Origin of the sequence: Candidatus Pelagibacter sp. HIMB1321 (assembly GCF_900177485.1) — a bacterium.
Classification (GTDB): Bacteria; Pseudomonadota; Alphaproteobacteria; order Pelagibacterales; family Pelagibacteraceae; genus Pelagibacter.
On sequence record NZ_LT840186.1, the window covers coordinates 1,151,488 to 1,206,368 of the forward strand.

Sequence of the window (54,881 nt, forward strand, 5' to 3'; positions counted from 1 at the left end):
GCAGGGTAAATTCTTTTATCAGCAATTTTTCTATCTAAAACTGTTTCACTGTTACCGGTGCCTTTAAATTCTTCAAAAATAACCTCATCCATCCTACTTCCCGTATCAATTAAAGCTGTAGATATAATTGTAAGTGAACCACCTTCTTCAATATTTCTTGCTGCTCCAAAAAATCTTTTTGGTCTTTGCAATGCATTAGCATCAACACCACCGGTTAGGACTTTACCTGAGCTTGGTATAACAGCATTATAGGCTCTCCCAAGTCTGGTGATTGAATCTAAAAGTATAACAACATCTTTTTTATGTTCTGTTAATCTTTTTGCTTTTTCAATAACCATCTCTGCAACAGCAACATGTCGTTGTGCAGGTTCATCAAATGTCGAGCTTATAACTTCTCCTTTTACAGTTCTTTGCATGTCAGTAACTTCTTCAGGTCTTTCATCTATAAGTAAAACAATCAAGTAACATTCAGGATAATTTTTTGCTATTGAGTTTGCGATACTTTGTAAAATCATGGTTTTACCAGCTTTTGGAGGTGAAATTATTATCGATCGCTGGCCTTTTCCAATTGGGCTTACTAAATCAATCAATCTCGAAGTTAAGTCAGGTTTTTTCTCTACTTTAGATGTTTCAATTTCCATAACTAATTGTTTGTCTGGATATAATGGAGTTAAATTATCAAATGCAATCTTATGTCTAGAATTTTCAGGTTCTTCAAAATTAATTTTACTCACTTGCAATAAAGCAAAATATCTTTCACCTTCTTTTGGTGCTCTTACAGGTCCTTCCACCGTATCGCCTGTTCTTAATCCAAACTTTCTAATTTGACTGGGGCTTACATATATGTCATCGGGTCCTGGTAAATAATTAGACTCCATGGCTCTTAAAAAACCAAAACCATCTTGAAGTAATTGTAAAACCCCAGCTCCAGTTATTTCTTCTTTCTCAGCAACTTTTTTTAAGATTGCAAAAAGTATTTCCTGTTTTCTCAGCGTACTGGCATTTTCAATTCCAAGCTCTTCGGCCTGTGAAATAAGTTGCTCAGAAGTCTTTAATTTTAATTCTTGAATGTTCATAAATTTAAGGATTTTAGTAGAAATTTTTAGATTGTTTTAATATAGTTTATTTTAATCAAATTTCAACTCTAGATAGGTTTAAAAATAACAATAAAGACAATGATAATTAACAATAATGTTGGAAATTCATTTAACCACCTAAAAAATTTCGAGGATTTTGTATTATTATTTTCATTAAAACTCAAAAGAAGTGATCTTAAATAAAAATGATAAATTGATAATAAAATTACCAAAACTAACTTAATTTGTAACCATTTAGCACTTAGTGTTTCAATTCCAACATATGAAATCAGAACTAAACCAAATATCCAACTTAACAACATGGCTGGCATCATAATATAATTGTAAAGTTTTCTCTCCATAGTTTTAAACACAGTGCAGATTTCTTCTTTATTCATGTTTTCAGAATGATAAACAAATATTCTAGGTAAATATAATAGTCCTGCCATCCAAGAAATAACAGAAATTAAGTGTAAAGATTTAAAAAAAAAATAAGCATTCATTGGTTAAATATTTTTCTTAATTAAAGAATTTATCATTAAAATATGATCATCGTTATCATTAAGACACGGAACCATGTCAAAATTTTCACCACCAGAATTAATAAAGCTTTCTTTGCCTTGAATTAATATCTCCTCCAATGTTTCTACACAATCAGATGAAAATCCAGGAGATATTAAAAGGACATTTTTTTTTCCTTCTTTTGGTAAACTTTCCAGTGTTTTGTCAGTATATGGTTGCAACCACTCTTGAGGTCCAAATCTTGATTGAAAAGTTGTTTTCATTTCAATTGTTTTGAATTTTTCAGAAATTAACCTTGTGGTTTTATAGCAGTAACAATGATAAGGATCACCTTTATCAAAATATTTTTTTGGTATCCCATGATAAGATGCGATTATTAAATCTGGTTTCCAACTTATTTCGCTCATTCTTTTATTAATAGAATTTACTAAAGCATCTATATACAAGGGCTCAGATTCATAATGAGGAATAATTTTTAAAGAAGGTTGCCATCTCATTTTCATTAACGTCCTATAAACTTCATCACAAACTGTTGCGGTAGTAGCAGATGCGTATTGAGGATATAAAGGTAAAATAACTAAATTTTCACAACCTTGTTGATGTAAATTTAAAATTTTACTTTTAATATTTGGATTTCCATAACGCATTGCAAAATCAATTATTAAATTTTCATTGGCTAAAATTTTAGAAACTTTTTTTGTTTGTTGTTGTGTGTAATAAAGAAGTGGAGACATATTTTGTTCTTTCATCCAGATCTCTTTATACGCTTTAGCCGTTTTTGAAGGTCTAAAGGTTAGAATAAATAAATTTAAAATAATTTGCCAAAGTATCGGGTTAACTTCTATTACTCTTCTATCCGATAAAAATTCTTTTAAATATTTTCTAATATCTAACCATGTAGTGGAGTCTGGTGTTCCTAAGTTAACTAATAAAACACCTGTTTTTCCATAATTAACTTTTGGATGATTTAAATTCGGTTTCATTTAAAATCTTTTACTATATTAACTAAATACTCCATCATATTAGGGTCTGTTTCTGGTAAAACCCCGTGGCCTAAATTAAATATATAAGGATGATCTTTAAATATTTTCAAATATCTTGTTGCTTGTTTTTTTAAATTTTCTTTATCAGTTAATAATGTTTTGGGATCTAATCCACCTTGTACTGGTATATCTATTTCTTTAATAATTTTTTTAGGATCTATATCATAATCAATTCCAATCACATCTGGTTTTACTATTTCACAATAATTTTTATAATTAGAAATCCCTCGTGGAAAACATATTACCGGAATATTTAAAGATTTAACATAATCAACTAAACTTAATGTTGGAATATAAACATAATTTGGCAAATCTTTTCCTTCTAATAAACCAGCCCAACTATCAAAAATTTGAATAATATTAGCACCGTTCTCAATTTGATTTTTAATGTGAATCTTTAAAAACTTATCTAGCAAATCTAGAATTCTATTTATTAAAAATTGGTCTTTAAAAAAATTATCTTTTATTTTTTTTTTAGGAGATTGTTTGTTTAAAATATAAACCAACAAAGTCCAAGGAGCACCAACAAAACCAATTGTATTTTTTTCTTTCAATAAATCATTATTAGATACTTTTTTTATTGCTTTATAAACTGGGAATATCTTTCTAATAAAATCAATTTCATCATATTTTGAAGCTAAAGAAATATCTAAATCTCCCAAAATTGGACCAAAGTTTTTTTTAAATTCTACTTTTTGATTAAGTGCATATGGTAACATTAAGATATCTGAAAAAATAATAGCTGCATCCAAATTAAATCTTTTTAAGGGTTGTAAAGTTATTTCAGATGATAAATTTTCATCCAAACATAATTTGATAAAATCTTTATTTTTTGATCTTATTTCCCTAAACTCAGGTAAATATCTACCTGCTTGTCTCATAATCCATATAGGATTAATACTAGTATTTTTATCAAGTATTACTTTGTTAATAGGAGTCATATAAATATTAATATATTAGATTGTATTAGTATTATATCCCGTGGATTACGATAATTAATTTTTACGCACTGTTTTTTTACAACTTATAAAGTGATTATTTTTTCAAAAATTAACAATAAACGGGGTAATTTTGAAAAATTAATTAATTATTAATAACAATGTATAACTTTATTCATATATTTATTATTGTTAATAAATAACACTATTTACAAAAAAAATTTTACGTATTTTAAAATGATAAAAAACGAAAAAATTATACAAATTCATTAACATTTTATACATGAGTAATACTTATCAAATATATTTAATTTCAGATTCGACTGGCGAAACTTTAGATAGAATTTTTTTAGCATTAAAAGCTCAATTTAATAACATTGAGTATAGAGTTCATTCATATTCATTTACACGAACTCAAAATCAAATCTCAAAAATTTTAGAAAATGCAAAAAAAAATACAAATTCAATAATTTTGTATACGATTGTAGATAACAACCTTGCTAAATTTTTAGCGAACCAAAGTGAAGATAAAGGTTTACCTTGTTTTGGTGTTTTAGGAAATTTAATATTAAGCTTCTCTAAATTATTAAATCAGAAGGCATCTCACGAACCAAGCGGTCAACACGTACTCAATGAAGAATATTATCAACGAATAGAAGCAATACAATTTACAATGAGTCATGATGATGGAAACTTAGTTAATGAAGTAGGAAAATCTGACATAATCTTATTAGGTGTTAGCAGAACAAGTAAAACACCCACATCAATTTATTTAGCCAACAAGGGATACAAAACTTCAAATATTCCACTTGTGAATGAAAATTCTATACCTAAAATTTTAAAGGACAATCCAAAACTTAGCTGTGTTATTGGTTTAAACACAGAAGCAGAAAGGCTTGTCGATATAAGAAAAAATAGAATGAATTCATTAAAAGAGACAGATAATAAAAAATATACAAACTTAGATAATATTCAAAAAGAAATAGATGAAGCAAAAAAAACATTTAAAAAATATGGGTGGCCAAGCATAGATGTAACAAGAAAATCTGTTGAAGAAACAGCTGCATCTATTATCAAAATTTACGAAATTTATAGCAAAAATAATGCCTAAAATAATATTGGCTTCTAAGAGTAAAGTTAGAAAAGATATTTTAAAAAATTATGGTATAGATTGCGAGGTTTTCCCATCAAATGTAGATGAAGATATTGTTAAAATTTCATTAACAAAAGAGAAAGCGTCCCCAGAGACAATATCCAAAAATTTAGCTGAATTAAAGGCTAATAAAGTTAGCAATAAATTTCTTAACGAACTTGTTATAGGGGCTGATAGTGTTATTGATTTAGACGGAAAAGTAATTTCTAAACCAGCGAATAGAAGTCAAGCTCTTGATATTCTGAAATCTTTAAATGGCAAAACACATAGTTTAATAAGTTCAGTTTGCATTTCAATGGGTGGAAGTATGATTTGGAATTTTACTGATAAAGCAGAACTAGTTATGAAAAAATTTAGTATAACCGAATTAGAAGAATATCTATCTAAAATTAGTGATGAGGCGCTATATGCTTATAATGTTTATCAAATTGAAGGTCTTGGAAAATCTTTGTTTTCAAAAATTAATGGAAATAGAGATACAATCATGGGTCTTCCAGTTAAAAAAATAAAAGAATATTTAAAAAATTTTGCTTAATGAAAAAACATCTAATTATAGGAAATCCAATCTCTCACTCTTTATCACCAAGAATTCATAATTATTGGTTTCAAGAAAATAATATTGATGGTGAATATGACAAGGGTTTAATTAAAGAAAATGAAATTGAAGCAATAATTCAAAAAATAAAGACAAACGAAATTCATGGCATGAATGTAACCGTGCCCTACAAACAAACTGTAATTTCTTTTATAGAAACTTTATCAGAGAAAGCAAAAATAACTAATTCTGTTAATACAATTTTTAATAAAGATGGCAAAATTCATGGCGATAATACTGATATTTATGGATTTGAAAAATCTATATTAAATAAAAAAATAGAATTAAAAAATAAAGAAGCATTCATTTTTGGAGCTGGTGGAGTCGTACCATCAATTATTCTTGCTCTTTATAAGTTAAAAGTTAAAAAAATTTATGTTTCAAATAGAACTTTAAAAAATGCAAATTTAATTAAAGAAAAATTTGATTTTATAGAAGTTATTGAATGGGGAAAAATTATAGATTGTGATTTATTTATAAACTCAACCAGCGTTGGTTTGAAAGATGGTGGAAGTCTTGATCTAAGTTTTGATAATTTGAAAGGAAAGAAATTTTTTTACGATGTTATTTACAACCCACCAAAAACAAGTTTTTTACTAAACGCTGAAAAAAAAGGTCATAAAATAATTAATGGGAGAGATATGTTTCTATATCAAGCTCAAAAAGCCTTTAATTTATGGCACAATATAACACCCAAGATTGATGAAAAATTAATTAGATATTTATACAATGATTAGAATAGCTGTTGTTGGTGGTATAGGATCTGGAAAAACATATATTTCAAATTTATTTGGATATCCAGTTTTCAATGCTGATAAAGTAGTAAGCAGAATTTATTCCTCTAATGATAAAATTTTTTATAAACTTAAAAAAAAATTACCTAAATTCTTTTTAACCCCACCTATAAAAAAAGTAGAACTTATAAAAGCTATTTTACAAAATAAGAACAATATAAAGATTATTTCAAAAATCGTTCATCCAGAAGTTAGAAAAGAACTTAAAAAATTTCTAAAAAAACATAATAATAAAAAGGCAATAGTATTAGATATACCATTATTGTTAGAAAATAATTTAAATAAAAAAAAAGATGTAATTGTTTATATTCATTCTTCTCAAAAAGAGAGGTTAAAAAGAATTAAAAAAAGAAAAAATTTTAATAACTCAGTTTTTCAAAAACTAAAAAAACTTCAATTACCACTAAATTTTAAAAAAAATAGATCAGATTATGTTATTAAAAATAATTTTAAAAAAGACTCTGCTCGTAAAAATGTTAAACATATACTAACTAAAATTTTATAATGAAAGAAATTATACTAGATACAGAAACAACCGGTATATCTGTTAAGGATGGTCATAGAATAGTAGAAATTGGTTGTATCGAACTAGATAATTTAATACCAACAAAAAACAAATTTCATTGTTATCTAAATCCTGAGAGAAAAGTTTCCGAAAAAGCGTTTGAAGTGCATGGGTACTCTGATGATTTTTTATCTAAGCAAAAAAAATTTAATGAAGTTGTAGATGATTTTTTAAACTTTATTGATAGTAAAAAATTAGTAATACATAATGCCGAGTTTGATATTGCGCATTTAAATCATGAACTTAAATTGTTAGGTAAAAATGAGATTGATAATGAAGTAATTGACACCTTAACTCTAGCAAGAGATAAATTTCCAGGTTCTTCTATAAGTCTTGATGCTTTGTGTAAGAGATATCGTATAGATAACTCTAAAAGAGTTCAGCATACAGCTTTAATTGACTGTGATTTACTTGCAAAAGTTTACATAAATCTTATTGATCAAAAAGAACCTACTTTAGACTTTCATCAAGAGGATAAAATCACACATACAATGGATAAAGGTAAGATTTTGTATTTCAAAAAAATTGTTAAACCAACACCTGAAGAACTAAAAAAACATAAAGAATTTTTAAGAAAAGACTTAAAGAAAAATTTTTTTAATTAAATCTTTCGTTATATAGTTTATTAAAATCAATTTTTTTTTCCAACTTTATTGATGGATGCCCAGAGTTATGGATAAGATTTAGAAATGCATTTTCTAAGTCAGGATAAATTTTTGTAGGCACATCACATAAGATTATTCTTTCCAAATCTTTCTTTTCCTTAACATCTTCATCAACTTTAATTATAGATGCATAGACTATTTCAAAGTATGATTTTTTTTCATTAGCCTCTTTATCTTCAAATTTTAATGTTGTGTTAACTTCTATTAATTTATTTTTTAAAGCTTTAGATGTGATATCAATATTCAGCTGATATTTTGAAATATTATCTTTAACAAATAAAAATGTTTCTATATCGGGTGTCTCACTTGATAAATCTTTTATATATTTTGCTAAGATTTTAAATTTTTCTGTCATTGTCGTCCTCTATATCTTCGTATTCACCATCAATAAAATTATTTTTCGGCTCATTCTTTTTAAACTTATTTGAAATATTTCCAAAAATTAATTTTCTTGTTAATGGAAAGATTAATAAAAATCCTAAAAAATCAGTGGCAAATCCTGGAAGAATAAGAAGGATAGCAGCAAAAGCTATTGCAGCACCTGATATAATTTCATAAGCAGGTGTTTGATTTTTAACAATTTGTAAAAATCCAGACCTAATTGTGTTTAATCCCTCATACTTCGCGTAATAAATTCCAATGAATGCAGTAATGAATATTAGTAAAATAGCATTAAAAGCGCCAATTTGTGACCCAATTTTAATAAATAAGTATATCTCTAAAATTGGAATTAAAATTATTGATAATAAAACTGGGTTCATTTGTCTTTAATGTAATTGTTAGTTGAAATTAATCAACTTAGTAATTACATTCTCATCATGAATTATAGTTTTGAGTACATCGATATAATACTTCTTGCAATGATTGCTGGTTTTATCTTTTTAAGATTAAGAGGGATTTTAGGTAAAAGAACTGGATTTGAAGGAAAAGCACCATCCCAGTTTGAAAAAGTATTAAATAACATTCAAACAGAAAAAAAAGCTACTATTAAAGATACCTTTGACGAAGAATCTCAAAAAGAATTTTTAAAAGGTGCAAAAATTGCTTACGAAACAATTATCACTGATTTTAGTGATAATGATAATAAGCTTATCGCAAGTAAACCTTTGTTAAGTAAAAAAATCTACGATCAATTTGAAGAAGCTTTGCAAGAAAGAAATAAAAGAGGGCATTTTGCTGAAATAACATTTATCGGTGTAAATTCAGCGAAAATTAAAGAACATAAAAAAATAGATAAGATTTTAAATGTAACAGTAGATTTTGTGAGCGAAGTAATAACTTGTATTAAAGATAAAAATAAAAAAGTTATTTCAGGAGATCCTGAAAAAATTAAAAAGATATATGATACGTGGGTATTTTCAAGAGATACAACATCAAGAAATCCAAACTGGCAATTAGTTGATACTTTAACTTAATTGAAAAATAATATTTCAGATAAAGATAAGAAAGATTGGGAAGAGTTTTTATCTAGTGATGAAAAATTACCAAACAAAGATTTTAAATTTAGTAAGAAAAAAACACTAAAGACTAAACATATAGATCTTCATGGTTTTACTTTAGAACAAGCTAATATTACAATCAGAAATTTTATTGAAGATTGTCATCAAAATAATGTTTCAAAAATTATAGTCGTAACAGGAAAAGGACTTCATTCAAATGTCGAAAAAGATCCATATGTTTCTAAAGATCTTAGTATTCTAAAATATTCTGTCCCGGAATATATTGAAAATAATGAGGAATTAATGAAAAAAATTATTGAAATAAAAGATGCAAAAATTGAAGATGGTGGTGCAGGGGCTTTTTATATTTTCTTAAGAAAAAAATTATAGAATAAATTTTGATAGATCTGTATCTTTCACTAAGTTATCTAAATTCTTATTTATATATTCTTTATTAATAATAATTTTTTCTCCAGCTCTATCAGTTGCAGTAAAACTAATATCGTCTAATATTTTTTCTATGATGGTGTGAAGTCTTCGTGCTCCTATATTTTCAACTGTCGCATTGACCTCAGAAGCTATTTTTGCAATTGTATCTATTCCATCATCTGAAAATTCTAAATCGACATTTTCTGTTTTTAATAAGGCCACATATTGCTTGATCAAACTAAAGTCAGGTTCTTTTAAAATTCTTTTAAAATCTTCACTTGTAAGAGCCTCCAATTCTACTCTGATAGGTAGCCGTCCTTGAAGCTCTGGTAGTAAATCCGAGGGTTTTGCAAGCTGGAAGGCACCTGAAGCTATAAATAATATATGATCTGTTTTAATCGGACCATGCTTGGTATTTACAGTTGTCCCTTCAATCAAAGGCAATAAATCTCTTTGCACACCTTCTCTTGATACATCACCTCCAACCCTGTCTGTTCTTGCAGATATCTTGTCTATTTCATCAAGAAAAACAATTCCATTATTTTCTGTGGATAATTTTGCTGCTTTCACAATTTTATCTTGCTCAATCAATTTGTCTGACTCATCATTGATTAAAATTTCATGAGACTCTTTTACAGTCATTTTCTTTTTCTTCTCTTTTGCACCCATAGATTTACCCATGATTTCACCAATGTTTATCATTCCAACATTTGCGCCAGGCATTCCGGGAATTTCAAATGAAGTGCCACCAGATCCAGTATCACTAACAGCAATTTCTATCTCGTTATTATCTAAATCACCATTTCTCAGTCTTGTTCTAAAACTTTCTCTAGTAGCTAAGCTTGCTTTTTTACCAACTAAGGCATCTAAAACTTTTTCCTCAGCCGCCTTTTGTGCTTGAGCAAAAACTTCTTTTCTTCTTTTTACTTTTTCCATTGAGATCGCTATCTCAATTAAATCTCTTACTATTTGCTCAACATCTCTTCCAACATAACCAACCTCAGTAAATTTTGTTGCCTCAACTTTAACAAATGGTGCTTCCGCAAGTTTAGATAGTCGTCTTGAAATCTCAGTTTTTCCAACTCCAGTTGGACCAATCATTAAGATATTTTTTGGCAAAACCTCATTCTTCATTTCACCCTCAAGTGCTTGTCTTCTCCATCTATTTCTTAAAGCAACTGCGACAGCTTTTTTTGCTTTATTTTGACCAACAACAAATCTATCTAATTCTGAAACAATTTCTCTAGGAGACAAAGAACTTACAAGTGAACTTTGTTCTTTCTTTTCTTTTGGAATTAAAGGGGTTACGTTCGATTTTTCCATTATATTTTTAATACTTTAATATTGTCATTGGTGAAAACACATATTTCAGAAGCAACTTTAATTGCTTTTTTTGCAATTTCTTCTGCGCTCATGTCAGTTTCAAGCAAAACCTTTCCAGCTGCTAAAGCATAATTTCCACCAGAACCAATTCCAATAATATCTCCTTCAGGCTCCAAAACATCTCCTGTACCTGAAATAATATAACTATTTTCCTTATCGCCAATTGCCATTAAAGCTTCTAATCTTCTTAAATATTTATCTGTTCGCCAATCTTTTGCTAGTTCGACAGCAGCTCTTGATAAATTCCCTGCATGCTTTTCTATTTTAGCTTCTAGTCTTTCAAATAAAGTTAAAGCATCAGCAGTTGAACCTGCAAACCCTGCAACTACATCTCTTTTTTCAATTTTTCTAACTTTTGAAGCTGTGCTCTTAACAACAGTATTGCCCATACTTACTTGCCCGTCACCGGCAACTACTACTTCATTATTTTTTCTTACTAATACTATTGTAGTCATTGATGTTAGATGGTTACTAATTAATATTCTTCAAGTGTAGATACTAATATTGATATACTGAGATTATCTATGTATACCTTTGAAATATATGGCTAGAAAAGGAAAAGTATCCAGAAAAACTAAAGAAACAAGCATTAGCGTTGAGGTTAATATTGATGGAAAAGGTCAATATAAAATTGATACAGGCATTGGTTTTTTAGATCACATGCTAGAACAATTATCAAAGCATTCTTTAATTGATCTTAAAGTTAAAGCAAAAGGAGATACGCATATTGATCTTCATCACACAACAGAAGATACAGGGATCGCAATTGGAGAGGCACTTAAAAAAGCTGCTAAAAAATTTGTTGGGATAAAAAGGTATGCACATGCAATGATACCAATGGATGAAACTTTAACTCGGGTTGCGGTAGATGTATCAAACAGACCTTATTTAATTTGGAAAGTAAAAGTCAAAGTAGAAAAGCTTGGCGAAATGGACACGGAACTTTTCAAAGAATGGTTTCAAGCTTTTTCTCAATCAGCTGGAATTACACTGCACGTAGAAAATATATATGGAGATAATAGTCATCATATCATTGAGTCTTGCTACAAAGGTTTAGCAAGATCTTTAAGAGCAGCTCTAGAGATGGATCCACGAAATAAAAAAAGTATTCCATCTACCAAAGGCTCATTATAAGTTTAATGAATGTTACAATTGTTGATTATAATTCGGGTAATATAAGCTCAGTAATCAATTCTTTTAAAGAAGTTGCCAAAGAAAAAATTAAGATAGAAGTTACTTCTAACTTAGATAAGATTAAATCCACTGATAAAATAGTTCTACCAGGTCAAGGCTCTTTTAAAAGCTGTGTTGATGCACTTAATAACATTGATGGTCTAGTGGATACTTTAAATGAATTTACAATAATCAATAAAAAGCCTCTGCTAGGAATTTGTGTTGGTCTTCAAATGTTTGCTGATGTTGGCTATGAGGAAATAGAGACTAAAGGTTTAGGTTGGATTAAAGGAAGGGTATCAAAAATTGACAATCAAAACGGAAAATTTAAACTTCCTCATATTGGTTGGAATGAATTAAATATGGTCAAAGAAAGTAGGATTTTTAAAGAAATTAAAGATAAATCTCACATGTATTTTGTTCATAGTTATGAATTTATTCCTAAAGATAAGGACGTAATTTCATCAACAACTAACTATTCATCAAATATTGTTTGTTCTATTGAAAAGGAAAATATATTTGGAACACAGTTTCATCCAGAGAAGAGTGATAAACTAGGATTAAAAATAATTGAAAATTTTTTAAATTTATAAAATGAAAATATTTCCTGCGATAGATATTAAAGATAAAAAATGTGTAAGGCTAGTCAAAGGAGATTTTAATAATAAAACTGAATATAAAATGTCTCCAGTTAATCAAGCTGGCAAATATAAAGACCATGGTTTTAAAAATTTACACATAGTTGATTTAGACGGAGCCCTAACAGGGGAAACAGTTAATTTAGATATCATTGAGAAAATTGTAAGTAAATTTAATATCAAAATTGAAATTGGTGGTGGGGTTAGAAGTTTTGAAAGTATTCAGAGATATGCAGATGCTGGTGTTGAAAAAGTTATTTTAGGCAGTGCTGCTATAAAAGATAGAAATTTTTTAAAAGAAGCTTGTGAAAAATTTCCTAGTAAAATTGCTTTAGGTTTAGATGCAAAAGATGGATATTTATCAGTGTCTGGATGGAAAGAAAATTCTAATAAATTAACTTTAGATTATTTAAGAGAAGTAAACGAATATGGCGCTAGCAGGCTGATTTATACTGATATTAACAGAGATGGAATGAAACAAAGCCCTAACTTTGAAGAGACTATAAAGGTTGCAAGTACATCAAATTGTCCTGTAATTATATCTGGTGGAGTTTCATCAATAAATGACATTAAGAAAGCCAAAGAATTGAATAATCAAAATATTGAGGGAATTATAGTTGGAAAAGCTATTTATGATGGCGACATTAAATTAGACGAATTAGCAAACGAATTAAATGCTTAAAAATAGAATAATACCTTGTTTAGATGTTAAAAATGGTCGTGTTGTAAAAGGAATTAATTTTGTGGATTTGAAAGATGCAGGTGACCCTGTGGAACAAGCTAAAATTTATTCAGACGGTGGCGCTGATGAAATTTGTTTTTTAGACATCACAGCCTCAAATGAAAATAGAGATACTATTTTTGATGTTGTAGAAAGAACTTCAAAAAAATGTTTTGTACCTTTAACTGTCGGTGGTGGAGTTAGAAATGTTGAGGATATCAATAAGCTATTAAATTGTGGCGCTGATAAAGTTTCAATTAACACTGCTGCAGTGGAAAATCCAAAAGTAATCGAAGAAAGTTCTAAAAAATTTGGCTCACAATGTATTGTAGTTGCAATTGATGCAAAAAAGAAAAATGATAAATGGGAAATTTTTACCCATGGTGGAAGAAATTATACAGGAATTGATGCATTAGAATTTGCGAAAAAAATGGAAAATAGTGGAGCAGGAGAGCTTTTAGTAACTTCTATGGATAGAGATGGAACACAAGTTGGTTATGATAATGAGTTAATGTCAAACATCGCCTCACTAGTAAATATCCCAGTAATAGCTTCTGGAGGAGTAGGAAATTTAGATCACTTAGTTGATGGTATTAAATTAGGTAATGCAAGTGCAGTTTTAGCAGCATCTATATTTCACTATGGCAAACACTCAGTTAAAGAAGCTAAGCAATATTTGGATTCAAAGGGAATACCTGTTAGAATTTAAAATGCTTAATACTTTAGAAAATCTAATTAAACTTGCAAGAGATAGAAAATCATCTCCTGTTGAAGGCTCTTATACAAACAAATTACTTTCTGATAAATCTTTAAGTAAAGCAAAAGTTTTGGAGGAAGTTGATGAGTTAATCGAAGCTGTTGAAGAGAATACAAACAAGATTCATGAAGCAGCAGATGTTTTTTATCATTTGTTAATGTATTTAGAAGCTAATGATATAAAAATTGAAGATGTAATGTCAGAATTAGAAACAAGAAAAAAATGAGTTACGACGATAATAATATTTTTGCTAAAATTTTACGTGAGGAAATACCTTGTAATAAGATTTACGAAGATAAATTTATTTTGTCATTCTATGATATTAACCCTCAAAAAAAAATTCATGCGCTTGTAATTCCGAAAGGTAAATATACTGATTTAGATGATTTTAGTTTAAACGCCTCCCCTGAAGAAATGGTTGGATTATTAAAAGGAATAAATATTGTTGCCAAAAAATTAGGTATTTCAACAGAAGTTGGCATGGGCTATAGGGCATTGGCGAATATAAGCGAGGATGGCGGTCAAGAAGTTCCTCATTTACATTTCCATTTATTTGGAGGTGAAAAAGTTGGAAAAATGGTTGAGTGACACAAATCGTTGAAAGAAATTTTTTAGAAATTAAATCGATTGAAGCGTTAATTGAGAGTAAAGTTCCTCAAATCAACCATTCTATTGAGTTGGTAGAACCCGTTGATTTCCAACTAAATAAATTTTTCTATAAGAATGTTGGAAACAAGCATAGATGGATAGACCGTCTTATTTGGTCAGAAAATGAATGGATTAGATATGTCTCAAGTGCAAATATTGAAACATACATTTTGAAAATTGAAAATGATCTTGCAGGATATTTTGAGTTAATAAAACACTTAAATCTTAAAGAAATCGAAATAGCTTATTTTGGTCTCCTTGAAGAATATCATAATAAAAAGCTAGGCGGATATCTTCTTTCTGAAGCAATAAAAAAGTCTTTCTTAAAAAAAGATATTGAGAGAGTTTGGGTTCACACATGCACTTTAGATCACAAAAATGCTTTGAAAAATTATATGGCTAGAGGAATGAAGATTTATAAAAAGGAAACTATTAAAGTTTAATTAGAATCTGGTAATTTAAAGATATTACTTTTTAATTGTTGATTAGTTTTAAGTGAAGAGATGTATGTAATACTTAAGTTTTGGTATATATCTAATGTTTGCCAACCTACAAGATTATAGTTGGTATTATTAAAAAAAATATTTATTTCATTATCTTCTTTTAAAATTTTAAAATTTATAAATTCATTATCAATAATTCTTTCTTCAAGGTTTTGAATTTCATTAATTAAAAAATTTTTATCAAGAATGTAATTTAATGGTGTTTTTTTAAGAGAATATCTATAGTAGCTACCACTTTTAGTTTTAATCACAAGAGATCTACCATTTGAAACTAAAATCTTATTATTTGTATTATCATAGTTACAAAATATTTTTTTCGGATACTCAATCATACAATTTCCCTTTTCTATTTTGCCATTTATATTTTGCTCAAAGTTGAAACTTAAATTATAAATATTCTGTAAGTTATTTATTATATTTTCTTTTATTGATCCGAAACTAAGATTATTAAAATTTATAATGAAAAAAATTAACAAAATTTTTTTCATTAAAGAACGTCTCTTTTACCAACATGATTTGCTTTACTAACAATTCCATCTTCTTCCATCATGTCAATAATTCTAGCAGCTCTGTTGTATCCGATTTGAAGTTTTCTCTGCAAAAATGATGTTGAAGCTTTTCCCTCAGATTTAATAATTTCTAAAGCACTTTGGTATAGTTCGTCTTTCTCACCACTACTTTTAGAGCCATCACCAATTTCTTTTTCATCAGCAAAGTTTAAGATTTCATCAACATAATCTGGCTCTGCTTGAGATCTTAAAAAATTGTTAATTTTCTCTATTTCAACATCAGACACAAAAGGAGCGTGAATTCTAAGAATTCTATTGGCTGAGGACATATAAAGCATATCACCCTTACCAAGAAGTTGCTCAGCTCCTTGTTCTCCTAATATTGTTCTACTATCTATTTTTGAAGTTACTTGAAATGATATCCTTGTAGGAAAATTAGCTTTAATTGTTCCAGTAATTACATCTACACTTGGTCTTTGTGTAGCCATAATAATATGAATTCCAGCTGCCCTTGCCATTTGTGATAATTTTTGAATGTAATTTTCTATTTCTTTACCCGCAACCAGCATTAAATCTGACATTTCATCTACCACAACTACAATATATGGCATTGGCAATTTATGTTTTGCATTATAGCCATCTATGTTTCTAACACCTTCTTTTGTCATTAATCGGTATCTGCTTTCCATTTCTTTAACAACCCAGCCAAGAACTGAAGCAGCTTTTTTAGCTTCAGTGATTACAGGGCACAACAAATGTGGAATTCCTTCATAAGTAGATAATTCTAACATTTTAGGATCTATTAAAATAAATTTACATTTTTCTGGAGTATGTCTGTAAAGAAGTGATAAAATTATAGTATTGATGCATACTGATTTACCAGAACCAGTTGTTCCTGCTATAAGTAAGTGGGGCATTGAGGCCAGATCACCAACAATAGGTGTACCTGAAATATTTTTCCCGAGAGCTATTGGAAGTTTAATTTCTCTTTTTTTAAAATCAGATTTGTCTAAAATTTCACTTAAATAAACATTTTCTCTAGAAGAATTTGGAAGCTCAATACCCACAGTATTGCTTCCAGGTATTGTAGCAATTCTTGCAGACTCTGAACTTGTATTTCTTGCTATGTCATCAGATAAATTAATTATCTTCGATACTTTAACCCCAGCAGCTGGTTCAAACTCATTTAAAGTCACAACAGGTCCATGGCTTACTTTTTTAATGTTGCCATTCACACCAAAATCTAGCAAAATTTTTTCAAGAAAAGCAGGATCACTAGTTTCTTCTTTATTTGAGTTTTCTCTTTCTTGTTTTGTTGGTTTTTTTAATAAATCTAATCCAGGCAATTTAAATTTAGTTTTTTCATTTTCTTTTATTTTTTCAGCTTTTATGAATGGAAGATCTTCTTGAATTAAATTTTTAATCTCTTCTTGAGGAATATATTCACTAATAACTTCACTTCTATCAGTATAAGGTTTGCTTTTATCTTTTTTGATAAATTTGATAATCTTTTTTATAAAATTCCAAAATCCTTTTGAACTAAAATTGATGCTTATTAAAAAAAAAGCTAAAATTAGAAGTAAAAGAATGAAATAAGATACTGAAGTTTGGATATTTATAAGATTTAAAAGAAAGGTTTGACCTAAGTATTGACCTACAAATCCTCCGTTGCCATTAATATATAGTTCGAAAGTATTTTGATAAAAAAAATCAAAAAATAAAGATCCAAAAACACAGTAAAAAATAGAAAAAAAAATATTTTCTATAATTAAAAACACATCTTTACTATTAAAAATATTTACTCCAGTTATCAGTAATGTAATTGAGATCAAATAAGATATTGCTCCAATTGACTGAAAAAATAAATCGGAAATATAGCTACCCTTAAAGCCTAAAATATTTTGAATTTCAGTGTTTTCTGGAAATATAAAATTAGGATCACTCGGCGAGTATGAAATTAGGGCTAAGAAAAGCAAAACTCCAATTAAAGAAATAGACACACCTACAATTTCAATTATTCTATTAATTATAAAACGAAGAGTATCGTTAGCTATTTTTTTAATATTCATTTTGATGAATCAAATATAACACTTTGTATCATCTAATTTTTATTGTTAAAATTAATTTGTTATGAAAGTTTGTGTAATAGGCAATGGTTTGGTTAGTTTAACTCTTGCAAATGTTTTAATTCAAAAAGACTTATTTGTAGATATTTACGCTACAAAAAAAAATGATTTAAAAGATCAATCCCGGACATTAGGGATATCTAAATCAAATATAGATTATTTTAACAATGAAATTCTAGATATTAAAGAAATTTTGTGGGAAATTAAAAACATAAAAATTTACACTGAAAAAAATAATAAAGAAGAACTGCTGAAATTTAATAATAAAGATAATCAAATTTTCTCAATAATTCGAAACAATAAACTACATAAATTATTATTTAATAAATTAAAAAAAAGTAAATTTGTAAGATTTAAAGAAAGTTATGATGTAGATAAAAGCAAATATAAATTAGTTTTTAACTCTGATCCAACACATTCTATTATTAAGAAATTTTTTTCATCTAAAATTGAAAAAAAATATGATAGCAGTGCTTATATAACTACAATTATTCATAAAAAAATTAAAAATCATACTGCTTACCAAAATTTTACAAAAATTGGCCCAATAGCTTTTCTTCCAATTTCAAATACAGAAACCTCAATTGTGTATTCTTTAAATACATCTAAAAAAAAAAGTGATTTGGAAATGAACGATTTAGTTAAAAAATATAATCCCATCTATTCCATCAAAAGAATTCATGTTTGGAGAAATTTTCAATTAAAGTCTTCAAGTTTAAGAAATTATTATAAAGGTAATATTTTAGCTTTCGGGGATTTACTTCATAAAATACATCCTCTAGCGGGTCAGGGATTTAACATGTCATTACGTGATATTAAATTTCTATCTAGTTTAATTGATGAAAGGATTAATTTGGGATTGGATTTAGATGAATCTATTTGCCAGGAATTTCAAAAAAATTCCCAAAGCAAAAATTTTATTTTTTCATCAGGTATAGATTGGATTTATGAATTTTTTAATTTGGAAAGTAAGATCAATTCTGATTTATTGAAAAAGTCAATAAGTGTTATTGGAAGCAATAAAGTCGTAAAACAATTTCTTCAAAAATTTGCAGATAGTGGTATTCGTTATTAAGAATTATTGTAGAGTTGTATTATTATATTCATCAAACGTGTAAGTTGACAATATTTCGGCAATTTTATTTTTTCTTAAATTTAAGTTAACTGCTTCTAACAAAACTTGTTTTTCTTCTAGACTAAATGGAGAAGCCATTGCTAACGCATTAATTGTTTCATCTAAACTTTGTTTTTCTAATGCTTTCCAATTAATTATAAAGCCTCTTTTTTCAAATAATTGTTTTAAATCTTTAAAAATTAACTCCAAATCAGAAAATTTTAGATCTTCTTTTTTTTCACTTAGATCATTTAAATAATCATCAAAATTTACTTCACAATTTCTATAAGGTTTATTAGCTTGTATTTCTTTTAAAATTTTAAATCTGATTATTCCTTTTAGATCAATTAAATATCTACCATCATCTGTTTCTTTAAAACTTGTAATTTTACCCAAGCAGCCAATTTTATGTAGAGATGGGATAATTGATTTTTCTTCATTAGTGGATTTTGGCTGTATCATGCCAATAAATTTATTTGTTTTCATACTATCGTTAATCATCTCAATATATCTTGGCTCAAATATATTAAGAGGAACAGTTGTTTTTGGAAATATTATAAAATTACTCAAAGGGAATACAGGAATTGTGTTTGGTAATTCTTCTTTTTTCATTTTTCATATTTATATCATATTTAATATTGCTTGAATTAAAAAAATTAGCTAACTATACTGTTTTTTAAATGCGGGCATAGCTCAGTGGTAGAGCGTCTCGTTGCCAACGAGAAGGTCGAGGGTTCGACCCCCTTTGCCCGCTCCAAAATTTAAAATAATGATAATTTGGATTGCATCTTATCCTAAAAGTGGAAATACATATGTGAGGTCTTTCCTATCGGCTTACTATTATTCTAAAAATGGAAAATTTGATTTTGATTTATTATTAAATATCGAACAGTTTCCGTCACAACGATTTACAAATTATAAATCTTATACTTTTGTTAATGCTGCAGAAAACTGGATAAATAATCAAAGATTTTTTTTTGATAAAAAAAAGACATACTTTTTAAAAACTCATAATACATTTGAAAATTATTATGGTAACAACTTCACATCAGATTCTGAAACTTTAGGAGCAATTTATATTGTAAGAGATCCAAGAAATATAATTACATCAATGTGTAATCATTTTTCATTAACTTTAGATCAAGCATTAATTAAAATGACAGATGACAAGGCATCATTATCTAGAAAGACGGCAGATGGCGATTGTAGTACATTTACTTTTTTGGGAAGTTGGTCAAACCATTATAAATCATGGAAACAAAATTTTAAATTTAAAACATTATTTATTAAATATGAGGATTTGTATAATAATACCTTTAAAGAGTTTGAAAAAATCATAAATTTTATTGAAGAATTAACCCAAGAAAATAAGCCTATAGACAAAAGAAAATTTGAAAATTCACTTGAAACAACAAGTTTTGATAGTTTGAAAAAAAAAGAAAATTTGAATGGTTTTGGTGAGAGCTTAGCTTATGACAGAAATGAGAAGACAAACTTTTTTAACTTAGGTTTTAAAAATAATTGGCAAAAAATCCTACCAAAAGAAATATCAATAAAAATTACATCTCAATTTTTAGAGGAATTAAAAGAGCTTAATTATGAGTGATTTAAAAAATAAAAATTGTACTGCATGTGAAGGTGGAGCTATTCCTTTTGATATTTCAGAAATTCATAAATATCAAAAAAAAGTTGATGGATGGGATATTATAAAGGGTAATAAAGATATTTATTTTTTAGAGAAAAATTTTAATTTTAATAATTTTAAAGAAAGCCAAATTTTTGTGAATAAAGTTAGTGAAATTTCAGAGGAAGAAGGACATCACCCTGATATTAATTTTGGATGGGGTTATGCAAAAATTAATATAACAACACATGCAATCGAAGGTTTATCTGAAAATGACTTCATTTTAGCTACTAAAATTGACCAAATTATTAATGACGAAAATGCCTAGTCTTTGAAAAAATTAAAACAGTATTAGTTTCATTTGCAAATTTTATAATTTCTTTGTCATTAATAGAACCTGACGGTTGGATGACAGCTTTTACTCCTGATTGAATTAATTTTTCAATACCATCAACAAAGGGGAAAAAGGCATCTGAAGCTGCAACGATATCAGTAGAAGGATTTGTAAATTTTTTCATTTTATTGATTGCGATTTGACAACTATCCAATCTACTAGGTTGACCAGAGCCAATCCCAACAGTTGTTTTGTTTGAGGATAAAACAATTGCATTAGATTTAACAAATCTACAAACATTAAGTGCGAATATTAGATCATCAAATTGAGATTTTGTGGGTTTTTTCTTTGAAACTACAGCGAAATCTTTTTTTGAAAAAATTTTACTATCTTCTGATTGTATTAATATATTTTGATTAGCAGATATAAATTTTAAAATTTCGCTAGAATGGAAATTAGAAGCATCAATTAATCGTAAATTTTTCTTTTTCTTCAAAATTCTTAAAGCTTCAGCATCAAAATTATCTCCAATTATCACTTCAAGAAATAATTTTTGAAGTTCAAGTGCTAACTTTTTATTAATTTTGAAATTACAAGAAACAATACCACCAAAAGCACTTACAGGATCACAAGCTAGAGCTGATTTATAACATTTAACAGGATCTTTAAGAGCAGATACACCGCAAGGATTTGCATGTTTAATTATAACTACACCAGTATTTTTTGGTAAAGATTTTGAGATAGTTAATGCTGCAAAAATATCATTATAATTGTTATAACTTAATTGTTTGCCGTGTAATTGTATAATGTCTAAAGTTTTATTTTTAGAATAAATAGCACTTTCTTGATGAGGATTTTCTCCATATCTTAGTTTCTCAACTAAATTACCAGAAATAATTTTTTTTTCTGGAAAGTGATTATTTGTAATTTTATTGAAGTAATTTGATATTAAAGCATCATAATAGGCTGTTTCTGTAAATGCTGTACGAGACATTTTTTGTCTAAATTCTAATGATGTTGAACCATTTAATCTTGTCAATTCATTAATCAGCTCCTCATATTGAGAATTTGAAGTAATAACCGTAACATCATTATAATTTTTTGCTGCAGCTCTAACCATAGTTGGTCCACCCACATCTATATTTTCAATAATCTTTTTATGATTTGATGTATTTTCTAAAGTCTGTTCAAAAGGATAAAAATTAACAATAACTAAATCTATATTATCAAAATTATTATCAATTAAATCTTGATGATGAGATTTATTATTTCTCTTATTCAATATACCAGCGTGAATTTTAGGATGTAATGTTTTTACTCTCCCGCCCAAAATTTCAGGTGATCCAGTGTAATCTGAAACCTCCGTACATGCATACCTTAGTTTTTTAATTTCTTTATATGTTCCCCCGGAACTAATAATTTCAACTTTAAATTTTTTTAATACACTTAATAAGGGTTTAAGGTCTTTTTTGTCTGATACTGAGATTAAAGCTCTTTTAATTTTTTTCATTAAATTTTATTTAATTGCCAAACAATATTCTCACTATGGTTGTTTATTATGCCTGAAATAAAAATATTTTGATTTTGGCTGTATGAATTTTTATTACCAAAATATAAGCCATTATCAATGTCAATGTTGAAGTTATTACATGTAAACTTCCATCCTTCATCCTCAAGTTCTATAAAAACTGCATTGTTGTCCTGAGTTTTCATTAATTTAACATTTGGCTCTAAATGAAAACGTATATCAAATTTTAAATTCAGATTAGTTTTTTTAATCGTAACTTTATCAGTGCCAACAAATTTAAATTGCTCTGGATAGTATTCAATATTTCTCTCATGAATTGCGCTATATTTTTTGTTATATCCATCATGGGAGGCACTTATCTTCCAGTAATTTTTTTCAAAAACTATGTTTTTCTTTAATACTTTTAATCCATCCTTTAATAAGAAATTTTTGTTAGTTTTTTTAAACTTACACGAGGAATTGTCATCAAGAATTAATGTATTATGTGTTGCTGTTGATTTAGACAATTCTTTAAGCTTTTCATTATCACCTGTATAATACCCGCAATTACTTATTAGTTTTTTTCCATTAGAAATTATCTCAAAAGATAATGATCCTGATTGATATTCATTAGAAGAGTTTATTGAGGGAGGTTCACCAACATCCATTACTAAAGCTATTTTTTTGTCATGTAAAATAGCGTATCCACCAAACTCTTTATTTTCATTTTTAAATTTATAAGTAAATCTTCTTAAATAATGATCAAATTCTAAATTATTTGAGACATTGTTCCCATTCATTAGAATGTCAGATTTAATGTTTTGCCAAGTAAAAGCATAGCCTTGTCCTAAATAAAATATAGTTTCATTGATTAAATCTGGTACTTCAACCTGAGCTTCTTTAAACCATTCCCGAATTAAGATAAGATATTTAAGATAAAAAATTAACTGTTTAATACTTCTTGATTTTGTAAATCCATAATTATCAAATTCTGAATTGCAAATTTTATTTAATAAATTCAGACCATATGAAAGATATTTTTTTTCATCTTTATAACTTAGTCCAACTAAAATGATTGCAGCACATCCTATTATTTTATCATTTGTGTTTTTTGAATGGTTTATTTCACCAATTAAATGATTGGTTTGTTTTTGAATCATTCCGTTAAATATTTCTAGATAACTTTTATCCGCCTGTTCAATTGTTAAAGTATGATTAGATAGCCAAGCTATTATTCTTTTAGAAGTAAGATCAAATTCCCAACTATTTGAATTATACTTATAATTTTTTTCTATCCAGTCAGATATAATTTTTTGTGTATTCTTTTTTGAAGATTTTAAATCAAGGGTAAAAAACCAGTAGAAATTGTTTAGTCTTTTAAAATTATTATTATTAATATTTTCATTATCCCATAAATTCTCTGTAGAAATACTATCTACATTTATCTTTGTTGTTTGATAATTTATTAGTGAAGATAGAAGATGTGGACTTGGCTTATAAACAAATTCTTCATTATGAATTTTAGAAATTTTTCTGTCATAAAAATTTGAATTTAAATAAATTTTTCTAAACTGTTGATTTAAATTTTTTAGAAATTGAATAATGAAATTTAAGAAGTTTCTTAAAATCATTTATTTATTTTGATTTTAATAAATCTATGTTCTTTTTAATGTCACCGTTATTACTTTTAAAAATAGTAGTTCCAGAAACTAAAATATTGGCTCCCGCCTCAATAGCTATCTTTGAATTTTCAAAATTAATTCCACCATCTATTTCAATATCAAAATCAACATTTTTTTCCTTTTGAATATTTCTTAGTTCTTTAATTTTTTCTAAAACTTCCGGCATAAACTTTTGACCACCAAATCCAGGATTAACACTCATTACCAGTATTAAATCAATTTGATCTAGGTAATCCTTAATCACACTTACTTTTGTTTCAGGATTTAAAGATACTCCAACTTTTTTACCTAAATCTTTAATCTTTTTAATTGAAGCTGACAAATCATCAGTTGCTTCTGGATGAAATGTAATAATATCAGCACCCGCATCAGCATAAGCATCAATATATTTATGCACTGGTGAGATCATTAAATGTACATCAAATTTTATAGAGCAATTTTTTTTTAAAGCTTTAATTACAGGAGGCCCAATCGTTAAATTTGGTACAAAGTGACCGTCCATTACATCAACATGGATTAAATCAGCGCCTCCTTCTTCTAATCTCTTAATTTCATTACCTAATTGGCTAAAATCAGCTGATAATATTGAGGGTGAGATCTGTATTTTTTTCATTTGATACTAAATTTATTAGTATCAACTTTTAAAATTTTATTGAATTAAAAAATTGATAAATCTGTCTAGATATTTCGCTTTCAAGAGGAAATGATAGCATCCCCATAACCGAATAGCCTAATAGATAAGGCATTAAATAAAATCTAATCATAAAGAAGAACCAAGCCACATATAGAGGTACAAGCGGTTGAATAATAAACTTAGGTGTAACGGGTTTGAATACTTTTAATAGTGGATTTGTAAACTTTACAAAGGCTTTCATAAAGAAGAATTGAGAGTCTTCTCTTTGGAATATGTTCATTGCAACTCTTCCAACTAAGGTCCACATGATAATTCCAAGAATATAGTCAATTATATAGACTAGAGGATGAAAGTTAGCAGACATTAAAGAAATTTATATTGGATAATGAAATGAAATAAAAGGGGCGAAATTAATCGCCCCTTTAAAAAGATTATTTATTTTTGGCCGCCGATTACAGCGTTACCCGCAGGTACCCTTGAGTCGTCAACCATTTTCTGAGTAGCAGCACTTGGCTCTGAAGTCATAAGACTTACAACAATCATTGCTACTAAACTAACAGTAGATCCGAAGATACCAAATGTTAACTGAGTAATTCCTAAGAATCCACTTCCACCATTACGTACCCAAATTAAATACGCAAATCCAGAAATTAATCCTAAAGCCATACCAGCTATAGCACCTTCTTTGTTAGCTCTCTTCCACCATACACCAAGTACAAGTGGCCAGAACAATCCAGACATCGCAAAATCAAAAGCCCAGATTACTGAACCTAAGATTCCTTGGATCTCCATGGCTGCAATAGTTGCACCAGCGAAACCAATTACTACAAGTAAGACCCTTGCAACAACTAGTCGTTTTGCAGTCTCTGCTTTCGGGTCTACCATTTTGTAGTAAACGTCGTGAGAGATTGCATTTGCAATCGCTAGAATTAAACCATCCGCAGTTGACATCGCAGCTGCTAATCCTCCAGCAGCAACTAGACCTGAGATTACATATGGTAATCCTGCTATTTCTGGTGTTGCTAATACAACGGCTTTACCACCCATGAAGAACTCGTTTAATTCAACAGTTCCATTTCCGTTAAAGTCGCTGACAAACATCAGATTAGCTGAGTTCCAGTTTTGATACCAATCGATCGCTTGAACTTCTGCAATTGATTTACCGATAATACCTGTTGGTAAGTTCGGGTCAATTAGCGCAAGTTTAGAAAGCGTCGCTAACATTGGAGCAGATGAATAAAGTAGGAAGATAAAGAATACTGACCAACCTACTGATTTTCTAGCTGCTTTTACGCTTGGAGTTGTAAAGAACCTCATCATTACGTGTGGTAATGAAGCTGTTCCCATCATCATCGCTAATGCTAATGAGATGAAAGCCCAAGGTGTTGCGTTAACTTCAGAGTGAGCCTTAGTAATACCAGCTAACCCTTTAGGTACTGTAGCTAAATCAGCAGCAGAGTTTTTAACAAACCCAAACTGTTGTTCTAACTCACCAATTCTAGCAACTTCATCAGCTAACATAAAGTGAGGGAAGAAACCCGCACCGATGTTGTTACTGATCCAGAATACTGGAAGTAGATAAGCTATAATTAGTACAATGTATTGCGCAACTTGCGTCCAAGTTACCCCTCTCATACCACCAAGCATTGAACATAATAAAATACTTACTAGTCCAACGTATACTGCGTATTGGAACGGGATATCTAGTGCAACAGCTGCAATAGTACCTGTAGCGTTAATTTGAGCAGTCACATAGGTAAATGAAGCAACCGTTAAAACGATTACAGCAAGTAGTCTAGCTGCATTACCACCGTATCTTGTACCTACGAAATCTGGAACTGTGTAACAGCCAAATTTTCTTAGATATGGTGCTAATAAAGTTGCAACCAAAACATAACCACCTGTCCAACCAACAAGCAACGCCATGTATCCATAACCTTTGAAGTAAATACCACCTGCCATTGCAACGAATGAAGCACCAGACATCCAGTCGGCTGCTGTTGCCATTCCGTTGAATACAGTTGGAACTGATCTTCCAGCTACATAATAGTTACTCGCTTGAGCTGTTCTAGATAGCCAACCAATTGCTGCGTAGATGAAAATGGTAAAACCTACAAAGCAAATACCTATTGCTTTTGCAGACATACCCATCGACTCACCAATTGCCATCAGTAATATGAAAGCTATAAAACCACCTGTATAGATTCCATAAACCTTAGGCAAATTGTCTATAAAATTACCTTTTATCATTAGTCGTCTCCTTTTTCACTAAAGCCGAATTCTTCATCAATTTTTTCTTGTCTACCTGCAAACCAGAAAATCAGGATTACAAATATTGCAAGAGAACCTTGACAAGTGAACCAATAAGTTAACGGATATCCAAAAGGTCCCGTCATCTCATTTAATTCAGCTCCAAAAAGGAAGATACCCATTGAGAAAATAGCCCAAATTACTAATGTAACAATTAGCAAACCCTTGGTCTTTTCCCAGTGTTGTGCATTTTTTGCCATTTATACCTCTCTCTTTTAGTTATAACTGTGAAAACCATACCCATTATGAAACAGATTAAAAGTGTTAAAAATGCTCACATTAGGTTCGTTTTTGCCCTAAATTCTATTAAAAATGTTAATATATGAAAAATTTTAAACTTACCTGGAGAGATTTATCACTAAATGATTTTAAAGTTTATTTTTTTTCATTGTTCAAAGCTTTTATTCCTAAATCAAAAATTCAAAACTTAGATCAATTAGAGGAATTTATTCAAACAAAGTCAGCTTGGGTTTCTCAAGTTACACTTTACAGTTATCTTAAAACAAGAATGGGAACAAGATATGTTCTTCATTTTGATAATGATGAGTTTATGAAATCTGTAAATGAAGCAAAATGGAATATCTATGCTGTAGCACTCCAAGATTTAACTTTTTTCACATTTTCTTTTTTAAAAGTTAATTTTAACTTTCAAGACATTAGTAAATCTAAAGAGATTTTTTTAAAAATTTTAGACGATGAAACCACAAATAATATGCCGCTAGATATTATTGAAAAAACAAAAAAAAATTTTGAAGAAAGGTTTCAAACAATTAATTGGGACAAGTATTATTCAAACCTTCCCTTTAATCCTAGTGCTTTATCGTTGTATGAATGGGCACCAATAGCTGAAGAATTAAAAACTCTTGATCGTAAGATTGTTCTAAATTCTGTTATTTTGAAATGGGATATTATTAAAAAAGAGTTTAAGGATAGAATTCAGTTTTAAATATTTTTTCTATTATCCACTAAACTTTGTACAACACTTGGATCTGCTAAAGTTGTGGTGTCACCAAGTTGACCATGTTCATTAGCAGCAATTTTTCTTAAAATTCTTCTCATAATTTTTCCAGATCTTGTTTTTGGAAGTCCTGGAGTAAAATGAATTAAATCAGGTGTAGCTAAAGGACCAATTTGTTTTCTAACCCAAAGTTTTAGATCTCTCTCTAACTCTCCAGTTTCTTGTTCGCCAGCATTTAAAGTTACATAACAATACAAACCATTACCTTTAATATCATGCGGGTAACCAACTACAGCTGCTTCAGCAACTTTTGGATGCGCAACAAAAGCACTTTCTATTTCTGCAGTACCAAGATTGTGTCCTGAAACTATAATTACGTCATCCACTCTTCCTGTGATCCAATAATAACCATCCTCATCTCTTCTGCAGCCATCACCTGTGAAGTATTTTCCATCAAATTGAGAAAAATAAGTATCAATAAATCTTTGATGATCTCCATAAACAGTTCTCATTTGGCCTGGCCAAGACTGAGCGATACAAAGTCTTCCTTCACCAGCACCTTTTATCTCTTTTCCGTCTTTATCTAGCAAAACAGGTTTAATTCCATAAAAAGGCTTAGTTGCCGAACCAGGTTTTAGAGGAATTGCACCTGTTTGAGGTGCTATCATTATTCCACCTGTTTCTGTTTGCCACCATGTATCAACTATCGGACATTTTGAATTTCCAACAGTTTTATAATACCACATCCAAGCCTCAGGATTTATTGGTTCTCCAACAGTTCCTAGAAGTTTTAAAGATTTTCTAGAAGTTTTATTTACTGGTCCATCACCTTCTCTCATCAGAGCTCGTATTGCAGTTGGTGCAGTATAAAAAGTATTAACCTTATATTTATCAATTATTTGCCACCAACGAGAACTATCTGGATAATTTGGTATTCCTTCAAACATTATAGTTGTTGCTCCATTTGCGAGTGGACCATAAATAATATAGCTATGACCTGTTACCCAGCCAATGTCAGCAGTACACCAATAAATATCTTTTTGTTTATAGTTAAAAATATATTGATGTGTCATTGATGCATAAACCATGTAGCCACCGGTAGTATGAAGAACGCCTTTAGGTTTTCCAGTTGATCCTGATGTGTAAAGAATAAATAAAGGATCTTCTGCATTCATCTCTTCCGGCTCACAGTGAGATGAAACATCTTTTATTAAATCATGATACCAAACATCCCTATTATCATTCCAACCAATTTCATTTCCTGTTCTTTTTACAACAATACATTTTTTAACATTGGGACAACTTAGTAATGCTTCGTCAGTTGTCGCTTTAAGAGGTATAGTTTTTCCACCTCTAACACCTTCGTCTGCAGTTATGATATATTCAGATTCACAATCATTAACACGGCCAGAAATAGAGTCTGCAGAAAATCCTCCAAAAATAATAGAGTGAACAGCACCAATTCTTGCACAAGCCAACATCAAAATTGAAAGCTCAGGTATCATGGTTAAATAAATTGTAACTCTATCACCTTTTTGAATACCAAGTTTTTTTAAACCATTAGCGGCTTTAGAAACTTTTTGATGCAATTGTTTATAAGAAATTTTTTGACTATCTTTTGGATCATCACCAACCCAAATAATTGCAGTTTTATCTTTTTTATCTTTTAAATGTCTATCGATACAATTTGCTGAAGCATTTAAAGTTCCATCTTGATACCAATTAATCTTAACTTCTTTTGTGCTATATTTTACATCTTTAATTTTTTTATAAGGTTTAATCCAAGTTATTCTTTTCCCTTCTTTTTTCCAAAATTCATTATTATTTTTAATAGAGTCGCTATATTTTTTTTGGTATGTGGCCTTATTTGCTAAACTAGCTTTAATCCATTCAGGTCTAGTTTTAATTATTAATTCAGTTTGCTCTTTTGATTTAATTTTTTTACTTTTTTTCTTTGAAACTTTTTTTACTTTCTTCTTAGTAACTTTTTTAGAAACCTTTTTCTTTTTTTTTGGCATGTTAATTTTTTTTTCTTAAACTTTACTCATCTTATTTAAAATTTTCCAGCTTTTAGAATCTATAGGCATAACTGACAGTCTACTCTGTTTTATTAGAGATAAATGGCTCAATTCCTTAACTTTTTTGATATCTTCGAGTGTAATTGGTCTATCAAGTTTTTTCAAAAATTTAACCGTTACCGCAACAAATTTGCCTGTTTTATCAGTTTTATCTAAATAAGCCTCCTTAATAACCTCAACTATTCCAACAATTTCTTTCCCAATATTTGAATGATAAAAAAAACATTGGTCACCTTTTTTCATAGATTTTAAATTTTTTGCTGCTTGATAATTCCTTACACCATCCCAGGGTGCACCTTTTGAACCAGCTTTTATTTGTTGATCGATAGACCAAACATCAGGCTCTGATTTCATTAACCAATATTGCATTACAATTTTACTCCAGCACCTTTTAAAAAAGCTGCACTTTCATCTAAGGGCCATCTCGGTTTAGCAGGAAAATCTAAATTATTAAATTGTTTTAATTTAAATTTTTCTAAACCAACCATTGCTATCATTGCAGCATTATCCCCACATAAGTTTATTGGAGGAAATATGCTCTTATAGTTATTTTCTTCACAAAGATTAATCAGCATAGATCTAATTTTTTTATTAGCAGCAACACCACCCGCAACAACAAACGTTTTGTTATTTAAATTATTTTTTTCATATTCAGTAAAAGCATTTTTTGTTTTTTTATACATGATTTCCAAAATTGTTTTTTGAAATGATGCAGCAATATCAAATTTGTCTTGTTCACTTTTAATATTTTTACTTACTTTTAATATTGCAGTTTTTAAACCAGCAAAAGAAAGATTACAGCCACCTTTATGGAATATAGGTTTTGGTAATTGATATTTATCTGGATCTCCTTTTTCAGCCAATATTTCAATTTGTGGTCCACCAGGAAATTCTATCCCAAGGAGTTTTGCGGTTTTATCAAAAGCTTCGCCAAGCGCATCATCAATTGTGGTTCCTAATCTCTTATAATTTCCAATTCCTTCAACTGATAAATATTGAGAATGACCTCCTGAAATTAACAATAATAAATATGGATAATTAAGTACCGAATTTAACTTGGGACTTAAAGCATGACCTTCCAAGTGATTAACAGAAATAAAAGGAATATTCATTGCTGAGGCAAATGATTTTCCAAAACTAAGACCAACAGACAGACAAACAATTAAACCCGGACCAGCAGTAGACGCTACAGCATCAATATTTTCTATTTTAATTTTACTTTCATCAATTGCTTTTTGAACAATCCAATCAATTTTTTCTATATGTGCTCTAGCTGCAAGTTCTGGCACTACACCACCAAACTCTTTATGAACCTCAACCTGGCTAGAAACAATATTTGATAAAATTATTGGTATTCCTTGCTCATTTTCAGTTATTACTGAGGCTGCTGTTTCATCACAGCTCGACTCGATTCCAAGAATTATTGGCTTTTTGCTCATTCAAATAGGTTCTATTAATAGTACAATCTCATTACAAGTATGAAAAAAGAAAAAATTATAATTGGTTCAAGAGGAAGTAAATTAGCTCTTATTTATGCTCAAAAAGTAAAAAATAAAATTTTAGAAAATTCACAATTTCATGAAGATGAAATTATAATTAAAGAAATAATCACAAAAGGTGATCAAGTTCAGGATAAAAGATTGTCGGAAGTGGGGGGCAAGGGATTATTTTCAAAAAATATTGAAAAAGAACTTTTAGAAGACAACATAGATATAGCTGTTCACGCACTTAAAGATATGCCAGCCATAGAGACAAAAGGTTTGCTATCAAATTTTTTTTTAAAAAGAAATGATCCTAGGGAAATTTTAATTAGTAGAAATGGAGTTAAACTTGAAGAGCTTAAAGATAAATCAATAATAGGTACTTCATCTTATAGAAGAGAGTTTCAAATTAACAGATTGAAAGAGAATGTTTCTTGTAAATTAATAAGGGGCAATGTTGATACAAGACTTAGAAAACTGAAAGAGGGTTTGTATGATGCAATAATTTTATCGTTAGCAGGTATCAAATCTTTAGAGTTAGAAACAGAAATAACTCAAATATTTTTAACCAATGAAATTATTCCAAGTGCAGGGCAAGGTATAATATGTGCCCAATGCAAGGAAAATAATTTTTCAATAATTGATTTATTAAACAAAATAAATGATCCAGATACTTACAAATGTGCAATAGCTGAAAGAGATATATTAAAAATTTTAGAAGGAGATTGTGAAACAGCGGTAGGAGCTCATGCTGTTTTAAAAAATAACGAAATTGCTCTTGAAGCAGAATTATTTTCTTTAGACGGCAAAAAAAGGTATTTTGAAAAAGAAAAAAGAAGCATTAATGAATTTGATAAAATAGGCTTAGAAATAGGCAAAATTCTAAAAGACAAGTCTAATGGAGACTATAAAAAATAAAATGCATATACTCTTAACAAGACAACTTGAAGATTGTTCAGATTTAATTTTTCGATTTAAGGAACTTGGGCATATAGTTTCTCATTTACCTTTGTTGGTCATAGAAAAAGTTAACTATGATCAAAAAAAATTAAGTGATTGTAAAAGTATTATTTTTACAAGTGCAAATGCGATTAAATTTTTAGAAACACAAGATATTGATAAAAATATTAAATGTTTTTGTGTTGGATTAGCGACTGAAAAGAAAGCTAAAAGTGTTGGCTTTCAAAACATAATTGTTGCAGAAGGCAATGTAAGAAATCTTAAGGAATTAATATTGCAAAATTTTGATCCATCTGATGGCGAAATAGTTTATGTAAGTGGTGAAATCATTTCATCAGATTTGGACCAACAACTAATCAATGATGGGTACTCAGTTAAAAGACTAATTAATTATAAGACAAATCATAATAAGATTTACGATGATAATTTTGTTGAAAAATTAAAGGTTAATATTCCCAATATTGTTTATATATATTCATATAACAGCGCTTTAAGTTTTTTAAATTTTATAAAAAATGAAAATTTACAAAGCTTTTGGATGGAGACAAATTTGATGTGCATGGGTGAAAAAACCTCATCAATATTGAATGAAATTAAATGGAAAAAAATTTTTCTTTTTAATCCTGGAGAAGAAGAGTTTTTGTTATATAAAATTTAATCATGGAATTATTAAATAATTTTTCTGAAATATTTTTGTCAGTTTGGGACAAAGGAATACTTGGGGTTGATATATTTCAGATTTTAATTGGTATAGGAATTTTTTTAGTCTTTTTAATTTTCAGAGGCATAATTAGTAAATTGATTATTAAAAAGTTAGAATTAATCTCTAAAAAAACTACCAACAAATTAGACGATACTTTTGTAAGCTCTCTAGTCGGTCCTGCAAGATTTTTTCCAATCGTAATTGGTTTTTTTATTGCTAGCTATTACATGTCTTTTTCGTCAGAAGGCAGAGAAATAGTCGACACAATCAATAGAACTCTAATAACAATTTTAATTTTTTGGATTATTCATCAAATTATTGAACCTATCTCATATGTTTTAAGCGGATTGGATCAATTACTTACACGAGAGTTAATTGGTTGGATCATAAAATCATTAAAAATTTTAATCTTTATTTTGGGGCTTGCAGCAGTTCTTGAACTATGGGGAATAAAAATAGGGCCAATAATTGCTGGACTTGGATTGTTTGGTGTTGCTGTTGCTTTAGGTGCTCAGGATTTATTTAAAAATTTAATTTCAGGGATTTTAGTTTTAGTTGAAAAAAGATTTAAAATTGGAGACTGGATCTCTGTTGATGGCGTTATAGAGGGGATAGTTGAAAAAATTGGTTTTAGATCAACATCAATAAGAAAGTTTGATAAATCGTTAGCAATCATCCCAAATTTTCAATTTGCAGAAAACGCTGTAACTAATGTTAGTGAAACTTCTAATTGGAGAATAAGATGGGCCATTACCCTTCAATACGATACCACGATAGATCAATTAAAAAAAATAAGAGATGAGATCGAGGCATATATTAATAAAAGTGAAGACTTTAATCAAAGCGCAGGAGTAGCTGTAAGAATTGAAAAATTTTCAGATAGCTCAATAGATTTATTGGTGAGATGTTTTACAAAATCAAATAGCTGGAACGATTGGTTGGAAGTAAAGGAAAGACTTGCAATCGAAATAAAGCAGATAGTTGAAGGTAACAAAGCATCATTTGCTTTTCCAAGTCAGTCAATTTACATCGAAAAGAAATGATTGCTATTTTTTATCTGATATTACAGATATTAAAACTTTATTCTTACGTTGTTATAGCCAATGTAATTATAAGTTGGTTAATTGCCTTTAATATTTTAAATACACATAATAGATTTGTATATTCAATATTAGAACTCACCTATAAGTTAACAGAACCTTTTTTAAATCGAATAAGAAGATTTTTACCAAATTTAGGATCTTTGGATATTTCACCGATTATTCTTCTCTTACTAATTTGGTTCATTGAAATTTGTATGAAACTCTATATTGCTCCTTTGATATTTTAGATATTATGATTTTAATTGATGGTAAAAAAGCTGCTGCAGAGTTAAGAGAAGATCTAAAAAAAGAAGTCAGCGCTTTAAAAGAGAAACACAACAAAGTCCCAGGGTTAACCGTAATTTTAATAGGTGATCTAACACCAAGCCAAATTTATGTGAGAAATAAAGAAAAGTCCGCAAATGAAGTTGGGTTAAAATCTGAAGTGATTAAATACCCTGATACAGTTGAGGAAAAAGTTGTGTTAGAAAAAATTAAAGAACTAAATAAAGACAACTCAGTTTCTGGAATTTTAGTTCAGTTACCATTACCAAAACATATTGATAAACAAAAAATTATTGAAACGATTGATCCATCAAAAGATGTAGATGGTTTTCATCCAATGAATGTTGGTAACTTGTCATCTGGTTATGAAAGTTCAGTTCCATGCACTCCACTTGGATGTTATTTGTTAATAAAAAAGATTGAACCCAATTTAAATGGAAAAAAAGCGGTTGTTATTGGAAGATCTAATTTAAATGGTAAGCCAATGACACAATTACTATTAAAAGAAAATTGTACTGTAACTATTACCCACTCTAAAACAAAAGATTTGAAGGCAGAATGTTTAGAGGCTGACATTATTGTTGCAGCAGTTGGTATCCCAGAACTTGTTAAAGGAGATTGGGTTAAAGAAGGTACAATCGTAATTGATGTTGGAATAAATAAAACAGAAAAAGGGATTGTTGGAGATGTGAATTTTGATGAGGTTTCAAAAGTTGCAAAAGCTTTAACACCTGTTCCAGGTGGTGTAGGTCCAATGACAATTGCATGTTTACTAAAGAATACAATTGATTGTTTTAAAAGATCACAAAACTAAAGCCTTTTTAAACAAGTTTTATTGTCTCAAATCTAATTTAAAAAATTAATTTTACTTAATTTTTGGTAGTCTCGATTTATGAAGAGACCCAAATATCCTTATAGGATTGCAATTATTATGCTTTTATTAACGGCTGTTCCAATTGGTGCTACTCAATTAGGATGGCACTTGTATGGAAAACAAGTTGGCTTTGATTATGGAATGATAGCGGGCACGTTTGCTGTTATACTGGCAGGATATTTAATGTATGAAAAAGGATGGAGAAACGAAGACGAGGATGAAGATTAACTTATGGAAAAATTAATTTTTTTTATATTGGCTGTACCAATATTAATTTTTGTTTTCTACCTAGGTGGATCAGCAATTATGACAGGCTTTAAAGCAAAAGTAGACAATGCACCTAATAAAGAAAATGAAAATGAAACAAACTCTGAGAATACCAATAATGATTTAGAAAATAATTCAAATTTAAGCACTGAAATCAGCAAGTTGAATGAACTTTTAAAGTCAGGAGTTTTAACGCAAGAAGAATTCGATAAAGCAAAAAAGAAATTATTGGATAACTAAATTCATTGGATAAAAAACCATATCATCATCTGCCGGATGGATCATTCAGAAATCCTGAGGGCTCTCCAGTTCATACAAATAAAGTAAATTTTTCGTATAGATTTTTTAAAAAAAAAACTAGAGAAATAGATAGAAATGTTCCATCTGATTTTATTATTAATAAGCAAACTGTTTTAGAGAATCTCAATAAATATAAATTAGATGATTATATTGCTTGGATTGGCCATGCCACCTATTTAATCAAATTAGGCAAGACAACTATTATTACAGATCCTGTATTTTCAAAAAATGCAGGACCCTTAATTTTTGGTCCCAAAAGGTTTACTAAGCCAGCATTAAACTTAGATGAACTACCAAAAATAGATTTATTTTTATTAACCCACAATCACTATGATCATCAAGACATGAGAACAATTAAAAAGTTTCCTTATAAAAATACCAAAGTTTTGGTTCCTCTTAATCTGGGAAAATATTTTACAAAAAATAATTATAAAGATGTAAATGAATTAGATTGGTATGATTGTGTTGTTATAAATGAAAATTTAAAAGTTACTTTTTTACCAGCTGTCCATTGGTCCAAAAGAAGTTTAACAGACACTAATAAAACATTGTGGGGTAATTTTTTAATAGAATATAAAAATAAAAAAATATTATTTGCCTGTGATACTGGATATGGGAATATCTATAAAGAACTTGGAGAAAAATTTGGTCCAGTAGATCTAACTATGATTAATATAGGTGCGTATGATTTTAAACCAATGTTTGACAAAAGTATTTATCATACAACTCCTGAAGAGGCTCTTAATGTTGCAAAAGATTTAAAAAGTAAAAAAGTATTGGGCATGCATTGGGGAACTTTTGTGCTTTCATTTGAACCTATCATGGAGCCACCGAAAAGATTTAAGGAGAATGCGGAAAATTATGGTTTTAGAAAGAATGATGTATTTACTTTTAAAATAGGTGAAGTTTCTTTGCTAAAAAAATTATTATCGTATAGTTAATTAATTTTTTTCCATAAGCCACAAGCTATCACTTGCTAAAAAATAAATTTTTCCATTCGTAGGATGAATTTGAATATCTCTAATTCTTCCAATCTTGTCTTTGAAAATTATTTCCTCTTTAACATTATTAAGATCATTAAAATCTAAAGTTCTAAGAGACTGATCTTTTAAGGATGTAATAAGAGCTTTTCCATTCCATTCACTAAATTCTTTTCCATCATAGATAGCAATTGCGCTAGCAGCAATTGATGGTACCCAATATTGAATTGCCTTTGTGAAACCTGGTTTCCACTTTGGTCCAATCGGTATACCAGAGTAATTTTTTCCACCCCAACCTAATATTTTCCATCCATAGTTTTCACCTTTTTTTATTTCACCAAACCAATCACCACCTCTAGCCCCGTGGTTACTTGCATAAATTTTATCATCAAATTTAGAGTAAGTTAGACCTTGTGGATTACGTACTCCTATTTGATATATTTCTGGAAGCCAGTTGTCCTGACCTTGAAATTTAGGATTATCAATTGGAATTGATCCATCCAGATTAATTCTTATTATACTGCCTGTATGATTGGTTGGATCCTGTGCTATCATTCCACCACCTCTCTCCCCAATAGATGCATAAATTTGTTTATCTTTAATGGCTAAACGTGAACCATAGTGATAGCCAGAATTAATGTCAGGACTTGCCTGAAAAATATTTTTAAAATTAATATTTTTGTTATTAAATTCGCCTCTTGCTATAGAGGTATTTGATTTACCGGATCCTCTATCTTCAGAATATGAAACCCACACATATTGATCTTTATAAATTACATCTAACAAACCACCCTGACCATTAACAAGAAAATTTAAATTATGGTTGATTTCATTAACTTTGCCAGTTTCAATATTAACTAATTTAAATTTTCCAATTTTTTCAGTAATAATTAACTCTTTGTTATTAACAAAAGTTGACCCCCAAGGGTCTTCAAGATCTGCAATTTTGCTTATCTGAATAGTGTTTGCAAAACAAATTGGATTAAAAAAATAAATTAGAAAAAAAAATATTACTTTTTTCACTTTATGATAATTTTGATCTCCCACCATCAACTGCAATTATTTGTCCAGTAATCCAAGAGCTTTCCTCGCTAATTAAAAATTTTGCCATTGAGGCTGAGTCTTTTCCTTCTCCCAATCTTTTTAAAGGATGAGCTTTCGCTATTCCTTCAGCAAGAACTTTATTTTTAAGCATTGGTTCAGCTATTTTGGAATTTGTTAAGCTTGGAGCAATACAATTAACTCTTATATTTGGAGCAAACTCAGCAGCAAGTGAAACTGTCAAACCCTCAATTGCCGCCTTGGCTGAAGCTATAATTGCATGGTTAGTAAATCCTCTTTGAGCAGCAACCGTAGAAAAAAGAACTATAGAGCCTTTATTTTTTTTTAAACTTTCTTGATAGCCTTTAATTATTTCAACAGCTGAATATAAATTTAGTTTCATGCATTTATTAAAATCTTCTTCCTTCACCATCCGTAATGGTTTTAAATCAATTGAACCAACACAATAAGCAATTCCTTTTACTTCAGATACATCTGCCTTTACTTTTTCAATGAAATTATCTTCTAAAACATCAGCCACAGTAAAAGAGCAACCCAGCTTATTAGCTATTGTGCTTACCATCTCTTCATTTCTTGCTACTAAATGGATATCATGACCCGAACTTTTTAATTGTTCAGCTAAATTAGACCCAATAGATCCTGTTGCACCAAAAATGAGATATTTTTCTGACATAAAAAATTTTATTAGTTATATTTAACTATGAAGTTATTTTTTATACTTGGCAATCAATTATTTCCAACAAAATACATCGACCGCTTCAAAAAAGACCATACATTCTTCATGGCGGAAGACAAAGGTCTTTGTACATATGAGAAGCATCATAAGCAAAAAATTCTATTATTTTTATCTTCGATGAGGTCTTATGCAGATGAATTAAAGAAAAATAAATTTAAATTAGATTATCTTAAAATTGAAGATAAGGATTTTAGTGAAGATTATTTAAAAAAATTAAAAAAAGTAATTACAGAAAAAAAAATTAAACAAGTATCTAGTTTTGAAATAGAAGATAAATCTTTTGAAAACAAAATTTTTCTTTTTTTTAAAAAAGAAAAAATTGACTGGAATATTATTCAATCACCAATGTTTTTAAATTCTAGAGAAGAATTTAAAACTTATTTAGCAAAGTCAAAAAAGCCTTTTATGGCAACTTTTTATAAAGAAGTTAGAAAAAAATCAGGAATTTTAATGGGCTCTGATGGAACTCCAATAGGTGGCAAGTGGAGCTTTGATGAGGAAAATAGAGATAAATTACCAAAGAATATATCTATACCTAAGTTTCCGAAAATTAATGAGACTAGCCATACAAAAAAATTAAAACTATTAATTGAGAAACTATTTAAAGATCACCCGGGAAAAACAGAAAATTTTTGGTTGGCAACCGAATATAATGATGTCGTAAAACTTCTAAATTTTTTTATCAAAGAAAAAGCAAATTTATTTGGTGACTATGAGGATGCAGTAGATCAAAAAGATAATATTCTTTTTCACAGTGCTTTAAGCCCTTACATAAACTTGGGATTGATAACTCCTGAATTTATAATTCAAAAAATTCTAGAATTTCACAAAAAAAATAAAATCAGAATGAATTCACTGGAAGGTTATATTCGTCAGGTAATTGGCTGGAGAGAATTTATGCGAGGAATATATCAGAGTTATTCTAAAGAAATGGAAACAAGAAACTTTTTTAAACAAAATAGAAAAATGAAAAACTCTTGGTATGAAGGCAATACAGGTTTGCCACCATTAGACCATGCAATTAAAAATGCTATTAATTATGGATGGTCTCATCACATAGAGAGATTAATGATTTTATCAAATATTATGAACTTATGTGAGATCAAACCTACAATTGTTTATAAATGGTTTATGGAAATGTTTGTGGACTCATCAGACTGGGTAATGGTTCCAAATGTATATGGGATGGGATTATTTAGCGATGGAGGAATATTTGCAACGAAACCTTACGTCTGTGGTTCTGCATATTTTATGAAAATGATGGATTTCAAAAAAGGTGAATGGTGCAATACAATGGATGGGCTTTATTGGAGATTTATAGATCGAAACAGAAAGTTTTTTTTAACCAATCCAAGATTGTCAATGATGGTAAGAATTTTTGATAAAATGAAAAATGAGAGAAAAAAACTGATTCTTTCAGAGGCAGACAAATTTATAAAAAAAAATACTATTTAAATGTTAAGAAGTTTATTCATAATATTTTTTTTTCAGCTTTTAGGTGAAGCAATTCAGAAATTTTTTGAAATTAATATTCCAGGACCAGTAATAGGTTTAGTACTACTTTTGTTAGTATTCATATTTTTTTTAAAATCTTCCTCACAATTTAAGAAAATAAAAAAAGATATTTCTAATACTAGTCATCAAATTATAAATTATTTATCACTATTATTTGTTCCAATTGGTGTTGGTGTAGTTATGCATATTAATTATCTTGGAGATAATTTATTTAAGATATTAGCAATTATTATAATAGGAACTTTAGCAACATTAGTTTTCACAGCATTTGTTATGGAAAAAATAATTAACTCAGAGAAAAATAATGTCAAAAGAAGATAAGCTCTATAAAATTTGGGTCTATTTACAGGCAGAGCCTTTATTTTGGATTACACTTACACTTGGTGCTTTTTTAGTTGGGGATTACTTATATAAAAAATCAAAGCTTAATCCTTTAGTAAATCCAGTTGCAATCAGCATCTTAATTGTTTCAACTGTTTTATTTACTCTGGACGTATCATATGATAGGTATTTTAATGGAGCAAAATTTATTCATTTCATGCTTGGACCTGCAACAGTTGCTTTAGCAATACCTATTTATGAAAAAAAAGATTTAATTTTTAAAGAAATTAAACCAATTATATTTTCTATATTGTTCGCAATTCCTTTTGCAATTTTAATCACTTATTATTTAGCAAGTTTTTTTAATCTGGATAAAGAAATAATCTTAACAATGATCCCAAGAAATGTTACTGCCCCAATTGCAATGGGTATTGCAGAATTAATAGGTGGAATACCTTCACTTACAGCAATAATTACTATCATAACTGGTATAGTAGGAGCATCTCTTGGAACTTTTGCTTTAAATATATTTAAGATAAAAGACATGAGCGCTAGAGGTTTTGGTTTCGGAGTAGCAAGTCACGGAATAGGAACAGCAAGAGCAATGAGTAAAAATAAAACAGCAGGGGTATTTGCTGCACTTGCTATGGGTTTAAGTGGAATAGCCACATCTATTTTTGTAATAATAATTTTAAAAATAATAATTTAAAAATGTATATTTCGATTACAGGTATAAAATACAAAGGTCTGTATAAAACTTTTAGATTTTGGTATTATACTATTCCAAGTTTTGTTTCTGCTAGAAAAGCTAAAGGAAATATCTTTTGTGACCAAAAAAAAATAGGAGAATATCATCATACTTTAACTGCCTGGGAAAATAAGGAAATGATGATGAATTATATTAGAAGTAAATTTCATTTAAAGGCTATGAAAAATTTTCAATCAATTGGCACTGGCTCAACATTTGGATTTGAAGGAAATGAAATTCCAAATTGGAATGAGGCTTTAAAAATTTGGAAAGATAATTTTAAAGAAGTTTAATTTGAAAAAACAACATTTACCCTCAAAAATTTGCCCAACTTGTAAACGACCTTTTGTATGGCGTAAAAAATGGAGATTAAACTGGGAAAAAGTAAAATACTGTTCCAAGAAATGTTCTGGTAAATGATTATAATGACTTAATAGTCTTAATTTATAGATGAAATAATTTTCGGAATATAATTTTTAAAATTAAAAAACCCTTTATTACAATATTGCCAAGCCAATTGATCTAACTTTCTAAAAAAAAATGGAATTTTGAGATTGTTTAAATTTAGATAGTCTAAGCTTTCTCCAACATTAGGATATAATGCAAAGCAATTATTAATATTTTTGACTTCAGTTATATCGATAATTTCACAGTTAATTGATTTATCCTTTAATCTTCTTCTTTGATCTTCTATTAAGTCAGACTTAAACTTTGAGAGCTTATCACTTAATTTTATAGATCTCTGTTCATTTTTGTTAAAGACTAAATAAATTTTTTCAATGTTATCTTTTTTAATATTATTAATTTCATAAGATAAATTATTCTCAAATATTAAAAGATTTTTTTCTTCAATATTTGTTGGATTATTAAATTCTCTTTTATTTAATGGATATAATTTTTCAGAAATTTTAGGTGGTGCATTTTCATTTAGTTTGATGTTTTCGAACCTATTATTTGTAAATTTTTTGATGTTCCATTCACTTGCAAGATAATGTTTACCTTGTGTTTGAATACCAGCTACCCACCTCCAGCCAAGAGTGTTTGATGCAGAGTCGCCATCATAAAGATGTTTCATAAAAAATTCTGCACCTAATTGCCAAGGTAAATCTAGCGTAAATATCCAAATACTTGCAAACCACATTCTAGTATGATTATGAAGGTAATTATTTTCTTTTAGTTCAATTACCCATTGGTTAAAGCAATCAATGTTAGTTTTACCATCAATAGCATTTAAATAAGTTTTATTTTCATTGTAATCATTTTTAATTTTTTTTAATTCTACTAAGTAATCTGTCCAAACATTCGGTCTTAGCTCTAGCCAACCTTTCCAATAAACTCTCCAAAGAACTTCTTGAATAAATTTTTCTATTTTAGAAAAAGGAAATTTTTTTAATGATTTTTCAATTACCTCTAATTCATTAATCACTCCATGAGTAATATAAGGAGATAAGCAAGAAATATTTGATCTGTTAGAAGGCCCAAAATCAAAATTTCTTAATTTTGAGTATTCAGCAAGATTATTTTCAATAAAATTATTAAGATGGTTAAGTGCTTCAATTCGAGAAGGATTAAAATTCATTAATGAATTATTTTAATTTTTTTTTATGAAAATTAATAAATTTTTCTACATTTGCTTTATTGAAAGTTTTATTTTCCTCAAAAGAAACTTTTTTCATAGAATATGCATTGCTTTTTGTAATTCTTGAATGAATAATTATATTTCCTTTATAAAGTTTTAATTTAACAGAGCCGTTGACCTTATTTCTTTTAAGATCTACTATTTTTTGTAACCTAAATCTTTCTTTTGAAAACCAATAACCATTGTAAATTAATTCTGCATATCTAGGCATAACATTATCTTTTTTATGCATTGTTTCTTTATCAAGTGTTACAGATTCTATTGCTCGGTGAGCATGAATTAAAAGAGTTCCTCCGGGTGTTTCATAAACTCCTCTTGATTTTATCCCAATAAATCTATTTTCAACCAGATCCACCCTGCCAATTCCATTTTTGCCAGCTAATTCATTAAGTTTTTCTAAAAGTTTTGATGGAGTGATTTTTTTTCCATTTATTCCTACAGGGTCACCATTTTTAAAATTTATAGTTACAAAACTCGGTTTGTTTGGAGCTTTTTCAGGCGAGGTTGTTCTTTGAAAAATAAATTCTGGAGCTGAGTTTTTAGGGTTTTCTAAAACCTTGCCTTCTGTTGAGGTGTGAAACAAATTATCATCAACAGAAAAAGGAGGTGCTCCTTTTTTATCCTTAGGAATTTCTATCCCATGTTTTTTTGCATAATTTATCAAATCTGTTCTAGATTTTAATTTCCAAATTCGCCAAGGAGCAATAACTTTTATTTTTGGACCAAAGTAATGGTATCCTAATTCAAATCTTACTTGATCATTTCCTTTACCAGTCGCCCCATGGGATACAGCAAATGCTTTAAATTTTTTTGCAACTCGGATTTGATCTTTTGCAATTAGTGGTCGAGCTATAGAAGTACCAAGTAAATATACGCCCTCATAAATAGCATGACCTCTAATCATTGGATAGACATAATTTTTAACAAATTCATTTTTTAAATCTTGAATGATAATATTTTTTACACCAAATTTTTTAGCGTTACGGAATATTTTTTTTCTATCTATTTCCTGACCAACGTCTGCGGTGTAACAAATGATTTCAGCTTGATAATTCTCTTGAAGCCATTTCAAAATAATAGATGTGTCTAAGCCACCTGAGTAAGCTAAAACAATTTTTTTTTTGGATTTCATTAATTAACTGCAGGCAGTTTTTGCAGCATTATAAGCTTTGGTAAAGCCAAGTAGAGAATAGTGATCAATAGTTTGAGATCCTTTTTGATTGTAACCTGTAATCATAATTCTAGATCCTTTTTTCATCACATTAACCATTTTTTTTTCAATTTTATTATCTGCAATCCAAGCAAAACCTTGTTGAACGATATCAAATTTAATTTTGTTTTTCCCTGAAGTTGCTGTTACCGAATTATTTTGATTAAATTCATATCCAGGACTAGCACTTATTTCATCAGTAATTTTTTCACCCGGTCTAAAAGTTACAAATAATCTTGCATCTCTTTTATTAGATTTTGGTGCTTGTAAAACTGGTGATGATTGAGCAAAACAAACAGTTCCAGTTGGCTCAACTAAAACCATAGTTTGCCAATCTTTGTATTTTCCAATTTGTTTTAATTCTTCTGCATTTACAGCCGTAAAGCTAAACAATAATAATAAGGTTATAGAATTTAATAGTTTTTTAATCATGGGCATGGATTTGGATAAATTTTTTGAATTTCATTAATTTCATCAATGACTTCATCGGATAAATTAATATTTACACTTTCTATATTAGTTTTCAACTGCTCCATTGTTGTTGCTCCAATAATTACACTTGTCACGAATGGTTGAATTTCACAAAACTTCAATGACATTTGGGCAAAATCAAGATTATGTTTTTTTGATATTTCATAATATGCATCAACTGCCTTAGTCGTGTTGGGTTTATTATAACGAGTCCAAAAATCTCCATCTCTCTCAATTCTTGAATTCTTTGGCAATTGGTTGTTACGATATTTCCCAGTCAGGTAACCACTTGCAAGTGGAGAATAGGCCAACAATCCAATTTCATCTCGGATTGAAATTTCTGCTAAACCCACCTCATAAGTTCTGTTCAATAAACTATAAGGATTTTGAATTGACATCATTCTTGGAAGACTCTGCTCTTTAGCTAAATTTAGACATTTAGATACTCCCCAAGGAGTTTCGTTTGATAATCCAATATCTCTAACTTTACCCTCCTTAACAAATTTACCTAAATGACCCAAAACATCTTCAAATTTATTCCAATCTTCATTTTCATTATGCGTGTAGCCTAATCTTCCGAACATGTTGGTACTTCTCTCTGGCCAGTGAAGCTGATATAAATCTATATAATCTGTTTTTAATCTTTTGAGACTATCATTTAAAGCTTCAGTCATTCTTTCAAGCGTATAATTATTTCCACCTCCACGAATATACTCCCTAGCTGGACCAGCAACCTTTGTTGCTAAAATTACTTTGTCTCTCTTTTTTGTTTTTTCAAACCAATTACCAATTATAATTTCTGTATGACCAAAAGTTTCCTCTTTTGGTGGAACAGCATACAACTCAGCTGTATCCCAAAAATTAACACCTTGATCTAAAGCAAAATCCATCTGCTCAAATCCTTCTTCTTGAGTATTTTGCTCACCCCAAGTCATTGTGCCGAGACAAATAGTGCTAACTTTTATGTCAGTATTGCCTAGTTTTTTGTAATTCATCAGAATTAACTCTTTTAAGGTATCTTGAATAATTAGTAAAAGACTATTATATTTAACTCATTATGGAATTTGACAAACAAGGTATCTTAAATAGAGAAAAAGCAGCCCAACAAACAGCTGCAGTAATGGATGAAGGCTTAAGAGCCTACATGCTTAAAGTTTATAACTATATGTCAACTGGTGTTCTATTAACTGGAATCATTGCATTATTATCATTTAAAATGTCTGTTGTAACAGATGCTAATGGAGCAATTGTATCTCTAACACAATTTGGAAGTGCGATTTACATGTCTGGCTTAAAATGGGTTGTAATGTTAGCGCCATTAGGAATAGTTTTTTATATGAGTTTTGGAATTAATAAAATGAGTGCTTCAAAAGCTCAAACTACATTCTGGGTGTTTGCAGCTTTAATGGGTTTATCATTATCATCGATTTTATTGGTTTACACAGGTTTAAGTGTAACAAGAGTGTTCTTTATATCTTCAGCAACCTTTGGTGCGATGAGTATTTATGGCTACACTACTAAAAGAGATTTAACTAAGTTTGGTTCATTTTTAATGATGGGATTGATTGGAATAATCATCGCTTCATTAGTTAATATATTCTTAAAATCTTCAATGATGTATTTTGCAATATCAATAATTGGAGTGTTAATTTTTGTTGGTCTTACAGCATATGATACACAAAAAATTAAGAACATGTATGTTGCAAGCGACTCTGGTGAATTAGTTGGAAAAAAAGCGGTAATGGGTGCCCTAACTCTTTACCTAGACTTCATCAACTTGTTTATCATGTTGCTAAGATTATTTGGTCAAAGAAGATAAAATTCTAGAGTTTTTTCCAGTTAGTATTTTTAAGCAAACTCTTAAGTTCAAAAGAGTTTTTTAATATCTTACCATTAGTATCAGTGATTAGATATTTTAAGTTTTTATTTTTAGGTTTAAAATTTTTGCATATTTTGTAGAGAGCATTTTCTGCTGCATTTTTAAAAACACTAAAGCTTACTTGTTTACTTGAAATACTAAGTCCATAATCTCTCCAAGAGCCTTCTGAGACCATTTTTGCGTATAAATCTAGAATTATTTGTAATTCATCTTTTTCAAAAAAGTGTTTCTCCTCAATTTTTTTGTGTGAGTTGTTTACTACGAGTCTTAAATTGTTATTCATTTATTTTATATTTATTAATTAAACCAATTTGAAATCCTGTAAAAATAACTGTTATTGGCAGCATACCCCAAACTTTAAAGTTAACCCAAAACTCTTCAGACTGTGTTCTCCAAATAAATTCATTTAATAGAGCAAGACCAAAGAAGAAATACATCCATCTTTTATTTAGAATTTCCCAACCAATATCACTTAAAGGTATAGATTTTCCCATTATCTTTTTTAAGATTGGTTCATTTGTAAAATATTTGCCAAAAAATAATGCTAAAGCAAACATAATATTAATTATAGTTGGCTTAACATAAATAAATATAGGGTCATTAAAATAAATAGTAAGTCCACCAAAAAAAGTAATTAAAATTCCACTGACCAAAGGCATTGGAGGAATTTTTTTTTCAAATACCCAGACTACAATTAGCGCAATTATTGTTGCAATAATTAATGGAGGAATTGCTACAGATAAATTTTTGTCATTACTGTAATAATAGAAAAAAAATATCGCTAAAGGCCCAAAATCTGTGAGAAATTTTAAAAAAGATTTATTCACTAAAAAGATATTAACATAATTAGTTGTGTCATAAAAACTTTATCTTTTTTCTTATTGATTTTTAATTCTAAATCTCCATATTAAACTCAATGGCAATACAAAAGGCTAAATTTTCAATCGGCGATATTGTAAAACATAAACACTTTGAATTTAGAGGTGTGATATATGATGTTGATTTTGAATTTAATAACTCTGAGGAATGGTATCAATCTATTCCAAAAAATGTGAGACCAAGAAAAGATCAACCTTTTTATCATTTACTTGCTGAAAATGATGAGATTACATATGAGGCTTATGTGTCAGAACAGAATCTTCTAATGGATGACTCTGACGAACCTATTAAACATCCATTAATTGAGGAAATTTTTTCAGGTAAAAAAGGTTCTAGTTATTTTAAGCCATCAAACTAAAAAATCACTATTTCAACACATTTGTTTCAAATCTTGGTCATAGAGATTAGTTAGAATTACATTAATATCTGGTCAAGGGTGTGAAATTTTATCCTTATCATTATCTCCCTCTACATTCTTGATCAGATATATCTTTCATACTAAAACCATCATAACTTAATTTATGTTTAAACTTTTTGAACCAAATAAAATATTTTTAATTACTTCAAAAGCGCCAAAATATGTAATGGCACTTTTAATAGTGGTAATTTCAATTGGTTTAGTAGAAGCTCTAATTTTATCACCAGAGGACTATAAGCAAAGTCATTCTGTGAGGATAATGTATGTACATGTTCCTGCAGCCTGGATTTCACTAGGAATTTTTTCCTCTATTACATTATTATCTCTAAGTGGATATATTTTTAAAAATAGGAATTTCTTTTTAATTGCAAAAAGTTTAGCGCCTTCTGGTTTGGTTTTTAATATTATTGCATTGGTTACCGGTTCTATTTGGGGAAAACCTACGTGGGGCACATGGTGGGCATGGGATGCTAGAATTACATCAATGTTAATATTAGCTATTTTTTATTTATTATATTTAATTGCTTGGAGAATTTATGAGGACAAAGAAAAAGTTCTCAAAATAACAACTTTGATAACTATCTTTGGAATTATAAACATACCAATTATTAAATATTCTGTAGATTGGTGGAATACACTTCATCAGCCAGCCTCTATCAACATTATGTCTAAGTCTGCCATTCACTCATCAATGCTTCTTCCATTGATGATCATGACTGCGGCATTTGCCCTATTTTCTCTGCTAATTTTTTTAATGAAATATAATACAGAATTGATAAAGTTAAAAAATAAAGGATTAGATAGATTATGATAAATGAATTATTAAATATGAATGGATACGGACTTTATGTTTGGTCTGCATTTTCATTTACACTTTTAAGTTTTGCAACTTTGTATTCAGTAACAAAGGTTCAATACATTAGAGAGAAAAATAAATTCATAGCCAAGTATGGTGAGCTTGATGCTCAAAAAGCTAAAATAGCAAGAACTCAAACTATCAACCAAGAAATTTTATCTGGCAGTCAAAATATTTAACTTTTGAGCCATGTATGGTCGAAAAGTTAAACTAAGATTTTTTTTCATACTCTTAATTATATCAGTTTTAGTTTTATCAGTTTTTTTAGTACTTAAATCTTTAGAAGAGAACGTAGTTTATTTTAAATCTCCATCAGAGATTAAATCAGTTGGCGAACTTGATACTAAAAAAATTAGAATTGGAGGAATGGTAAAAAAAGGTTCAATAAATATGTCAACTGATGAAGTTAATTTTACAATAACAGATTTTAAAAATGAGATTAATGTTACATATTCAGGACTTGTTCCAAATTTATTTTCTGAAGGTAAAGGTGTTGTTGCAGAAGGATTCTTAAAAGATAGGAATTTTTTTGAAGCGTCAAAAATTCTTGCAAAGCATGATGAGAATTATATGCCTCCAGAAGTTAAGGCAGCCTTAGAAGAAAAATAATGATCTATAGTACAATTGGATATTACTCTTTAATTTTTGGTCTTGTTGTATCTTTACCTATATTTTTTTTTTCAATAAAAAATTTCAAAAATGAGGGTATCTTTGATAGTAAAATTATTAGTTTTTCATTTATCCAATTATTATTAGTTATAACTAGTTTTTTAGGTTTAATAATCTCTTTTATAATTTCTGACTTTAGCAATGAAACTGTTTATAATAATTCTCATACAACAAAACCTTTGTTTTATAAAATCTCTGGTACCTGGGGTAACCATGAAGGAAGTTTATTATTATGGCTTCTAGTTCTAACTCTTTTTATATTTATTTTTTTACTTAGATCTAAAAAATTATTAAAAAATTATAGAATTTTAACAGTTTTATTTCAGCAAATAATAATCATTGGGTTTTTTATTTTTCTAATCGATTCTTCAAATCCTTTTAATCATATTTTTCCAACTCCAACAGAAGGGTTGGGTCTTAATCCTATATTACAAGATCCTGCATTAGTAATTCATCCACCAATGCTTTATCTAGGCTATGTTGGATCTTCCATAATCTTTTCGAGTGTACTAGCTGCAACTAGTTTGAATTATATTTCAAAGTTATGGGCTACTCATATTAAACAGTGGGTATTAATATCTTGGTTATTCTTAACACTAGGAATCTTGCTAGGATCAATTTGGGCTTACTATGAATTGGGATGGGGAGGGTTTTGGTTTTGGGATCCAGTAGAAAATGTTTCACTAATGCCATGGTTAGCATTAACAACATTATTACATTGTGTTTTAGTTTTAGAGAAAAGATCTACTCTTAAATCATGGGTAATAATATTATCTATAACAACATTCACATTAAGTATGTGTGGAACTTTTTTGGTACGATCTGGAATTTTAAACTCTGTACACACATTTGCAAATGATCCAGAAAGAGGTCTATTTATTTTATCTTTTTTATTTGTACTTATTTTTGTTTCACTATTTGTTTTTTTTGTTTTTCATAAATCAGAGAAAGAAGAGGTAATTTCATTTACATTATTTAGCAAAGAGACATCAATATTAATTAATAACTGGTTAATGATGTACTTTTTGTCAGTGGTTTTAATTGGAACAGTTTATCCAATTTTTTTAGATGTTATTTCATCTGAACAAATATCTGTTGGACCTCCTTTTTATCATAAATTAATAATTCCTTTTTTAATTCCTTTTTTGATATTCATGGCATTAGGTCCTCAGTTAAAATGGATTAAATCTTCTTCATTAGAAGGAAAAAAATACTTAGTATTTTTTCTAATTATTTCTTTTGTTATATCTTTTGTGATTGTAAAAAATTTTGGAGACAATCTACTGATCAATAGCATTTTAATTGGAAGCGCACTTTATTTATTCTTTATTACAGTTAGAGATTTTTTCAGAGAAAAGACTCAAAATTTTTCTCAAAACTTAGCACATTTCGGTTTTAGTTTACTGATTTTAAGTATTTTATTTAACAATATTTTTTCAAGCGAAGTGATAACAAATTTAAAAGTTGGTGAAACTTTTAAAAATGAAAAATTTAAAATTGAATTTAATGATCTTAAAAAATTTGAAGAGAAGAATTTCTTATCATTTAAAGGTTATTTTTTAATAGAAGACAACAACTCTAAAGAAAAACTAGAGCCTGAATTGAGAGTTTATAACCAACCAAATATTATTACTAGTGAAGCTGATATTAAAATAACATTTTTATCAGATAAATTTATTACGATGAATACAGTGCAAAATGAAGAATATTTCAATATTCGATATCAGGTAAAATCATTTATGTTATGGATCTGGATATCAGTATTATTAATTTCTTTAGGTGGATCAATTAGTTTTTTTAAACGGAAAAGTTTATGAAAAGAAGAATAATTTCTTTTTTGATAATAATTTCTTTTATATTTGTATTTGTAATTTTTTATAAAGGTTTAAATAAATCAAGTTTTTATGAACCTAAGAGTGAAATAAAAGAAATTCCTAAATTTTTATCAAAATCATTTTTTTCAAAAGAGGAAATAGAATCTCAAAAACTTTTTGATGAGAATAAATTTTATCTGTTTAACATATGGGCTTCTTGGTGTGTACCTTGTAGAGATGAACATCCAATTTTAGTTGCTTTAAGTAAAAATAAAAATTTAAACCTTATAGGTTTAAATTACAAAGATAAGATCTCAAACGCTGAGAAATTTTTAAATGAATTAGGTAATCCATACAAAGAAATTTTAATAGATCAGGACGGCACGAGAGCAATTGAGTGGGGGGCTTTTGGAGTGCCTGAGACTTTCATAATATATAATAATAAAATTGTTAAAAAATTTATCGGTCCACTTAATGAAAATTCGATTAAAGAAATTGAAAAGATGATTCAATGAAGACACACAAATTTATTTTTTTATTTTTAACTTTTTTTTCCTTTAATTTATTAAATGCTAGCGAGAATGAACTAAAAAAAGAGATAACTAAAAATTTGAGATGTTTAGTTTGTCAAGGACAATCAGTTTATGATTCTGACTCAGAATTTGCAGTGAGCTTAAAATTGGTAGTTGAGAATAAAATTCAACAAGGGTTAACAGAAGACCAAATCTATAAATTTTTAACTGATAAATATGGAGACTGGATTTTATATGATCCAAAATTTAATAAAAATACCTATTTATTATGGTTTTTACCTCTATTGATCTTATTTTTAGGTGGTGCGATAATAGCAAAAAAACTTATAAAATTTAAAAAATAATCTGCTAAATAAGGTCAATGATTTTAAAACGTTTAAGTATTATTTTATTATTAATTTTTTCTTCAACTAGTTTTGCTTTTGGAGAAGAGGTTAACAATAATGAACATCAAATAAACTTTTTTACAGGTAACTTTGATTTTAGTGACGATAAGCAAAAAGCAATTTTAGTTGGTTTTCAACATCAAAATGAGAATTTAAATAGAGATACATTTCTAGGAAACGTATCTCCAATTACAGGTGGATTTGTTACGGAAAATTCAGCTGCATATATTTATACTGGAATAGAATGGAACGTGGATATGGGAGGATTAACTTTTACACCTAGTTTTGCTCCAGGACTATATCATGAGGGAGATGGAAAAGATCTAGGCCATGTATTGGAATTCAAATCTGAAGTTCAATTATCTTATGCTGCATCGGATAAAACAAGTTTTGGTGTTTCATATAATCATGTATCAAATGCAAGTTTAGGAGATAAAAATCCTGGTGCAAATAGTTACATGTTTAATTTTATTCGAAATTTTTAATAAAAATTATGAATTTAAAAGATTGTCACAATTTTAGTGACTTTAGAAAACTTGCAAAAAAAAATCTTCCTTCACCTATATTCCATTACATTGATGGTGGTGCAGATGATGAAATAACTTTAAAACGAAATACGGATGCATTCAGCGATTGTGATTTAGTACCCAATGTTCTTGCAAGTGTAGGAAAGCCAGATTTGTCAACAACGGTGTTTGGCAAAAAAATAGACATGCCAATATTCTTAGCACCTACTGCTATGCAAAGACTCTATCATCATGAAGGAGATAAAGCTTCTGCAAGAGCAGCAGAGAAATTTGGAACTTTTTATAGCATGTCAACAATGGCAAACACTACTATTGAAGAAATATCAAATGTTTCAAGTGGTCCTAAATTGTTTCAACTCTATGTTCATAAAGATCAAGGTATTACCGATGATTTAATTGAAAGGTGTAAAAGAGCCAATTTTGATGGGATGTGTTTAACAGTTGATACATTGGTTGCTGGAAATAGAGAAAGAGATCACCGAACAGGATTTACAACACCACCAAAATTAACTCTTCAAAGTTTAATGAGTTTTGCAATGCATCCAAAATGGGTTTTTAATTATTTTACCCATGAAAAATTTCAATTGGCTAATGTTGCAACAAAAACTGATAAGGGTACTAACATTGCAAAATCTGTAATTGAGTACATTAATGAACAATACGATCCCGCAATGAATTGGAAAGATGCTGAATATTGTGTAAAAAAATGGGGAAAGCCTTTTGCTCTAAAAGGAGTGATGTCTGTTGAAGATGCAAAAAGAGCAATAGATATTGGTTGCACTGCAATAATGATTTCAAATCATGGAGGACGACAGTTAGATGGTTCTAGATCTCCATTTGATCAAGTTAAAGAAATTTCTGATGCAGTTGGAGATAAATTAGAAATTATTTTAGATGGAGGAGTAAGAAGAGGAACCCATGTCTTAAAAGCTTTAGCAGCTGGAGCAAAAGCTTGTAGTTTTGGAAAAATGTTTTTATTTGCATTAGGTGCCGGAGGTCAACCAGGTGTTGAACGTCTATTGCAAAATATGCATGATGAAATTAACAGAAACATGGTACTAATGGGTTGTAAAAACATTAGTGAATTAAATAGAACTAAAATTATTTACAGAAAATAAAATGAAACTAGCAAAGAGTCTTGAAAGATTAGGCACTGAATCTGCATTTAGTGTTTTGGCTGAAGCAAAAAAATTAGAAGCTCAAGGCAAACCTATGATCCATCTAGGTCTAGGTCAGCCTGATTTTAAAACACCAAAACATATAGTTGATGCTGCAAAAAAAGCTTTAGATGATGGTCATCATGGATATGTATTAGCAAATGGTCTTTTAGAGTGTAGACAATCTGTATCAAGAAAAATTAAAAAACTTTATAATAAAGATGTAGATCCAGAGAGAATTTTAATTATGCCAGGCGGCAAGCCTACTATGTATTTTGCAATTCAATGTTTGGGCGAGCCTGGAACCGAAATCATTCACCCTACACCTGGTTTTCCAATTTATGAGTCGATGATTAATTATTCTGGTGCAAAAGCAGTTCCATACGACTTAACAGAGGATAAAGACTTAAAATTTGATCCTGAGAAAATTTTATCTTTAATTACTGATAAAACTAGAATGTTAATTTTGATTAATCCAAATAATCCAACAGGCAGTTTTGTTGAAAAATCTACAGTTGATGTTTTAGCTGAAGGTTTAAAAAAACATCCGCATGTAACAATTTTAAGTGATGAAATTTATAGTAGACAAATTTTTGATGGTAAAGAAATGCCAACTTTTTTTAACTATCCTGACTTACAAGATCGATTAATTGTTTTGGATGGTTGGAGTAAAGCGTATGCCATGACAGGATGGAGAATGGGCTGGAGTGTTTGGCCTGAAGAGTTAATTCCACATGTTACAAAATTAATAATTAACAGTTTTTCATGTGTGAATGTACCATCGCAATTTGGAGGAATAGCTGCACTGGATGGTCCTGATGATCCAATTCATGAAATGATGAAAAAATTTGATGAGAGAAGAAAGTTAATTCATGAAGGTCTAAATAATTTACCAGGTGTCGAATGTAGTATGCCAGGTGGAGCATTTTATGCCTTTCCAAATGTAAGTGGAACAGGAATGAATGGATCTGAGTTTTGCAAAAAAGCAATGCATGATGCAGGTGTTGCAATTGTTCCTGGAACAGCATTTGGAAAAACCTCAGTAGATTACGTAAGATTTAGTTACGCCGCATCAAAGGACAACATTTCTAACGCATTGGAAAACATCAAAAAAATGTTAGGTTAAGTCTATGACTGAATTGGCTCTACCAAAAATCGATAGATCAATAATTACAAGAAAAGATGAAATTGTAAAAAATCTTTCAAGATTA

At 28.9% G+C, this 54,881-nt stretch carries 71 protein-coding genes and 1 tRNA gene (2 of these 72 only partly in view); 44 read left to right on the forward strand and 28 right to left on the reverse strand.

Annotation, left to right across the window (positions count from 1 at the left end):
* The 4 genes from rho to hemE form a co-directional block, all read right to left on the reverse strand.
* Positions 1-1,076 carry the 5' portion of a transcription termination factor Rho gene (rho, locus tag B9N70_RS06155; RefSeq protein ID WP_085114919.1) on the reverse strand. It extends 193 nt beyond the left edge of the window, so only the first 1,076 of its 1,269 coding nucleotides appear in the window; it begins with the start codon at positions 1,074-1,076; its stop codon lies beyond the left edge, outside the window.
* 68 nt (positions 1,077-1,144) lie between these two features.
* On the reverse strand, positions 1,145-1,579 hold the full coding sequence (hemJ, locus tag B9N70_RS06160) for a protoporphyrinogen oxidase HemJ (RefSeq protein WP_085114920.1): 435 nt from the start codon (positions 1,577-1,579) through the stop codon (positions 1,145-1,147).
* Positions 1,580-1,582: 3 nt separating this feature from the next.
* Positions 1,583-2,581, reverse strand: coding sequence for a ferrochelatase (gene hemH / locus B9N70_RS06165; RefSeq protein WP_085114921.1), 999 nt, complete (start codon positions 2,579-2,581; stop codon positions 1,583-1,585).
* Positions 2,578-3,582, reverse strand: coding sequence for a uroporphyrinogen decarboxylase (hemE, locus tag B9N70_RS06170; protein ID WP_085114922.1), 1,005 nt, complete (start codon positions 3,580-3,582; stop codon positions 2,578-2,580). Before hemE ends, hemH begins: the two co-directional genes overlap by 4 nt.
* A 280-nt stretch (positions 3,583-3,862) precedes the next feature.
* On the opposite strand from hemE, the gene B9N70_RS06175 reads away from it, so the two are divergent.
* From B9N70_RS06175 to dnaQ, 5 genes are read left to right on the forward strand one after another with little or no spacing between them, the layout of a single operon-like run.
* Positions 3,863-4,690, forward strand: a complete 828-nt coding sequence (locus B9N70_RS06175; RefSeq protein ID WP_085114923.1) for a pyruvate, water dikinase regulatory protein — start codon at positions 3,863-3,865, stop codon at positions 4,688-4,690.
* Positions 4,680-5,267 (forward strand): Maf family protein, encoded by a 588-nt coding sequence (locus tag B9N70_RS06180; RefSeq protein WP_085115139.1) that lies wholly within the window; start codon positions 4,680-4,682, stop codon positions 5,265-5,267. Before B9N70_RS06175 ends, B9N70_RS06180 begins: the two co-directional genes overlap by 11 nt.
* The gene (gene aroE, locus B9N70_RS06185) at positions 5,267-6,064 is read left to right on the forward strand and encodes a shikimate dehydrogenase (RefSeq protein ID WP_085114924.1); all 798 of its coding nucleotides are present in this window, start codon (positions 5,267-5,269) and stop codon (positions 6,062-6,064) included. Before B9N70_RS06180 ends, aroE begins: the two co-directional genes overlap by 1 nt.
* A complete protein-coding gene (gene coaE, locus B9N70_RS06190; RefSeq protein WP_085114925.1) occupies positions 6,057-6,626 on the forward strand; it encodes a dephospho-CoA kinase in 570 nt (189 codons plus the stop codon). Before aroE ends, coaE begins: the two co-directional genes overlap by 8 nt.
* Entirely contained in the window at positions 6,626-7,291 is a 666-nt protein-coding gene (dnaQ, locus tag B9N70_RS06195) for a DNA polymerase III subunit epsilon (RefSeq protein ID WP_085114926.1), read from the forward strand. Before coaE ends, dnaQ begins: the two co-directional genes overlap by 1 nt.
* Here dnaQ and B9N70_RS06200 read toward each other — a convergent pair.
* Complete coding sequence (locus B9N70_RS06200; RefSeq protein WP_085114927.1) at positions 7,284-7,706, reverse strand: protein-export chaperone SecB; 423 nt, start codon at positions 7,704-7,706, stop codon at positions 7,284-7,286. The two genes, dnaQ and B9N70_RS06200, sit on opposite strands and share 8 nt — an antisense overlap.
* The gene (locus B9N70_RS06205; protein ID WP_085114928.1) at positions 7,690-8,112 is read right to left on the reverse strand and encodes an FxsA family protein; all 423 of its coding nucleotides are present in this window, start codon (positions 8,110-8,112) and stop codon (positions 7,690-7,692) included. Before B9N70_RS06205 ends, B9N70_RS06200 begins: the two co-directional genes overlap by 17 nt.
* 57 nt (positions 8,113-8,169) lie before the next feature.
* Here B9N70_RS06205 and B9N70_RS06210 point away from each other — a divergent pair, with 57 nt between their 5' ends.
* Positions 8,170-8,766, forward strand: a complete 597-nt coding sequence (locus B9N70_RS06210) for a Tim44/TimA family putative adaptor protein (RefSeq protein WP_085114929.1) — start codon at positions 8,170-8,172, stop codon at positions 8,764-8,766.
* Positions 8,767-9,180: a Smr/MutS family protein gene (locus B9N70_RS06215; RefSeq protein WP_085114930.1), complete on the forward strand. Its 414-nt coding sequence runs from the start codon at positions 8,767-8,769 to the stop codon at positions 9,178-9,180.
* Here the strand turns inward: B9N70_RS06215 and hslU are convergent.
* Together hslU and hslV are read right to left on the reverse strand one after the other, a co-directional pair.
* Positions 9,175-10,542: an ATP-dependent protease ATPase subunit HslU gene (gene hslU, locus B9N70_RS06220; RefSeq protein ID WP_085114931.1), complete on the reverse strand. Its 1,368-nt coding sequence runs from the start codon at positions 10,540-10,542 to the stop codon at positions 9,175-9,177. The two genes, B9N70_RS06215 and hslU, sit on opposite strands and share 6 nt — an antisense overlap.
* Positions 10,542-11,057, reverse strand: a complete 516-nt coding sequence (hslV, locus tag B9N70_RS06225; RefSeq protein WP_085114932.1) for an ATP-dependent protease subunit HslV — start codon at positions 11,055-11,057, stop codon at positions 10,542-10,544. Before hslV ends, hslU begins: the two co-directional genes overlap by 1 nt.
* A gap of 88 nt (positions 11,058-11,145) precedes the next feature.
* On the opposite strand from hslV, the gene hisB reads away from it, so the two are divergent.
* From hisB to B9N70_RS06260, 7 genes are read left to right on the forward strand one after another with little or no spacing between them, the layout of a single operon-like run.
* The gene (hisB, locus tag B9N70_RS06230; protein WP_085114933.1) at positions 11,146-11,736 is read left to right on the forward strand and encodes an imidazoleglycerol-phosphate dehydratase HisB; all 591 of its coding nucleotides are present in this window, start codon (positions 11,146-11,148) and stop codon (positions 11,734-11,736) included.
* Between the two features lie 5 nt (positions 11,737-11,741).
* Positions 11,742-12,368, forward strand: coding sequence for an imidazole glycerol phosphate synthase subunit HisH (hisH, locus tag B9N70_RS06235; protein ID WP_085114934.1), 627 nt, complete (start codon positions 11,742-11,744; stop codon positions 12,366-12,368).
* Position 12,369: 1 nt separating this feature from the next.
* Complete coding sequence (gene hisA, locus B9N70_RS06240) at positions 12,370-13,095, forward strand: 1-(5-phosphoribosyl)-5-[(5-phosphoribosylamino)methylideneamino]imidazole-4-carboxamide isomerase (RefSeq protein WP_085114935.1); 726 nt, start codon at positions 12,370-12,372, stop codon at positions 13,093-13,095.
* Positions 13,088-13,843, forward strand: coding sequence for an imidazole glycerol phosphate synthase subunit HisF (gene hisF / locus B9N70_RS06245; protein ID WP_085114936.1), 756 nt, complete (start codon positions 13,088-13,090; stop codon positions 13,841-13,843). The genes hisA and hisF overlap by 8 nt, the downstream gene beginning before the upstream one ends.
* Before the next feature lies 1 nt (position 13,844).
* Positions 13,845-14,117: a phosphoribosyl-ATP diphosphatase gene (gene hisE, locus B9N70_RS06250; RefSeq protein ID WP_085114937.1), complete on the forward strand. Its 273-nt coding sequence runs from the start codon at positions 13,845-13,847 to the stop codon at positions 14,115-14,117.
* Complete coding sequence (locus B9N70_RS06255; RefSeq protein WP_085114938.1) at positions 14,114-14,479, forward strand: HIT domain-containing protein; 366 nt, start codon at positions 14,114-14,116, stop codon at positions 14,477-14,479. Before hisE ends, B9N70_RS06255 begins: the two co-directional genes overlap by 4 nt.
* Positions 14,476-14,982 (forward strand): GNAT family N-acetyltransferase, encoded by a 507-nt coding sequence (locus B9N70_RS06260; protein ID WP_085114939.1) that lies wholly within the window; start codon positions 14,476-14,478, stop codon positions 14,980-14,982. The genes B9N70_RS06255 and B9N70_RS06260 overlap by 4 nt, the downstream gene beginning before the upstream one ends.
* On the opposite strand, the gene B9N70_RS06265 is transcribed toward B9N70_RS06260, so the two are convergent.
* Together B9N70_RS06265 and B9N70_RS06270 are read right to left on the reverse strand one after the other, a co-directional pair.
* On the reverse strand, positions 14,979-15,374 hold the full coding sequence (locus tag B9N70_RS06265; protein WP_231909386.1) for an outer-membrane lipoprotein carrier protein LolA: 396 nt from the start codon (positions 15,372-15,374) through the stop codon (positions 14,979-14,981). The two genes, B9N70_RS06260 and B9N70_RS06265, sit on opposite strands and share 4 nt — an antisense overlap.
* A gap of 155 nt (positions 15,375-15,529) precedes the next feature.
* A complete protein-coding gene (locus tag B9N70_RS06270) occupies positions 15,530-17,620 on the reverse strand; it encodes a DNA translocase FtsK (RefSeq protein WP_085114941.1) in 2,091 nt (696 codons plus the stop codon).
* A gap of 61 nt (positions 17,621-17,681) precedes the next feature.
* Between B9N70_RS06270 and B9N70_RS06275 the strand changes: the two genes are divergently transcribed.
* Positions 17,682-18,752 carry an FAD-dependent monooxygenase gene (locus tag B9N70_RS06275; RefSeq protein WP_085114942.1) on the forward strand — a complete coding sequence of 357 codons (1,071 nt, stop codon included), beginning with the start codon at positions 17,682-17,684 and terminating at the stop codon, positions 18,750-18,752.
* Positions 18,753-18,755: 3 nt separating this feature from the next.
* Here B9N70_RS06275 and B9N70_RS06280 read toward each other — a convergent pair whose 3' ends face one another.
* Positions 18,756-19,403 (reverse strand): LON peptidase substrate-binding domain-containing protein, encoded by a 648-nt coding sequence (locus tag B9N70_RS06280; RefSeq protein ID WP_085114943.1) that lies wholly within the window; start codon positions 19,401-19,403, stop codon positions 18,756-18,758.
* A gap of 70 nt (positions 19,404-19,473) precedes the next feature.
* On the opposite strand from B9N70_RS06280, the gene B9N70_RS06285 reads away from it, so the two are divergent.
* The 3 genes from B9N70_RS06285 (at position 19,474) to B9N70_RS06295 (ending at position 20,743) form a co-directional block, all read left to right on the forward strand.
* Positions 19,474-19,548 (forward strand) — tRNA-Gly (locus tag B9N70_RS06285).
* A 12-nt stretch (positions 19,549-19,560) separates the two neighbouring features.
* A complete protein-coding gene (locus B9N70_RS06290; RefSeq protein ID WP_085114944.1) occupies positions 19,561-20,397 on the forward strand; it encodes a sulfotransferase domain-containing protein in 837 nt (278 codons plus the stop codon).
* Positions 20,390-20,743 (forward strand): 4a-hydroxytetrahydrobiopterin dehydratase, encoded by a 354-nt coding sequence (locus B9N70_RS06295; RefSeq protein ID WP_085114945.1) that lies wholly within the window; start codon positions 20,390-20,392, stop codon positions 20,741-20,743. The genes B9N70_RS06290 and B9N70_RS06295 overlap by 8 nt, the downstream gene beginning before the upstream one ends.
* Here B9N70_RS06295 and purH read toward each other — a convergent pair.
* The 6 genes from purH to B9N70_RS06325 all read right to left on the reverse strand — a co-directional run bounded on the left by purH (position 20,724) and on the right by B9N70_RS06325 (position 27,082).
* Positions 20,724-22,259, reverse strand: coding sequence for a bifunctional phosphoribosylaminoimidazolecarboxamide formyltransferase/IMP cyclohydrolase (purH, locus tag B9N70_RS06300; protein ID WP_085114946.1), 1,536 nt, complete (start codon positions 22,257-22,259; stop codon positions 20,724-20,726). The genes B9N70_RS06295 and purH overlap by 20 nt on opposite strands.
* Complete coding sequence (locus B9N70_RS06305; protein ID WP_085114947.1) at positions 22,259-23,887, reverse strand: heparinase II/III family protein; 1,629 nt, start codon at positions 23,885-23,887, stop codon at positions 22,259-22,261. The genes purH and B9N70_RS06305 overlap by 1 nt, the downstream gene beginning before the upstream one ends.
* Before the next feature lie 4 nt (positions 23,888-23,891).
* Complete coding sequence (gene rpe / locus B9N70_RS06310) at positions 23,892-24,551, reverse strand: ribulose-phosphate 3-epimerase (RefSeq protein ID WP_085114948.1); 660 nt, start codon at positions 24,549-24,551, stop codon at positions 23,892-23,894.
* 28 nt (positions 24,552-24,579) lie between these two features.
* Positions 24,580-24,936 (reverse strand): hypothetical protein, encoded by a 357-nt coding sequence (locus tag B9N70_RS06315; RefSeq protein ID WP_085114949.1) that lies wholly within the window; start codon positions 24,934-24,936, stop codon positions 24,580-24,582.
* 71 nt (positions 24,937-25,007) lie between these two features.
* Positions 25,008-26,822, reverse strand: coding sequence for a sodium:solute symporter family protein (locus tag B9N70_RS06320; RefSeq protein ID WP_085114950.1), 1,815 nt, complete (start codon positions 26,820-26,822; stop codon positions 25,008-25,010).
* Positions 26,822-27,082, reverse strand: coding sequence for a DUF4212 domain-containing protein (locus B9N70_RS06325; RefSeq protein ID WP_085114951.1), 261 nt, complete (start codon positions 27,080-27,082; stop codon positions 26,822-26,824). The genes B9N70_RS06320 and B9N70_RS06325 overlap by 1 nt, the downstream gene beginning before the upstream one ends.
* A gap of 122 nt (positions 27,083-27,204) precedes the next feature.
* Here B9N70_RS06325 and B9N70_RS06330 point away from each other — a divergent pair, with 122 nt between their 5' ends.
* Positions 27,205-27,828 carry an esterase gene (locus B9N70_RS06330; RefSeq protein WP_085114952.1) on the forward strand — a complete coding sequence of 208 codons (624 nt, stop codon included), beginning with the start codon at positions 27,205-27,207 and terminating at the stop codon, positions 27,826-27,828.
* Here the strand turns inward: B9N70_RS06330 and acs are convergent.
* From acs to tsaD, 3 genes are read right to left on the reverse strand one after another with little or no spacing between them, the layout of a single operon-like run.
* A complete protein-coding gene (gene acs, locus B9N70_RS06335; protein ID WP_157101753.1) occupies positions 27,825-29,858 on the reverse strand; it encodes an acetate--CoA ligase in 2,034 nt (677 codons plus the stop codon). The two genes, B9N70_RS06330 and acs, sit on opposite strands and share 4 nt — an antisense overlap.
* A gap of 15 nt (positions 29,859-29,873) precedes the next feature.
* On the reverse strand, positions 29,874-30,287 hold the full coding sequence (locus tag B9N70_RS07080) for an EVE domain-containing protein (protein WP_157101754.1): 414 nt from the start codon (positions 30,285-30,287) through the stop codon (positions 29,874-29,876).
* Entirely contained in the window at positions 30,287-31,357 is a 1,071-nt protein-coding gene (gene tsaD / locus B9N70_RS06340; protein ID WP_085114953.1) for a tRNA (adenosine(37)-N6)-threonylcarbamoyltransferase complex transferase subunit TsaD, read from the reverse strand. The genes B9N70_RS07080 and tsaD overlap by 1 nt, the downstream gene beginning before the upstream one ends.
* A gap of 39 nt (positions 31,358-31,396) precedes the next feature.
* Here tsaD and hemC point away from each other — a divergent pair, with 39 nt between their 5' ends.
* From hemC to B9N70_RS06380, 8 genes are all read left to right on the forward strand, one after another.
* Positions 31,397-32,317, forward strand: coding sequence for a hydroxymethylbilane synthase (hemC, locus tag B9N70_RS06345; protein WP_085114954.1), 921 nt, complete (start codon positions 31,397-31,399; stop codon positions 32,315-32,317).
* A 1-nt stretch (position 32,318) separates the two neighbouring features.
* Complete coding sequence (locus B9N70_RS06350) at positions 32,319-33,017, forward strand: uroporphyrinogen-III synthase (protein ID WP_085115140.1); 699 nt, start codon at positions 32,319-32,321, stop codon at positions 33,015-33,017.
* A gap of 2 nt (positions 33,018-33,019) precedes the next feature.
* Positions 33,020-34,105, forward strand: a complete 1,086-nt coding sequence (locus B9N70_RS06355; protein WP_085114955.1) for a mechanosensitive ion channel family protein — start codon at positions 33,020-33,022, stop codon at positions 34,103-34,105.
* Entirely contained in the window at positions 34,102-34,392 is a 291-nt protein-coding gene (locus B9N70_RS06360) for a YggT family protein (RefSeq protein WP_085114956.1), read from the forward strand. The genes B9N70_RS06355 and B9N70_RS06360 overlap by 4 nt, the downstream gene beginning before the upstream one ends.
* Positions 34,393-34,397: 5 nt before the next feature.
* On the forward strand, positions 34,398-35,243 hold the full coding sequence (locus B9N70_RS06365) for a bifunctional 5,10-methylenetetrahydrofolate dehydrogenase/5,10-methenyltetrahydrofolate cyclohydrolase (protein WP_085114957.1): 846 nt from the start codon (positions 34,398-34,400) through the stop codon (positions 35,241-35,243).
* A gap of 78 nt (positions 35,244-35,321) precedes the next feature.
* Positions 35,322-35,531: a hypothetical protein gene (locus B9N70_RS06370; protein ID WP_085114958.1), complete on the forward strand. Its 210-nt coding sequence runs from the start codon at positions 35,322-35,324 to the stop codon at positions 35,529-35,531.
* Positions 35,532-35,534: 3 nt separating this feature from the next.
* Positions 35,535-35,810 (forward strand): SHOCT domain-containing protein, encoded by a 276-nt coding sequence (locus tag B9N70_RS06375; protein ID WP_085114959.1) that lies wholly within the window; start codon positions 35,535-35,537, stop codon positions 35,808-35,810.
* Between the two features lie 5 nt (positions 35,811-35,815).
* Positions 35,816-36,811 carry an MBL fold metallo-hydrolase gene (locus B9N70_RS06380; RefSeq protein ID WP_085114960.1) on the forward strand — a complete coding sequence of 332 codons (996 nt, stop codon included), beginning with the start codon at positions 35,816-35,818 and terminating at the stop codon, positions 36,809-36,811.
* Here B9N70_RS06380 and B9N70_RS06385 read toward each other — a convergent pair whose 3' ends face one another.
* A complete protein-coding gene (locus B9N70_RS06385) occupies positions 36,812-37,900 on the reverse strand; it encodes a PQQ-dependent sugar dehydrogenase (protein ID WP_085114961.1) in 1,089 nt (362 codons plus the stop codon).
* Positions 37,875-38,585 carry an SDR family NAD(P)-dependent oxidoreductase gene (locus B9N70_RS06390; RefSeq protein WP_085114962.1) on the reverse strand — a complete coding sequence of 237 codons (711 nt, stop codon included), beginning with the start codon at positions 38,583-38,585 and terminating at the stop codon, positions 37,875-37,877. The genes B9N70_RS06385 and B9N70_RS06390 overlap by 26 nt, the downstream gene beginning before the upstream one ends.
* Positions 38,586-38,612: 27 nt before the next feature.
* Between B9N70_RS06390 and B9N70_RS06395 the strand changes: the two genes are divergently transcribed.
* From B9N70_RS06395 to B9N70_RS06415, 5 genes are read left to right on the forward strand one after another with little or no spacing between them, the layout of a single operon-like run.
* Positions 38,613-40,103, forward strand: coding sequence for a cryptochrome/photolyase family protein (locus B9N70_RS06395; RefSeq protein WP_085114963.1), 1,491 nt, complete (start codon positions 38,613-38,615; stop codon positions 40,101-40,103).
* Positions 40,104-40,484: a CidA/LrgA family protein gene (locus tag B9N70_RS06400; protein ID WP_085114964.1), complete on the forward strand. Its 381-nt coding sequence runs from the start codon at positions 40,104-40,106 to the stop codon at positions 40,482-40,484.
* Positions 40,468-41,193, forward strand: a complete 726-nt coding sequence (locus B9N70_RS06405; protein ID WP_085114965.1) for an LrgB family protein — start codon at positions 40,468-40,470, stop codon at positions 41,191-41,193. Before B9N70_RS06400 ends, B9N70_RS06405 begins: the two co-directional genes overlap by 17 nt.
* Before the next feature lie 2 nt (positions 41,194-41,195).
* Positions 41,196-41,525, forward strand: coding sequence for a hypothetical protein (locus B9N70_RS06410; RefSeq protein ID WP_085114966.1), 330 nt, complete (start codon positions 41,196-41,198; stop codon positions 41,523-41,525).
* A 1-nt stretch (position 41,526) separates the two neighbouring features.
* Positions 41,527-41,652 (forward strand): DUF2256 domain-containing protein, encoded by a 126-nt coding sequence (locus B9N70_RS06415; RefSeq protein WP_085114967.1) that lies wholly within the window; start codon positions 41,527-41,529, stop codon positions 41,650-41,652.
* A gap of 19 nt (positions 41,653-41,671) precedes the next feature.
* Here the strand turns inward: B9N70_RS06415 and B9N70_RS06420 are convergent, their stop codons facing one another.
* From B9N70_RS06420 to B9N70_RS06435, 4 genes are read right to left on the reverse strand one after another with little or no spacing between them, the layout of a single operon-like run.
* A complete protein-coding gene (locus tag B9N70_RS06420) occupies positions 41,672-42,811 on the reverse strand; it encodes an FAD-binding domain-containing protein (RefSeq protein WP_085114968.1) in 1,140 nt (379 codons plus the stop codon).
* Between the two features lie 7 nt (positions 42,812-42,818).
* On the reverse strand, positions 42,819-44,003 hold the full coding sequence (locus tag B9N70_RS06425; RefSeq protein ID WP_085114969.1) for an argininosuccinate synthase: 1,185 nt from the start codon (positions 44,001-44,003) through the stop codon (positions 42,819-42,821).
* A gap of 3 nt (positions 44,004-44,006) precedes the next feature.
* Positions 44,007-44,513 carry an invasion associated locus B family protein gene (locus B9N70_RS06430; RefSeq protein WP_231909388.1) on the reverse strand — a complete coding sequence of 169 codons (507 nt, stop codon included), beginning with the start codon at positions 44,511-44,513 and terminating at the stop codon, positions 44,007-44,009.
* The gene (locus tag B9N70_RS06435) at positions 44,510-45,547 is read right to left on the reverse strand and encodes an aldo/keto reductase (protein WP_085114971.1); all 1,038 of its coding nucleotides are present in this window, start codon (positions 45,545-45,547) and stop codon (positions 44,510-44,512) included. The genes B9N70_RS06430 and B9N70_RS06435 overlap by 4 nt, the downstream gene beginning before the upstream one ends.
* A 62-nt stretch (positions 45,548-45,609) precedes the next feature.
* Here B9N70_RS06435 and B9N70_RS06440 point away from each other — a divergent pair, with 62 nt between their 5' ends.
* Positions 45,610-46,371: a Bax inhibitor-1/YccA family protein gene (locus tag B9N70_RS06440; RefSeq protein WP_085114972.1), complete on the forward strand. Its 762-nt coding sequence runs from the start codon at positions 45,610-45,612 to the stop codon at positions 46,369-46,371.
* A 4-nt stretch (positions 46,372-46,375) separates the two neighbouring features.
* Here B9N70_RS06440 and B9N70_RS06445 read toward each other — a convergent pair whose 3' ends face one another.
* Together B9N70_RS06445 and B9N70_RS06450 are read right to left on the reverse strand one after the other, a co-directional pair.
* Positions 46,376-46,714, reverse strand: a complete 339-nt coding sequence (locus B9N70_RS06445; RefSeq protein WP_085114973.1) for a DUF2794 domain-containing protein — start codon at positions 46,712-46,714, stop codon at positions 46,376-46,378.
* Positions 46,707-47,258, reverse strand: coding sequence for a septation protein A (locus tag B9N70_RS06450; protein ID WP_085114974.1), 552 nt, complete (start codon positions 47,256-47,258; stop codon positions 46,707-46,709). The genes B9N70_RS06445 and B9N70_RS06450 overlap by 8 nt, the downstream gene beginning before the upstream one ends.
* 89 nt (positions 47,259-47,347) lie before the next feature.
* Here B9N70_RS06450 and hspQ point away from each other — a divergent pair, with 89 nt between their 5' ends.
* The 11 genes from hspQ to B9N70_RS06505 form a co-directional block, all read left to right on the forward strand.
* Positions 47,348-47,668 carry a heat shock protein HspQ gene (hspQ, locus tag B9N70_RS06455; RefSeq protein ID WP_085114975.1) on the forward strand — a complete coding sequence of 107 codons (321 nt, stop codon included), beginning with the start codon at positions 47,348-47,350 and terminating at the stop codon, positions 47,666-47,668.
* A gap of 163 nt (positions 47,669-47,831) precedes the next feature.
* Positions 47,832-48,539, forward strand: coding sequence for a heme ABC transporter permease CcmC (gene ccmC, locus B9N70_RS06460; protein WP_085114976.1), 708 nt, complete (start codon positions 47,832-47,834; stop codon positions 48,537-48,539).
* Entirely contained in the window at positions 48,536-48,763 is a 228-nt protein-coding gene (ccmD, locus tag B9N70_RS06465; protein WP_085114977.1) for a heme exporter protein CcmD, read from the forward strand. Before ccmC ends, ccmD begins: the two co-directional genes overlap by 4 nt.
* 10 nt (positions 48,764-48,773) lie before the next feature.
* Positions 48,774-49,193, forward strand: coding sequence for a cytochrome c maturation protein CcmE (ccmE, locus tag B9N70_RS06470; protein WP_085114978.1), 420 nt, complete (start codon positions 48,774-48,776; stop codon positions 49,191-49,193).
* On the forward strand, positions 49,193-51,070 hold the full coding sequence (locus B9N70_RS06475) for a heme lyase CcmF/NrfE family subunit (protein WP_085114979.1): 1,878 nt from the start codon (positions 49,193-49,195) through the stop codon (positions 51,068-51,070). Before ccmE ends, B9N70_RS06475 begins: the two co-directional genes overlap by 1 nt.
* Positions 51,067-51,582 (forward strand): DsbE family thiol:disulfide interchange protein, encoded by a 516-nt coding sequence (locus B9N70_RS06480; RefSeq protein WP_085114980.1) that lies wholly within the window; start codon positions 51,067-51,069, stop codon positions 51,580-51,582. Before B9N70_RS06475 ends, B9N70_RS06480 begins: the two co-directional genes overlap by 4 nt.
* Positions 51,579-51,944 carry a cytochrome c-type biogenesis protein gene (locus B9N70_RS06485; protein WP_085114981.1) on the forward strand — a complete coding sequence of 122 codons (366 nt, stop codon included), beginning with the start codon at positions 51,579-51,581 and terminating at the stop codon, positions 51,942-51,944. The genes B9N70_RS06480 and B9N70_RS06485 overlap by 4 nt, the downstream gene beginning before the upstream one ends.
* A gap of 17 nt (positions 51,945-51,961) precedes the next feature.
* On the forward strand, positions 51,962-52,471 hold the full coding sequence (locus B9N70_RS06490; protein WP_085114982.1) for an acyloxyacyl hydrolase: 510 nt from the start codon (positions 51,962-51,964) through the stop codon (positions 52,469-52,471).
* 8 nt (positions 52,472-52,479) lie between these two features.
* The gene (locus B9N70_RS06495) at positions 52,480-53,631 is read left to right on the forward strand and encodes an alpha-hydroxy acid oxidase (RefSeq protein WP_085114983.1); all 1,152 of its coding nucleotides are present in this window, start codon (positions 52,480-52,482) and stop codon (positions 53,629-53,631) included.
* A gap of 1 nt (position 53,632) precedes the next feature.
* A complete protein-coding gene (locus tag B9N70_RS06500; RefSeq protein ID WP_085114984.1) occupies positions 53,633-54,796 on the forward strand; it encodes a pyridoxal phosphate-dependent aminotransferase in 1,164 nt (387 codons plus the stop codon).
* A 4-nt stretch (positions 54,797-54,800) separates the two neighbouring features.
* Positions 54,801-54,881, forward strand: the start of a protein-coding gene (locus B9N70_RS06505) for an FAD-linked oxidase C-terminal domain-containing protein (protein WP_085114985.1). The gene runs 1,416 nt beyond the window's last position; 81 of the gene's 1,497 nt are visible here — the first part of the coding sequence; it begins with the start codon at positions 54,801-54,803; the stop codon falls past the right edge of the window.

What these genes read in the sequence shown, in the direction of transcription:
- B9N70_RS06490 (WP_085114982.1), top strand. Translation starts at nt 51,962, where the DNA reads ATGATTTTAAAACGTTTAAGTATTATTTTATTATTAATTTTTTCTTCA.
- hemH (WP_085114921.1), bottom strand. Translation starts at nt 2,581, where the DNA reads ATGAAACCGAATTTAAATCATCCAAAAGTTAATTATGGAAAAACAGGT.
- hisH (WP_085114934.1), top strand. Translation starts at nt 11,742, where the DNA reads ATGAATGTTACAATTGTTGATTATAATTCGGGTAATATAAGCTCAGTA.
- B9N70_RS06475 (WP_085114979.1), top strand. Translation starts at nt 49,193, where the DNA reads ATGATCTATAGTACAATTGGATATTACTCTTTAATTTTTGGTCTTGTT.
- B9N70_RS06205 (WP_085114928.1), bottom strand. Translation starts at nt 8,112, where the DNA reads ATGAACCCAGTTTTATTATCAATAATTTTAATTCCAATTTTAGAGATA.
- hisE (WP_085114937.1), top strand. Translation starts at nt 13,845, where the DNA reads ATGCTTAATACTTTAGAAAATCTAATTAAACTTGCAAGAGATAGAAAA.
- B9N70_RS06360 (WP_085114956.1), top strand. Translation starts at nt 34,102, where the DNA reads ATGATTGCTATTTTTTATCTGATATTACAGATATTAAAACTTTATTCT.
- B9N70_RS06200 (WP_085114927.1), bottom strand. Translation starts at nt 7,706, where the DNA reads ATGACAGAAAAATTTAAAATCTTAGCAAAATATATAAAAGATTTATCA.
- hemC (WP_085114954.1), top strand. Translation starts at nt 31,397, where the DNA reads ATGAAAAAAGAAAAAATTATAATTGGTTCAAGAGGAAGTAAATTAGCT.
- hspQ (WP_085114975.1), top strand. Translation starts at nt 47,348, where the DNA reads ATGGCAATACAAAAGGCTAAATTTTCAATCGGCGATATTGTAAAACAT.
- dnaQ (WP_085114926.1), top strand. Translation starts at nt 6,626, where the DNA reads ATGAAAGAAATTATACTAGATACAGAAACAACCGGTATATCTGTTAAG.
- B9N70_RS06305 (WP_085114947.1), bottom strand. Translation starts at nt 23,887, where the DNA reads ATGATTTTAAGAAACTTCTTAAATTTCATTATTCAATTTCTAAAAAAT.
- B9N70_RS06445 (WP_085114973.1), bottom strand. Translation starts at nt 46,714, where the DNA reads ATGAATAACAATTTAAGACTCGTAGTAAACAACTCACACAAAAAAATT.
- acs (WP_157101753.1), bottom strand. Translation starts at nt 29,858, where the DNA reads ATGCCAAAAAAAAAGAAAAAGGTTTCTAAAAAAGTTACTAAGAAGAAA.
- B9N70_RS06385 (WP_085114961.1), bottom strand. Translation starts at nt 37,900, where the DNA reads ATGGTGGGAGATCAAAATTATCATAAAGTGAAAAAAGTAATATTTTTT.
- B9N70_RS06290 (WP_085114944.1), top strand. Translation starts at nt 19,561, where the DNA reads ATGATAATTTGGATTGCATCTTATCCTAAAAGTGGAAATACATATGTG.
- B9N70_RS06320 (WP_085114950.1), bottom strand. Translation starts at nt 26,822, where the DNA reads ATGATAAAAGGTAATTTTATAGACAATTTGCCTAAGGTTTATGGAATC.
- hisA (WP_085114935.1), top strand. Translation starts at nt 12,370, where the DNA reads ATGAAAATATTTCCTGCGATAGATATTAAAGATAAAAAATGTGTAAGG.
- B9N70_RS06400 (WP_085114964.1), top strand. Translation starts at nt 40,104, where the DNA reads ATGTTAAGAAGTTTATTCATAATATTTTTTTTTCAGCTTTTAGGTGAA.
- purH (WP_085114946.1), bottom strand. Translation starts at nt 22,259, where the DNA reads ATGAAAAAAATTAAAAGAGCTTTAATCTCAGTATCAGACAAAAAAGAC.
- B9N70_RS06175 (WP_085114923.1), top strand. Translation starts at nt 3,863, where the DNA reads ATGAGTAATACTTATCAAATATATTTAATTTCAGATTCGACTGGCGAA.
- B9N70_RS06370 (WP_085114958.1), top strand. Translation starts at nt 35,322, where the DNA reads ATGAAGAGACCCAAATATCCTTATAGGATTGCAATTATTATGCTTTTA.
- hisF (WP_085114936.1), top strand. Translation starts at nt 13,088, where the DNA reads ATGCTTAAAAATAGAATAATACCTTGTTTAGATGTTAAAAATGGTCGT.
- B9N70_RS06270 (WP_085114941.1), bottom strand. Translation starts at nt 17,620, where the DNA reads ATGAATATTAAAAAAATAGCTAACGATACTCTTCGTTTTATAATTAAT.
- aroE (WP_085114924.1), top strand. Translation starts at nt 5,267, where the DNA reads ATGAAAAAACATCTAATTATAGGAAATCCAATCTCTCACTCTTTATCA.
- B9N70_RS06315 (WP_085114949.1), bottom strand. Translation starts at nt 24,936, where the DNA reads ATGTCTGCTAACTTTCATCCTCTAGTCTATATAATTGACTATATTCTT.
- B9N70_RS06275 (WP_085114942.1), top strand. Translation starts at nt 17,682, where the DNA reads ATGAAAGTTTGTGTAATAGGCAATGGTTTGGTTAGTTTAACTCTTGCA.
- B9N70_RS06420 (WP_085114968.1), bottom strand. Translation starts at nt 42,811, where the DNA reads ATGAATTTTAATCCTTCTCGAATTGAAGCACTTAACCATCTTAATAAT.
- B9N70_RS06405 (WP_085114965.1), top strand. Translation starts at nt 40,468, where the DNA reads ATGTCAAAAGAAGATAAGCTCTATAAAATTTGGGTCTATTTACAGGCA.
- B9N70_RS06410 (WP_085114966.1), top strand. Translation starts at nt 41,196, where the DNA reads ATGTATATTTCGATTACAGGTATAAAATACAAAGGTCTGTATAAAACT.
- ccmD (WP_085114977.1), top strand. Translation starts at nt 48,536, where the DNA reads ATGATAAATGAATTATTAAATATGAATGGATACGGACTTTATGTTTGG.
- hisB (WP_085114933.1), top strand. Translation starts at nt 11,146, where the DNA reads ATGGCTAGAAAAGGAAAAGTATCCAGAAAAACTAAAGAAACAAGCATT.
- B9N70_RS06395 (WP_085114963.1), top strand. Translation starts at nt 38,613, where the DNA reads ATGAAGTTATTTTTTATACTTGGCAATCAATTATTTCCAACAAAATAC.
- B9N70_RS06440 (WP_085114972.1), top strand. Translation starts at nt 45,610, where the DNA reads ATGGAATTTGACAAACAAGGTATCTTAAATAGAGAAAAAGCAGCCCAA.
- tsaD (WP_085114953.1), bottom strand. Translation starts at nt 31,357, where the DNA reads ATGAGCAAAAAGCCAATAATTCTTGGAATCGAGTCGAGCTGTGATGAA.
- B9N70_RS06350 (WP_085115140.1), top strand. Translation starts at nt 32,319, where the DNA reads ATGCATATACTCTTAACAAGACAACTTGAAGATTGTTCAGATTTAATT.
- B9N70_RS07080 (WP_157101754.1), bottom strand. Translation starts at nt 30,287, where the DNA reads ATGCAATATTGGTTAATGAAATCAGAGCCTGATGTTTGGTCTATCGAT.
- B9N70_RS06485 (WP_085114981.1), top strand. Translation starts at nt 51,579, where the DNA reads ATGAAGACACACAAATTTATTTTTTTATTTTTAACTTTTTTTTCCTTT.
- coaE (WP_085114925.1), top strand. Translation starts at nt 6,057, where the DNA reads ATGATTAGAATAGCTGTTGTTGGTGGTATAGGATCTGGAAAAACATAT.
- B9N70_RS06280 (WP_085114943.1), bottom strand. Translation starts at nt 19,403, where the DNA reads ATGAAAAAAGAAGAATTACCAAACACAATTCCTGTATTCCCTTTGAGT.
- B9N70_RS06500 (WP_085114984.1), top strand. Translation starts at nt 53,633, where the DNA reads ATGAAACTAGCAAAGAGTCTTGAAAGATTAGGCACTGAATCTGCATTT.
- B9N70_RS06480 (WP_085114980.1), top strand. Translation starts at nt 51,067, where the DNA reads ATGAAAAGAAGAATAATTTCTTTTTTGATAATAATTTCTTTTATATTT.
- B9N70_RS06430 (WP_231909388.1), bottom strand. Translation starts at nt 44,513, where the DNA reads ATGATTAAAAAACTATTAAATTCTATAACCTTATTATTATTGTTTAGC.
- B9N70_RS06375 (WP_085114959.1), top strand. Translation starts at nt 35,535, where the DNA reads ATGGAAAAATTAATTTTTTTTATATTGGCTGTACCAATATTAATTTTT.
- B9N70_RS06495 (WP_085114983.1), top strand. Translation starts at nt 52,480, where the DNA reads ATGAATTTAAAAGATTGTCACAATTTTAGTGACTTTAGAAAACTTGCA.
- B9N70_RS06330 (WP_085114952.1), top strand. Translation starts at nt 27,205, where the DNA reads ATGAAAAATTTTAAACTTACCTGGAGAGATTTATCACTAAATGATTTT.
- B9N70_RS06295 (WP_085114945.1), top strand. Translation starts at nt 20,390, where the DNA reads ATGAGTGATTTAAAAAATAAAAATTGTACTGCATGTGAAGGTGGAGCT.
- B9N70_RS06425 (WP_085114969.1), bottom strand. Translation starts at nt 44,003, where the DNA reads ATGAAATCCAAAAAAAAAATTGTTTTAGCTTACTCAGGTGGCTTAGAC.
- ccmC (WP_085114976.1), top strand. Translation starts at nt 47,832, where the DNA reads ATGTTTAAACTTTTTGAACCAAATAAAATATTTTTAATTACTTCAAAA.
- hslU (WP_085114931.1), bottom strand. Translation starts at nt 10,542, where the DNA reads ATGGAAAAATCGAACGTAACCCCTTTAATTCCAAAAGAAAAGAAAGAA.
- hemE (WP_085114922.1), bottom strand. Translation starts at nt 3,582, where the DNA reads ATGACTCCTATTAACAAAGTAATACTTGATAAAAATACTAGTATTAAT.
- B9N70_RS06435 (WP_085114971.1), bottom strand. Translation starts at nt 45,547, where the DNA reads ATGAATTACAAAAAACTAGGCAATACTGACATAAAAGTTAGCACTATT.
- B9N70_RS06210 (WP_085114929.1), top strand. Translation starts at nt 8,170, where the DNA reads ATGAATTATAGTTTTGAGTACATCGATATAATACTTCTTGCAATGATT.
- B9N70_RS06365 (WP_085114957.1), top strand. Translation starts at nt 34,398, where the DNA reads ATGATTTTAATTGATGGTAAAAAAGCTGCTGCAGAGTTAAGAGAAGAT.
- B9N70_RS06265 (WP_231909386.1), bottom strand. Translation starts at nt 15,374, where the DNA reads ATGATTGAGTATCCGAAAAAAATATTTTGTAACTATGATAATACAAAT.
- B9N70_RS06355 (WP_085114955.1), top strand. Translation starts at nt 33,020, where the DNA reads ATGGAATTATTAAATAATTTTTCTGAAATATTTTTGTCAGTTTGGGAC.
- hemJ (WP_085114920.1), bottom strand. Translation starts at nt 1,579, where the DNA reads ATGAATGCTTATTTTTTTTTTAAATCTTTACACTTAATTTCTGTTATT.
- B9N70_RS06390 (WP_085114962.1), bottom strand. Translation starts at nt 38,585, where the DNA reads ATGTCAGAAAAATATCTCATTTTTGGTGCAACAGGATCTATTGGGTCT.
- B9N70_RS06255 (WP_085114938.1), top strand. Translation starts at nt 14,114, where the DNA reads ATGAGTTACGACGATAATAATATTTTTGCTAAAATTTTACGTGAGGAA.
- ccmE (WP_085114978.1), top strand. Translation starts at nt 48,774, where the DNA reads ATGTATGGTCGAAAAGTTAAACTAAGATTTTTTTTCATACTCTTAATT.
- B9N70_RS06325 (WP_085114951.1), bottom strand. Translation starts at nt 27,082, where the DNA reads ATGGCAAAAAATGCACAACACTGGGAAAAGACCAAGGGTTTGCTAATT.
- hslV (WP_085114932.1), bottom strand. Translation starts at nt 11,057, where the DNA reads ATGACTACAATAGTATTAGTAAGAAAAAATAATGAAGTAGTAGTTGCC.
- rpe (WP_085114948.1), bottom strand. Translation starts at nt 24,551, where the DNA reads ATGAAAAAAATACAGATCTCACCCTCAATATTATCAGCTGATTTTAGC.